Origin of the sequence: Micromonospora sp. NPDC007271, assembly GCF_040634005.1 — a bacterium.
Lineage (GTDB): Bacteria > Actinomycetota > Actinomycetes > Mycobacteriales > Micromonosporaceae > Micromonospora.
Genome location: NZ_JBEYER010000005.1, coordinates 56894 through 112576, shown reverse-complemented (window position 1 = coordinate 112576; position 55683 = coordinate 56894). Strand labels below are relative to the sequence as shown.

The following is a 55683-nucleotide window of genomic DNA, read 5'->3' as shown; positions in this document are numbered from 1 at the left end:
GGGCCGCCGTGACGGGCTGCCGCTGGACGTGTGGCTGCTCGCCGCCGTTGCGCACGCGAGGGCGCCCCGCGCGTTGTCGACGACGGACACGACATCGACGACGCCGGACTGGGTGCGGGCCCCGAAGAGCCGGGTGATGCTGCCGGCGCCGTTGAAGCTGCCCGCGGACGCGATCGACGACGGCGGACAGATCCGCCTGGGCGGGGCGCGGGCGGCGATGGTCGCCGCGTCGAACGTCAACCTTGCCCTGCGCACCCCAGATGAGCAGACGGCCCTGGTCGAGGTGTTCGGCCGCTGGCTCAACAGCCTGTCCACCCCGACGCAGATCGTCGTGTCGGCGCAGCCGGTGGACCTGCACTCCGCCGCCCGCGGCCTCGCCGATGCAGTCGAGAAGCTGCCGCACCCCGCCCTGGCGGACGCGGCGGCCGACCACGCCCGCTTCCTCGACGACCTCGCGGCCCGGCGGGACCCGTTGCGCCGGCAGGTCCTCATCGTCACCCGCACCAGCCCCGGCGAGCGAGGGGAACACGCGGCCCGGCGGCGCGCCGAGAACGCGGTGCGCGCCCTGTCCGGCCTCGGGGTGACCACCCGCGCCTTGGACGGGCCGGCGGTGACCGCCGCGATCGCCGCCGCCGCCGACCCCTACCGGCCGCCCCGGCCGGGCGGGCTCGCGGCCCCCGACACCGTCATCACCTCATCCGCGCCCCACTGGCGTGGCCGATCCGGAAGGAGCGAACAGGCATGAAGCTGCGCAACCGATCCCAGGCGGGCGAACACAACCGTCAGGCGCGCCGGCTGGCGGCCACTGTCGCCCCCGCCTCCGTGGAGGTCACGCCCCGGTTCCTGCGGGTGGGTGACGGCTACGCCGCCACCCTGGTGGTGACCGGCTACCCGGCTGAGGTCGGCCCCGCTTGGCTCGAACCGCTGCTCAGTTGGCCGGGCCGTCTCGACCTCGCCCTGCACATCGACCCGCTGCCCGCGCCGATCGCCGCCGCCCGGCTGCGCAACCAGCGCGCCCGCTTCGAATCCTCCCGCCGCGCCGACGCCGAACGGGGAAAGCTCACCGACCCGATCGTGGAGGCGGCGGCCGAAGACGCCGCGGACCTCGCGGCCCGGCTCGCCCGCGGCGCGGCGAAGTTGTTCCGCGTCGGCCTCTATCTCACCGTGCACGCCCGCACCGAGGACGAACTCCTCGAGGCGTGCGCGCAGGTGAAGGCCGCCGCCGCGTCCACCCTGATCGAGGTCCAGCCCGCCACCTGGCGGCACCTGGCCGGCTGGACCACCACCCTGCCCCTGGCGTCCGACAGCCTGCAGATGCGCCGCACCATGGACACCGCCGCCCTCGCCGCCGCGTTTCCGCTCGCCTCGGCGGACCTGCCCGCGCCGCTGCCCGGCGACCCGCCGGCAGAGGGCGGGGTGCTCTACGGGGTGAACCCGGACTCGCAGGGCATCGTGTGGTGGGACCGCTGGGCGCAGGAAAATCACAACTCGGTCGTGCTCGCGCGCTCCGGCGCCGGCAAGTCGTACTTCGTGAAGCTGGAGATCCTGCGCAACCTCTACCAGCGGGTGCAGGTCGCGGTCATCGACCCCGAAGACGAGTACCTCAGGTTGGCCGACGCGGTCGGCGGGACGGTGGTGCGTCTCGGCGCCGCCGGGGTGAAGGTCAACCCCCTGGACCTGCCCACGGGCGACACCCGACCCGACGTCCTCACCCGCCGAGGCCTGTTCCTGCACACCCTCATCGCGGTGCTGCTCGGCCAGCAGCCGCCCCCGGCGGAACGAGCCGCGCTGGACCGGGCGATCCTCACCATCTACCGCCAGGCCGGAATCACCGCCGACCCGGCCACCCACCACCGGCCCGCCCCGCTGCTGCGCGACCTCGAAGCTTGCCTGCACGCCGACGACGACCCGGCCGCCCGGCAGCTCGCCGCGCGACTCGCCCCATGGGTGCACGGCTCGTTCTCGCACCTGTTCGACGGGCCGACCACCACCCGCCCCGACGGGCACCTGGTCGTGTGGTCGCTGCGGCACCTGCCCGACGAGCTGCGCGGCGTCGGCACCCTCCTCGCCCTCGACGCGATCTGGCGGCAGGTCGACGCCCCCGCCCGGGCGGCGACACGGCGGCTGGTGGTGGTCGACGAGGCGTGGCTGCTGATGCGCGACGGCGAGGGCGCCCGGTTCCTGTTCCGCATGTCCAAAGCCGCCCGCAAACGCCACGCCGGCCTGGCAGTGATCACCCAGGACGTCGCCGACGTCCTCGGCAGCGACCTCGGGCAGGCCGTCGTCGCGAACGCCGCCACGCAGGTGCTGCTCAAACAGGCCCCGCAGGCCATCGACGCCATCGGCGACGCGTTCGGTCTCACCGCCGGCGAGCGGCGGCTGCTGCTCGCCGCCCGGGTGGGCACCGGCCTGTTGATCTCTGGCACCAACCGGACCAGCTTCGAAGCGGTCGCGTCCGACGCCGAGCACCAACTCTGCACCACCCGCCCGAGCGAGCTGGCCGACTTCGACGACGAGGAGGACCTGTGATTCCGTCCGCTGCCCATACTGCCGTCCCCACGCCCACGCCTACCCCGAGCGTGGGCGTCGCCCCGCCGACCGGGGCGACTCGGTGGTTGCTCGACGCCGCCGCCTGGGCGGTGCAGCGGCCCTGGCTGCTCGCCGTCGCCGCGGCCGTGCTGGTCGCCTACGTTGCCGGACGCAACCTTCTCACGCTGTGGCGGCACCGCCACCACGCCGACGGCGCCCGCCTCGTCACGATCGCCCCGCCACCCGAGGTCGACCCCCATAGCGCCGCGGCGCTGTGGGCCAACCTCGCCGGCACCCTCACCCCCTCTCGCCGGCGTCGGCTGCTGTACGGCAGCCCGCACGTCGCCTGGGAGTACACCTGGAGCGGGCGGCGGCTGCTCATCAGCGTGTGGGTGCCCGGCACCGTCCCGCCCGGCGCCGTGGAGGCCGCCGTCCGCGCCGCCTGGCCCGGCGCCGCCTGCACCACCGACGACGCCCCCGGCCCGCCGATCCCCCTCGACACGGTGGCGGTGGGCGGCCATCTGCTGCCCACCGCCGCCGAATGGCTGCCCTTCGCGGCCGACCACGACACCGACCCGCTGCGGGCCCTCATGTCCGCCGGATCCGGGCTGCGCGCCGACGAGCACGCCAGCGTGCAGATCCTCGCCCGCCCCGCCACGGCCCGCCGCGCGCTGCGAGCGCGACGCGCCGCCAGCCGGCTGCGTGACGGCAAGACCGCCGTGCCCGCCATCAACCCGGCCGCGCCGCTGCTGTGGCTCATCGAGGCGTTCCTACCCGGCCGCCCCGCCCCCGCCAACGGTCGGCCCGGGCGGGCGGGCCGACGCGACCCCAGCCTGGAACGCGACGTGCGGGCCATCCTCGACAAGACCTCCCACCCGCTGTGGGAGACCGCCGTGCGTTACGCCGTGGCCAAGGACACCGGCCGCGCCAACACCGACCAGCGTCCCCGGCTGCGGGGCATCGCCGACACCATCGCCTCGGCGTTCGCCGTGTACTCCGGTCGTAACCGGCTCACCCACCGAGCCCGCATGCCCCACCCCACCACCGTGCTCGCGCTGCGGCGTCTCGGCACCGGGTTCCTCACCTCCTGCCCGGAGTTGGCCGCGCTCGCCGCGCTGCCCCAAGACCTGGCCGTCCCCGGCCTGGACCGGGCCCGCGCCAAGTCCATGCCCGCGCCGGTCGCCGTGCCCACCGGCGGGCGCGGCGAGAAGGTTCTCGGCACCGCGCAGGTCGGCGGCCACAAGGTCGCCCTGTCGGTGCGGGATGCGAGGTATCACACCCACGTGATCGGGTCGACCGGCAGCGGCAAGACGACACTGCTGGTCAACATGGCCGTCGACGACATCACGGCCGGACGTGGCACCGTCGTCATCGACCCCCACGGCGATCTGGTCCTGGACATCCTCGACCGGCTCCCCGAAGAGGCCAAGGATCGGGTGGTGCTGTTCGACCCCGACCAGCCCAACCCGCCGACGATCAACCCCCTCGCCGGAGACGACCCCGACCTCGTGGTCGACAACCTCGTGTCGATCTTCGGCACCATCTTCGCTAAGGCGTGGGGACCCCGCATGGACGACGTCATGCGGGTGGCCTGCCTGACACTGCTGCGCCACGCCAACGTCACCCTGCAGCACATCCCACCGCTGCTCAACAACAAGCAGGTCCGCGCCGAGATGACCGTCGACCTCGACGACCCGGCCGGACTGCGCGGCTTCTGGCAGTGGTACGACGAGCTCAACCCCGCCCTGCGTTCCCAGGTCATCGGTCCCGTCCTGGCCCGGCTGCGCGCGTTCCTGCTACGCGACTTCGTCAACCGCACGATGAAGTTCCCCGAGCCGAGCTTTGACATGGCCGAGATCCTCGACGGCGGGGCGCTGCTGGTCCGTATCCCGAAAGGACAACTGGGGGAGGACACCAGCAAGCTGCTGGGCTCGATGATCCTCGCGCAGGTGTGGCAGGCCGCTACCGCCCGCGCCCGCATCGCCCCCGACCAACGCCGCGACGCCACCTTGATCATCGACGAGGCGCAGAACTTCCTGACGCTGGCCAACAGCCTGGACACGATGCTCGCCGAGGCCCGCAAGTATCGGCTGGCGATGGTCCTGTCCCACCAGGACCTCGCCCAGTTCCCCAGGGAGTTGCTCGCCGCCGCCTCGGCGAACGCCCGCAACAAGATCTACTTTTCGTGCGCCCCCGAGGACGCGCGTGTCCTGGCCCGCCACTCCCTGCCGGAACTCGACGAGCACGACCTGACCCACCTCGACGCGTACACCGCCGCGGCCCGCCTCGTCGTCGACGGGCAACAAACCCCGGCGTTCACCATGCGTACCCGCCCACCGAAACCGGTCGCCGGATACGCCACCACCATCCGTCAGAGCGCTGAGAAGAGAGTCCACGCGCAGGAGCCCAGCGCGCTCGACGCCCGGATCGACATGCTGTCCCGACCCAAAACCGACAAAGCGCGGGGCGCGGCCGACAGCGGCGACACCGACCCGGCACCGGGCGCCACTCGCCCCGCCTGAGCGCCGCGCAGGCCGGCGCACTGTGACTCGCAGCCGCCAACAGGTGGGGGTTCGGTGGGGTCTTCGGTGGCGTCTTCACCGCCGCTTCACCAGCTCCATCCACCGTCGCGGCTGGCACGGCCGCCCGATGCGGCTGCCAGTGCAGCACACCGCCGGTGACCGGCTCCGGTCAATGGCGCTGACAGTTCCAGACTCCCTCCTGAATGGAGGGATTTTTCCTTCTACTCCCCCTGAGGAGACGTCCATGTCCGGCCACACTCCTACTCCCGCACCTGACCCGTCCGACGACCCGTCAACCACCGACTCGGGCCCGTCCGAACCCCGTCAGCGTCCGCCCAGCAAGAAGGAACTGCTGCGCTACCTGCGGCAGTTGACCCTGCGCGACCACCAGCTCCTCGACTGGCTCGCCGAGCACTACCTGCTGTCCACCGACCAGATCGCCACCGCGCTGTTCCCGTCGAAGCGTTCCGCGTGGCTGCGCCTGGCCGTGCTGCACCGCATCGGGGCCGTGCACCGCTTCAGCGACATCAGAGCCGGCACCAGCCAGCGCCTTTACACCCTCGGCCCGCTCGGCCTCGTCGTGCACCCCCACCCCTACACCGACCCCGCACGGGCGGACGCGCGCCCGACGCGCACCAGCGTGGAACGCGCCACCCGCATCATCGGCAGCGGCCGGCTGCGGCACCTGCTCGGCACCAACCAGCTTTTCATCGACCTGCACGCCTACACCCGCACCGACCCCAGCGCCCGGCTGGTGCGCTGGTGGTCCGAGCAGCACACCACCGCCGCCTACACGCTGGCCGGTATCCGCCCCGACGGCCACGGCATCTGGCATGCCGCCGGCCGCGCCGTCGGGTTCTTCCTCGAACACGACAACGGCACCGAACCCCTGCGCACGGTGCTGCGTAAGTTGCGCGCCTACGAACGCCTCGCCGAGTACGGGCCTCGGTACCCCGTCCTGCTGCGCGTGCCGAACCACCGCCGGGAGGCGAACCTGCTCGACGCCCTCGCCGGCGTGCCCACCGCGATGCCCGTGGCCACCGGCCTGCATGACGAACACCCCGCCGGGCCCGCCTGGACCCTCGCCGCAGACCCCGGCTCCCGCCGGTGGCTGCACGAACTGCCCAGCGACCACGGCCCCGACACCGCCACCAACCCCCACCGCTACACCGACCCCGACGACTGACAACTGACAGCCAGCCCCGCTGGCTCGCTCACAGCCGCTCACATCGCAGGCCAACGCCCCTCACCGCCGTCACGCCGACACAGGTGGGGGCGCGGCCCGTCGGAGCGCCTGTGAGCGTGCCTGCCCACTCACAGCCACTCACAGCCGCTCACGCAATTCCCGCCCGGCATCGGCAGTTGATCTCTCACAGTGCAGTTCAACCGCCCTGCGGCGGGGCGAACGCGGCCCCAGCCCGCTGTGAGTGCCCAGGGCTACCGTTCACGGCAACACCACACCTCATATATCGCTCCACCCCGGTTCGGTCCCACCTGAGGGATCCTCGCCGCACCAACCCGGTGCGCCACGCCCACCCGCTCACGCCGGTCGGCACGCGCACCGCGCGGCGACCCCGACGGTCGCACCAACCACCCGCACCACCTGCCTTCCCATCCGCTCTGAGCCGACCCATGAACCCGGTGGGCCGGTCAAACGCGCGTGCCCGCGCGAACCCCTACCCGAAGGAGGACCCAACGTATGTCCACTCCCAACGGCACCCCGCTGACCCGTCACGGCAGCCGCGTGCTCATCCCCTCGGCGAAGCCGACCCCCGCCCGGACCGCCACCGCCGCCGCACCGCCGAAGTCAGCCGCCGCTGTCACCCCGACCGCGACGGTCGCCCCGGCTCCCGCGGCCATCCCGCAGGCAGTCGTCCGCACCATGACCGTCTGCGTCACCGGCGAACTGGCCACGGTGCTCGACAGCACCCGCAACCTCGAACGCCACCTCGGCGTGACGGGCGCCAGCTGCCCGCGGTACTGGGCCATCCCGGCCCTGCGCCTGTGGCAGCGTGGCCAGCTCATCGACCTGCGCCCGGCCAAGACCGGTCCCCGGCAGTGCGCCGGTGGGCCCATCCGCCTGCTCGACCTGGCCGGCATGCGCCACGGTGCCTACGTCGGCGCGAGCGTGCGGCACCAGCACTGGACCCATGTCGTCGCGGGAACGAGGCCGGCCATCCCGTGGCCGACCTTCCTGCAACGGCACCTGTCCGACCCGTCGGGATACCCGATGGACACCGCCACCGGCGAGTTCCACCGGCAGCCGCGCGTGCAGGCCATGCGCATGCACAACGCCGCCACCCACACACCCGGTCAGCTCGACCTGGGCGACCTGGAGATGTTCCAGGCCGGTGTCGCCGCCTACGCCAACTACCACGCCCTCTGGGCGCTGTGCACCGACGCCTTCCTCACCGAGGCCGGCGACCGGATGCAACCGGCAAGCGCGTTCTTCGCCGACCGGATCACCTACCTCGAGAAGGCGGCCCGCCACCTGGACTCCCTCGACGAGGACCAGCGGCTGTTCGCCATCGACCTGCACCACCCGTGAGGCCGGCCCACCAATTGCGCCCCCAGCAACCGAAGGGACCCGCGGCGGGCCGACTGGTTTGACCCATCTGCGTCACCGCACCGCTCGGGCCAGCACACCACCCCTCGTTCCTAAAGGGACCTGTTGCTGCCCGACCGATTGCACCCCATCCCACTCCCCGCGCAGTGCCGCCTCGCGCGGCGCTCCCGTCCCTCCCACCCACAACCGTCATGGAAGGAGCAGCATGTCCCGCTACCTGTACTTCGACCTGCAAGCCGTCGCCGCCCAGGCGCGGCACGCCGTCCTCGCCGACCGGAACGTGCCTATCCGCTGCGGCACCGCCGGCGAGAACGGATCGGCGGATCCGGCGCTGCAGCTCTACCGCTACGGCGGGCAGCCCCGGCTGGCCGGCAACGGAGTCCACTGCGCCTACGAGGCGCTGCCGCCGTCGGTCGCTGCGGACAACAGCCTGGCCGTTCCCGCCGTTCGGCTGCCGCACAAAGACGACGCGCAGGCCCTGCCGCTGCTCGACAGCGCCAGACCGTCGCTGATGGACCTGCTCACCCAGGGCCTCCTCGACGGCGCGCGGTGGGTGATGGTCGACCCCAACACCCTCGCCGTCGGTGTCGGCCGGCGCCGCATCCGACGCCGCGCCCTCGCTGATCCCCGCTGATCCCCGTCACCAGATCCCTCGGTGGGCCCGTCTGTCGCCCTCGCGCACAGCCGGACCCACCGGGGGCGCAACGCCCGAAACGGCCGGTGACCCAGCACCTCACGCCCAGCCGACGACGGCGCGACGCCTCGCCGCCGACCTGCAGGTTGGCCACGACGCACCCCTCCCACAGGCCGGCTGCCCGCGATGTTGCGCAGCCCGGCTGATCGCCCCCGAGCGCTCGGACAGCAAGGCCCGCTCGCAACCCACCCCTGGGGCGAGCACTTCAGGGCGCCGGGCGCCCCGGGCCGGGGTACCCAATCCCGAGCCTGGCCGGCAACAGGCCGCCCTTTCCCTCTTCCGTCGCCGACAACTCGATGCTCATTCGGATCCGGCTGCGCTCCATGCGACCGCCCTGGCCGGCCGTCCGCGAGATCACCGCTACCCGCCGCCGTCCGCCTCAGCAGCCACCCGCCGCTCACGGACAAGCGCTCTAGGCCAGCGGCGTCCCGGATCGCCTACCGGATCTCGGGGCGTGTCCCGAGGTCCGGTCATCGCACTTGATCAGCGCCGCGTTCGAAGCGTGGATCAGTGCTGACCTCACACGAAAGGACGATGCCCATGACCGACGCACCGGAGCCTGTACCGGCCCACGCGATGTTCAAGGTCCTCGCCGCGCTCGCGGAACTCGGGGAGGCCACCGCCGCCGCCGTGGCCGACAAGGCCGAGCTCGGCTACTCCACCGCCACCGCGAAGCTGCGTGCCTGGGAGCAGACCGGGCAGACCGAACGCATCCACACCGAGAGCAAGCGTGCCGTGTGGCGGCTGACCGACGCTGGCCGCGCCACCGTCGGCACGGATCAGGCCGCGGCAAATGACAGCCCGCCCGATGTGCTGCCCAACGAGCCGGCACGGCCTGCCTCCGACGACCCTGCCGAGGTCACCGACACCGCCGAAACACCCGAGGAGCCCTCCACGCCGGAACCCGAGAATCCCGCCCACGGGAAACCCTCGACCTGCGCCAGCGACACGACCGCCCCGCCGGACGTACCCACGCCGTCCGACGGTGAGGAAGAACCCGTGGCCACGACCGACGGGGACAGCCAGCAGTCTGTCTCCACGCCCGACCGCACCGACCCGGACACCGCAGCCCCGTCCGATCACCCAGCCACCGGAGGCAGCCGCCGGGCGAAGGGCTCCCTGCGAGGGGCGGTACTGGACATCCTCGAAGCCCACCCCGACCGGGCCTACAAGACCAGCGAGCTGTGCAAGCTCATCGACGCCGCGAACGCCGGCAGCGGCGCGAAGAAGGCCAGCGCGGGCGCGGTCGTCAACGCGCTGGTCAAGCTCGTCGCCGCAGGGAAGGCCGTGCAGACCGTGGAAAAGCCGGCCACCTTCCAGCTCGCCCCCACCACCAGCGGCCGATAGCCGCCGGCCACCTATCAGGCAGCCCGAGGGCGGGCGTCGAAGTTGGCGCCTCACGCCCGCCCCCGGTGCTCCTTCTCAGACAAGGAGCGTTCCCAGTGTCTTCCATCCTGCACACGATCGCCATCGCCGTCGGCGGGATCCTCGCCGGTCTCGCCCTCGCCGCCGCCCTGCTGTGGCGGCAGCGGCAAGAACTGCGCGCGGCCCGCTACCAGGCCAGCCACGACGAGATCACCGGCCTGCCCAACCGGCGGCTGTTCCTCACCCGCCTGACCGCCGTCCTGGAGGACAACGCGCCGGTCGGGGTGGTGCTGCTGGACCTCAACCGGTTCAAGACCGTCAACGACACCCTCGGCCACGAGGTCGGCAACGACCTGCTCCACCAGGTCGGCCGCCGACTGGCCAGCCTCCCCGCCCCCGTGCGGGTCGCGGCCCGGCTCTCCGGCGACGAGTTCGCCCTGCTGGTCACCGGCGACCGCGAAGACACCGCCGCCGCGGCCGACGCCGCCTGGCAGGCGATCGCCGCCGACTCGATCCGCGTCGTCAACGGCGACCTGCAGGTGACCGCCTCAGTCGGCTACACCCACACCCACCACCCGAACACCAGCACCCGGCAACTGCTCACCCAGGCCGACCGCGCCATGTACGAGGCGAAACGCGTCGACGGCGGCGTACGCGAGTACCTGCCCCACCGCACACCCGCCCTGCGCAGCCGCAGCCGTCACGGCGGCTGACCCCGCACCCCGCATGTCACAGGCCCCGCAGCCACCCGGCTGCGGGGCCTTTCGCCTGCCCACCCCTTTGCAAGGGAGAACCTGGTGCTGTCCTCCAACACTGTCCGCACGCTCACCGATTGCCTCATCGCAGCAGACGCCGACGCCGAGCAGATGGGCTGGGGTCAGCCCCCGACGCTGCTGCTCGTCCACGACTGGCTCCTGTCCGCCAGGCCGAAGCGACGACGCAATATGCGCAGCCTCGAGTTCCCGCTGCACCCCGACGACCTGCTCGCCGACCCGGCCGGGCTGCCCGCGCTGCTGCACCGCCTCGCCGCCGGGCTGACTAACCCCATCGAAACCACCCCGTACCAGGCCACCCTCGACACCATTATCAGCCGGATCCGCGCGACCACACCGGACGCACGTCTCGTGGCCTGGGCCGCCTGCTACGACGACATCCACACACTCGACGGGCAGCCACGGCAGGCCCGCCGCGTCGACGCCGTCGACGCCGACGGGCGCGTCTACCAGCTCACCCACCTGCGCGGCGAGGACCACCCGCGGGTCCGCGTCGACGACGCCCCCGACCCGGGCGACATCCCCGCCACCTACCCCGGTCTGGTCGCGCTGCTGGCCGCCACCGTCCACCACGTCGAGACCAGGACCGCCGGGGGCATGCCACGGCCGCAGCGGTCCCGCCTCCGCACCGAGCCCGAGGAACCGATCTTCGGCGTGTGCGGGCCCGACGGCGCCTCCATCCGCTGCCGGGTCTGCGGCGCCGTCGACGAGATCGACTCCGACGAGATGCCCTCCATGGCCGGCTACGGCGAAGACACCTACACCAAGTGCACCCGCTGCGGATCCGTCGAGACCACCGACCCGATCTTCGGCTGGCGCGCCAAGCCCGCCATCTGGCCGCCCACACCCGAGCCCGACCAGCCGTGACGTCGTCCGCTGAAGGAGTTTGTTCCGTGAGCACCCACTGCTACATCGGCGCCACCCGGCCCGAGAACCCGCACCTGGTGCACGCCCGGTTCGTGCTCTTCGACGGCCACCCGGCCGTCGTGCTACCCACCCTGGCCGCGATCTGGGCCGGCCACGCCGACCACGACATCTCCGCGTTGATCACCGCGATCCTGGCCGAGGACTGGGAGTACCTCGACCCGGACATCACCGCCACCACGCTGTCCCCGTTCGCCGGGCAGCGTCCGGTGCCGGGCGTCGGCATGACCCTCGCCTCCGAGGTGGACCCGCCGGAGCCGGTCACGGTGTTCCCGCTGTGCCACGCCCGGCACTTCGATGCCGAATGGATCTACCTCATAGAGTCGGGCACCGGCACCATCGCCGTGCACACCAGCGACGGCACCCGCGTCGCCACCTACCCACTCGTCGGCTGGCTGCATCCTGCCCTCACCGGCCGGGCCGAGCGGCCATGCGGGTCGCGACCCGCGGTCGGAGCGTTGCGGTGAGCGCCCGCGCCCTCGCCGTGATCGCCGCCGGGGTGATCGCCGTGCTGGTGTTGTGCGCGGGCGCCGCTGGCGTCCTGTTCACCGGCGGCGGCACCGCGTCGGCGGCCTGCTACGGCGCGGCCGGTCCGGATGGGCAGCCGCTGCTGCCCACCCTCACCATCTCCCCACCCGCCCGCGCCGGTGGGTGGGACAGCGAGCAGACGGCCAACGCCGCCGTGATCGTCGCCGTCGGCGCGGATCTGAAGGTCCCGCCGCGGGGCTGGGTGATCGCCCTGGCCACCGCCATGCAGGAATCCGGCCTGCGGAACCTGCCCGGCGGGGACCGCGACTCGATCGGACTGTTCCAGCAACGCCCCTCCCAAGGCTGGGGCACCCCCGCTCAACTGCGGGATCCCCGCTACACGGCCGGCAAGTTCTACGCCGCGCTGCTCGCCGTCGGTGGGTGGCAGGCCATGGCGCTGACCGACGCCGCCCAAGCCGTGCAACGCTCCGCCTACCCCGGCGCCTACGCCAAGTGGGAGGACGACGCGATCGCCCTGGTCCGCGTTCTCACCGGCGGCACCCCCGCCGGACCCGTCAACGGTGATCTGGAACAGGCGATGAGCAACCCGCTGTGCCTGTTCGACGCAGGCGACGGCCAACCCGGCAGCGAGCAGGTACCCCTGCCCGCCGGGTTCACCCTCCCGCCGGACACACCGTTGCCGGTCGTGACCGCGATCGGCTGGGCCCTGGCCCAACTCGGCACCCCCTACACCTTCGGCGGGGACTGCACCGCACCCCACTCCGGGATCCCCGCCCGCCAGTGCGACTGCTCATCGCTCATGCAGCAGGCATACCGGGCCGCCGGCATCCCCCTGCCCCGCACCACCAGCGAACAGGTCCACTCAGGCACCCCGGTCGCCGACTACCGCGACCTGCGGCCCGGGGACCTGCTGTTCATCCCCGGCAGCCGCGGCACCACCACCCGCCCCGGCCACGTCGGCATGTACCTCGGCCAAGGACTCATCGTCCAAGCCCCGCACAGCGGCGACGTCGTCAAGATCAGCCGCCTGTCCGCGTGGGCCAGCCAGCTCGCGGCCGTCCGCCGGATCGTCAGTTGACCGGGGCTCCCGCCGTCGGTGTTCGAACAGGCAATCGCCAAAGCCCGAACCCCACCCCTCGGCCTGCTAGCCGGGGCAGTGCCCTTCAGAGACAGGAGGAACACGATGGATCCCACTCGCAGCATGCTGCTCGCCCTCGCCAGGCACGCCGAGGACGCTCGGCTGCGCTGGAACGCCGAACGCGCCGCCATGCGGGCTCGCGGCGAAACGCCTGCCCGCAGCGAGGCGTACGCCTACTACGTCCAGGCCAACGTGTGCCTGATCGCCGCGATCGGCGCGGCGGACCTTCCGGCGGACTTCCGCATCTACGACCTCACGCTGTCCCGCGACCCGGTCGTGGCGGCCGAGCAGTTGCGACAGGTCGTCTTCGCCTACGACCACAGCGGGCCGATCGAGGCCGCGCACGAGGCAGCGCGCCTGGCCTACAAGGCGGCATTCGCCGAACCCGTCACCGCACAGGAACTGCAGTACGTCGGCCTTCTCGCCGGCCTTCCCGCCGCCCGACGCGACAAGGTCGTCGAACTGGCCGAGGAACGCGCCCGCCACGCCGAGGCATGAGGCGCGGAAGCCCCGGCAAACCCACCGGCCCTCATCAGCCGTCCGCAGGCCCACGACCCCTCGTGGCGCGATTCCTGACGGGCGGCTTCGACCGCACACCCCCGTGAAGGGATCCTGTGAGCGTCTACACCCTGACACCCAAACCCGGCTTCGAGCGCTACACCATCCAGGTCGGCTGGAATCCGCACCGCACCTTCTTCGCGACCGTCGTCGACTTCGCCTGGGACCCGGTCACCGACCCCGACAACGAACCCGACACCGTTCGGATCGGCCTGGTCGGGGCGGTTCTCGACCCGGCCGAGGTGCTCCTGGCCGTCGAATCCTACGCCCACATTCCGGCTGACCTGGCCGCCGCACTGCTCGCGGATCAGGCCGCGCACCCCGTGCGCCGCTAACACGAACAACCGCGGCCGCCGTTCGCGCCGCGACGCCAAGGGCCCACATCGCCCTCGCGGATTGCACCTTCTGGTTCATCGGCCGTCGCCTGGCCGACGTGCGTGAACCCTGCCGCACCCATCCGGGCACGGCCGATGAGGCCGTGCCCGGATTCCCTCCAACCATCCAGGGAATCCCAGCCCACCAAGGCGAAGGTTCCCGTCACGCGCCGGCCCCGTCGACTCGCGTCAGGACCAGCAGCCGAAGCCGAGCGCATCCTCGCGCAACGGCACTCCACCGGGCACGGCGACCCGGAATGACGGGCGATCCGAGGCATGCACGCCGTGCCCAGCGCCGCCGGCACCGCCACACGGCGGTGACCCGTCCTGTTCCCGCCGTGGCGGCGGATCGCTCTCACCCGACGCGCCTACCGCGCCGGCCATCTCACCGAGATCGCCCCGAGCCCCTTCCTTCATCTGAACGGAGCACCAGTTCATGACGCTTCACCAGATCCGCATCTACCACAACACCGAGTCACGGCTCACGCCCTACGAGGACGGGCACCGGCTCACGGCAACGGTCTCGCTCGGCCGCGATCTTCCCGCCGGCATCGTGCCTGAGCAGATCGGCGAATGGGCGTTCCACGTGTTCAACGCCGACCTGGACCAGCTCGAGCGCGAGCGCCTCGCACCGGGCGGGGAGATCTCGTTCCTCATCGGCTGCGTCTACCGGCTGCTGCGGCTGCGGTCGCTGTCGGTCGGCGATGTCATCGAAGTGGCCACCGATCGGGAAAGCTGGTGGCTGGCTTGCGACCCACTCCGCTGGCGGCGCATCACACCGCCGTCGAACGTGCACGGGCAGTCGCTGACCGCCGAGAAGGTGTACCAGCACATCGGAGCCCAGACGAGCCACCGATGACCGGCACCCGTCACCCATCCCACGAGGCTGAGTCGGCCGCCTACATCCTGCGGCTGCCGCCCGTCCCGCCTGCCTCGTCCCGGCCGGACATCAGCGCCTACGTCCACACCCCCGACAACCCGGTCCTCGACCGCGAGGCCGCCCTGTTCAGCCTGACCATGAACGGCCGGCCTGGCAGCGCCATCGCCGACGGCGACCTGGTCCGGCTGGTCGACACCACCACCCGGCGGCTCGTCACGGCCGTCGACCACCACACCGGTCAGATCACCGTCACCGACGACCGCGCTGCCATCAGCACCCTCCCGGGCACCGACGTCGACGTGGTCACCCGCGCCAAGCATCCGCCGGTGCCCGACGACCTCTTGGAGCAGCTGACGCTTCCCGAGGCGCGTGCCCGGATGGCCGTCATCGCCTCCGACTACGGCAGGTACCCGCAGTACACGGCAACCTACTTCGCCGGCTGGGTGTTCGGGCGCGTGGCCACGGACATCCACTGGCGCGGCGACCCGCACGCGCCGGTGGACTTCCCGGCCGGGCAGCGAGTGCTCGTCCGCCCCGACAACCGGCCCGTCTACGGCATGAGCAGGCCACACACCATGACCGCCTACTCCACCCGCCGCAGCCGGCACGGCGAAGCCATCGCGGTGTGGCCGCACCAGATCCACCTCGAAGCCTGACCCGGCGTGGTCCCGCCGCCGGCACCGCCTCAGCCCCTTTTCGGGAGTCCCTCCGTGAACGATTTCATCGACGTCCTGCGGCACCTCGCCCACCGCGACGATGCCGACATCGACCCCGGCCAGATCGGTGTCACCGCCGCGCCGCACCCCGACGCCGTGTGCGCCTTCATCGAAGCCAGCTGCGCGCTCGTCGCCGCAGACGCCCAGGAAGCCCTGCTGGCGCGGACCCTGTTCACCGTCCACGACAGCACCGCCGACCTGGACAACCTCGTCACCGCGGGACAGCGGATGCGCGCCATCGAGGACGCGCTCACCCGCGCATACGCACAACGGGACACCGCGCGCAGCCGGTACCGCGAGGCGTGCGTCGTCCTGCGGCACGACGGCGCGCTTGTCGACACCACCTCGCAGGCGGAGCCCCCGCACGGCGCTGCCCGCTGACAGGGCCCGGCCGCACACACAACCCACTCAAGAACGGATGACCATGACCAGCTCAAACAACACGAGGCCACCGCAGCCGGACCATCCCGGCCCGAATCCCCGCTCGGCCGCCGGCACCTACCAGGTAGGGGATCGTGTCGCCCTCGAGTACACCAGCGATCCGCACACGCGGCTGCGGCCGGGTGACGAGGGCACCGTGCGCCGCTACGACCCCGATCAGCGGATCCTGGAAGTGAACTGGGACAGCGGCTCCCGGCTGTCGATGCTTCTCGGCGAAGGTGACCGTGTCCGCCGGCTACCCGACGCCGGCTGGCAGCGGGTGCTCGGCGCTCTCCGCGAGGCGGGGGCGGAAGCCGGCCGCAACGCCGCCGAGTGGTGGGCGCAGGACACCATCGGCGGGCGGGCCCGCGGCGACGTGGCGGCGACCGCGCGGGAGGTCCTCACCGAGATCGAGGCCGCCACCGGTCGAGACATCGACGGGCTGCCCGTTTTTGACCGGGACGACCTTGCCGCCGGCCACACCCGCTACGCCGAGCACGCCCCGCCAGACGCCCCCGAGTGGGAGGCCCTGACGGGCCCGCAGCGTGACCAGGCGCGGTGGGCGTGGTGCGACGGCTTCGACGAAGCGGTCGAAGCCGAGGCGGCCCGGCAATGCCGCATCGTGCTGCACCCCGACGGTGACGACCGGGACCTGCGCCACGTGTACCCGGACCAGGTGCGCCTGGGCGGGCCGGGGGTGTTCGCCGGGGACTGGGCGTGGACGCCGAACGCCGCTGGGGACATGCGGGTCCCGGTCGGATACGTCGGCGTCCTGGTCGACTACTGGAACGGGTGGGCGGTGTTCACCTGCACCCGGCAGGTGGCCGAGGCGATCGTCGCCGATCAGCAGGAAGCCCGCGACCGCTACCGGCAGGACCTCACCGACCGGGGCGTCCCCGAACACCTGCGGGAGCGTCTAATCGACGAGTCCCTCGCACGGATGTGGTTCGACGGCGACGTCATCATCGCCGACGAGACCCGGGTGCACGCCGACCCTGCGGCGATGCACCGCATCGCCCCGGACGGCGACGGCCGGTACGCCGTGATGGGCCGCGCCTGGGCCTGGACGCCCGTGCATCCCTACGCCTGCGACCGCATCGCCGGCGAGATCCCCGACCCGCCACCAGCCCTCGGAACCTCTCCTGCGAGAGGAGCGCCCGGTGCCTGACGACCACGAGGCCGTGCGATCGTTGGAGCCTGGGGAGATCGTCACCGTCGCGCCCGCACTCGTCGACGAGATGGGCGAGTACCTGTACGTCGTCATCGACGGCTTCAATGACCCCCGATACACGCTCGCCCGCCTCGGCGGCGACGGATACCAGTGGCCCAACGTCCCACGCGAGCACCTCAACCCGGTGGCACCAGAGCGGATCATCCGGGTCTCCGACAAAGATGGAGAGGCGGCCTACGTCGCCGGCTAGAAGGTAGGCCGCGCCGCCCGTCACGGTGGACCAGAAACCCGCTCCGGTCGCTCGAGCAATCGCCGTCTCGCCGTCGCCGCTGCCCGCACCGGGACTCGACCGGGCACGACGCCTCCCCTCGAGCAAGCCGTCAGCCGCCCCATTCCCACCACACGTCAGCGCCGCCCTCGTCGCGCATCAACCGCGTAGAGGGCGGCGCTGCTTTCCCCTTCTCTGAAAGGAATCACCTTGATGGCAACCAAGACGGTTGTCGTGGTCACGGACGACATCGACCACAGCACCGACCACGTCGCCACGCACCACTTCGCGCTGGACGGCGTGGAGTACGAGATTGACCTGGCCCCACACAACCTGCAGGCGATGCGGGACGCCCTCGCCCCATACATCGCGGCGGGCCGCCGCCTCACGAGGCGGCCCGCCGGACGCCGCCGCCCCGGCACCCGCGACGGCCGCTCGCCCGACACCGGTGTCAGCGACTCCCAGGCCACCCGCCAGCAGTTGAGGGCACCCACGCCCCGCCGGCACGGCCCGACCCCGCACGCGTCCCGCGCTGCCGGGCGGACCGGTCAGGAGAGGCGCTGATGGCACACCACCTGTTCGCGGTCCTCGTACGCGCCACCGCCACGGTCACCACCATCGACGCGCACCTGGCCAAGCCGATGCGCCTCGCCGCACGCACTCACCCCATCGACGGCTACCGGCTCGGTGGGCAGGTCACCGGAGCGTGGGACCCGGCCTACGACCCCGCCGCCGACCCGAACAACTGGCACACCTGCGGCGCCTGTGGCGGCACCACCCTCGTCCACGGCGCGCAGTGCCGCGAGTGCGCCGACGCCGTGGAAGCCGGCCGCAGGCCCGGCACCGTGGTGCCCTGGAGCTACACCGACTGGGCGCGGTATCCGGGTGACATCGTGGCGTTGCCGAGGCTGCTGCACCCCGGTTGGCGGTTCCCGGCGGGCCGCACGCCGGTCGCCTGGGTCGACCTGGCCGGCGTCGTGTGGCTCGACACCAACGCAGCAATCCTCACCCGGACGGACACCGGTGCGGTCCCGCCACGGCTGCTCGCGGTCTTCCGCGACCTGATGATCGGGCGCCGCGACCCCGATCCTGCGGCTCCGCCAGCACGGCGGCGGCCTACCCCGGCCGTCTGGTCCGCGACCTGGCGGCACCCACATCCGCGGCGTCCCCGGGTCCGGTTCGAGCCGGCTGACTGGTCGGTGGCGGTGGTCGATGCCCACTCCTGACTACCTGCCCCGGCGTGGCGGTACCGCCGTGTTCTCCGGCCCGTGGCTGCGCTACGAGCCGACCCACGGCTCCCACCGCTACTACGAGGCATACACCGCGACAGTGATCGGCTGGTGGAACGGCGCGGTCGAACTCAGCGTCGACGCCGAGACAGCCGACGCCCTCGCCCTCACGTTCTCGCAGATGGCGGAGTACGTGGGCGGTGACTGGCGGACCGTCGACTTCGACGGACGCGTCCTCACCGTGGCCCGCCCGCTGTCCCTCGGCGGCGGCGTCCACATCGTCGAACCCAACGGCGGCCGGTACCGGATCGGCTGGGGCCTGCCCTGGTTGCCTGTCGACCCCCGCTGCTGCGATCGCATCGTCGGCAACGGCCGGGCGACCTGACGAGCCGACATGCCCTCGCACCGGCGGTGTCACGCCGTCCTGCGATGAGCCTGCTCCAACTGCCCCTCTGATTCCTGTCTCCGCTGCGCGGACGTTGCTTCTGCCCGCGCACCCGGAGACGGGTGCGCGGGCCCTACCCCCGATGGGAGGACCCGTATGGATCCCACAACCCCAGCCGCCACCCCACCTGCGACGGATGGCAGGCGCCCCGGCTACCTGTACCACAAGGTCGCCGCGCACCTGGCCGCTCACCCGGACCAGATGCTCACGGTCGGGGAGATCACCAAAGCCCTCTCCGCCCCCTCGACCGGGGCGGTGTTCGAAGCCTTGAAGAAGATGGCCGCCGCCGGATACGCCACCCACCAGAGCGGCCCGCACCGGTTCCAAATCACCCAGGCCGGCATCGACGCCGCCGGCACGATGCCACCGCCCGCCCCGCGCACACCCGCCCATGGCCGCCGGGCAGGACGGCGGCAGCCCGTCGCCCGCCCGAACGGTGACCTGTACTTCCCCCGCAAACTCGCGGGCGCCACCGATGTGGACGTGCTGCGCCGGCTACGCGACAAGCGCATCCCGGTGCTGCTCTACGGCCCGCCGGGCACCGGCAAGACCGCCCTGGTGGAGGCCGCGTTCCCCGACCTGCTCACCGTCGCCGGTACCGGCGACACCGTGGTGGAGGACTTCCTCGGCACCTTCATCCCCCTCCCGGATGGCGGGTTCGAGTTCGTGTACGGGCCCCTCGTCACCGCCATGCGGGCAGGGCGGGCGCTGCTGGTCGACGACGCCACCCTCATCCCCCCGAAAGTCCTGGCCGTGCTCTACCCGGCGATGGACGGCCGCCGCGTGATCACCATTCCCGGCTACCGCAACGAACGCGTCGAGGCCGTTGACGGGTTCTACGTGATCGCCGGTCACAACCCCGGCGTCCACGGCGCGATCCTGACCGAGGCGCTGGCGTCGCGGTTCGACGTGCACATCGAGGTCACCACCGACTGGGACCTCGCCCGCCACCTCGGCGTCCCCCGCCCCGCCGTCGAGGCCGCCATCTTGCTGAACGCCGATCTCGCCGCCGGGCGCGTCGGCTGGGCGCCGCAGCTACGCGAGCTGCTCGGCTTCACCCGCGTCAGCAAGGCCCTCGGCCCGGCGGCGGCCGTGGCGAACCTCGTCGGCCGCGCCCCGGCCGAGGACCGCGAGCAGGTCCTCGCCGCCCTGAGGCAGCGGTTCGGCACGGACATCACCCCGCTGACCCTCGGCAAGCAACGCTGACCAACCCCCTGGAAGGAAAGTTCATGTCTCATCCCTCCACCCACCGGGCCGCCGGCACTACCACCTCGACTGCCAGGGTCCCGGACTGGGACGCGTGGAGCGACGCCTGGACCCGGCACATCCCGGTCCTGACCGGTCGCACCGACCTGACCGTCACCGTCGCCCCAGGGGCGGGCGGCGGCGCCCCGGCCTGCTTCTACCCCGACGCCCGCCGCATCGAAGTCGACGCCACCCACATCGGTGCCCCCGACATCACCGACCCCCGCCGCGCCGGCCACAAACGCCTGGTGCCGACCGCGTACGGGCTGCTCGTGCACGAAGCCGCCCACGCCACCCACAGCCTGTGGACAGCGCCTCCAGGCACGCCGCCGGTCGTCGCCGCCGTCGCCGAACTCCTGGAAGAGTCCCGTGCCGAGAACCGGCAACGCGGCAGGCGCCGCGCCGACCGCAGGTGGCTGCGCCACACCGTCACCACCCTGCTCGACCCCGCCGACGCGCCGGTCGACGACGCCTGGCACGCCGCCCACCTCGCCGGCCTGCTCCTCGCCCGCGTCGACGCCAGGATCATCACCGCCAAGGACATCCGTGGGGTGCGGGCCGCCGTCACCGCGGTCCTCGGCCGCGACAAACTGCGGCAGCTGCGCGACGTGTGGCGCCACGCCCACACGGTCGACGACACCGACGCCGACACGATGATCGACCTGGCGTGGCGGTGGTGCCGCATCCTCGACATCGACCCTCACCAGCAGCCGCAGCCGCCGCAGCCCGACCCCGGCGAGTTCTCAGGCCAGCTCGCCCAGGCCCTCGCCGACTACCTCGCACACACCCTCGGCCTGACCCCCGCCGAATACGCCGCCCAACAGATCAACACCCGGCATGGGGCGCCCGCGGCGTGGACACGCCGCGACCCCACCGACGCCGAACGCGCCGCCGCCCGCACTTTGGCCGCGCGGCTGCGCCGGGCCCGCACCCACTCACCGGAACCCGACACACGGCCCAGCCCGATACCACCCGGGCGGCTGCGCACCCGGCACGCCATCACCGCGAAAGCGCAGATCGCCGCCGGCAGCATGCCCACTGCCACACCGTGGCAGCGCCGCGCCCAGATCCCGCCGCCGAAGCCGACCCTGCACCTGGCCGTGCTCGTCGACACCTCCGCATCCATGCGCTCCTACGCGGCGCCGATGTCCTCAGCCGGGTGGATCCTCGCCCACGCCGCCCGCACTAACCAGGCCACCACCACCATGATCGGCTTCGGCAGCCAGGCCACGCTGCTCGTGCCGCCCCGCCAGCGGCCCGCCCACGTCCTGCAGATGTGGGCGGCCGGAGGCACCACCGCGTTCATCGACGCGGTGAAACTCGCCGACCAACTGCTGAACCTGCGCCAACCCGGCAGGTTGCGGATGCTCGCCGTCGTCTCCGACGGCGACCTCCCCGACACCACACCGGCGCAACGGCTGATCACCACCTTGCACCAGAGCGGCTGCGCGGTGCTGTGGCTGCGCCCCGCCAACCTGGCCGGGCACACCTTCACCCACACCACCACCCTGATGGTCGCCGACCCCGTCCAGGCCGTCGACGCCATCGCCGACGCCGCCGTCACCGCACTCGAACACGCCTGACCACGCACGAACCGACCAAGGCGCCGGAGCCGGCTGTCGGCAAGACCGACACCAGTAGCCGCCACGATCGGTCGCCGCTCCCGGGTGCTCGTGACGCCCACGCCCCGCCGCTGACCTCGCTGTCTCACTTCGCACGAACCAGGCCGTTGCCCGGCCACCCGCGCACCAGCGCAAACCCGGGCACGGCCGGGCCGTGCCCGGGTTTCCCACCCACGAGCTCGAAAAGGGGAAACCCGATGACACTGCCCGCGCTGATTCACCCGACCGGCGCGCCCACCGCCGTCACGACGAGCACGACGACGCGTGCGCCTCAGCCGCGCATCGCCGTCGTCGGCGGATCTCTCACCGGCTGCGCCACGGCACTGCTGCTCCAGCACGCCGGTTTCCACCAGGTCACCGTGTATGAAGCAGCCCCCGATGCCGCGCCGCGCGGCGGCGGGCTGATCGGCCTGGAACACCCCGCCCTGGACATCCTCGACCGCCTCGGCATCGACCAAGGCGAGTTCGTCGCCTCCGACTCCGAGACCGTCTGTCAGGTCACCGTCCGCGCCCGCCAGCCCATCCACACCCTCCGGCAGGTCTACCCGGGCCGCAACACCACCTGGACGCTGCTGCACGCCGCGCTGGCCACCCGCCTGCCCGCCGGGGTGCTGCGCACCGGTCGCCGTGTCGCCGCGCTCGGCGTCCACCACAAGCAACCTGTCCTGACCTTCGGCGACGGCTCCCGCGAGGTCGCGGACCTGGTGGTGTTCGCTGACGGCCGCGCCTCCACCGGCCGCCGCCTGCTCGACCCGTCCCGGCGGCTGCGGTACGCCGGCTACGTCGCCCACCGCGGCCACGCCCCCGCCCCCGACCAGCCGCTGCGGGACTTCCTGCGCCTGGAACCCGGGCCCGGCTGCCAGTACAACGTCGCCCCGGTTCCCGGCGGGCTGGACTGGACGCTCTACCTCACCTGCGGCCCCACCGACTACGCCCACCAGTTCGGGGCGCCGCCCGAGCGGCGGACGTTCGCCCTGCCCCATCACGTCGGGCCGGCGGCCCGCGCGCACGTCGACGAGCATGCAGCCCGGCTGCTGCCAGCCGGACATGCCGCGACGGTGCACGCCACCACCGTGCGGATGGCGGTGCCGGTGATGGACATCGACCCACCCACCCGCATGGCCTGGCCCATCGGCACCGGGTGGGCCGTGCTCCTGGGCGACGCCCTCGCCCCCGTGCGCCCGCACACCGCCCGGGGCGCGAACAACGGCATCGAACAGGCCGCCGGCCTCGTCACCGCCCTCACCCAGCACCACCGCTGGGGCGCCGACCTGGCCGCGGCCCTACACGGCTGGCAACGCCGCCACCTGCCCGCCGCGGTCGCCGCCGTCAACCGAGGCCCCGTCATCGGCGCCCGCCTCGGCCTCGGCCATCACCCCAGCTGAGCACCCCTTCAACCTGACCGACCTGCCGGCGGCAGACACCTGATCTGCCGCCGGCCCCATTGCCGGCCCCGCACGCCACGCCCACCGGCGGCGGAGCCCTTTCCTCGCAAAGGAGTTACCCCTATGACGCACGACCAGCCGGCCCGGCTGCCGGTGACCTCGATCAGCGACCTCCTCGCCGCCGTGCCCTACCTGCTCGGCTTCCACCCCGCCGACAGCCTCGTCACCATCGGCCTCACCGGCCACCGCATCGCTGTGGCAGCCCGCGCCGACCTCCCCGCCCCCGCCACCATCCGCGACTGGGCGCCGCGGGCGGCGCGGCAGCATCTCGCCCTGCTGCGCAACGTCGACGCCACCACCGCCATCCTCACCGGCTACGGACCCGCCACCACCGTCACCCCGGTCGTCGACGCGATCACCCCACACCTGCACGCCGCGGGCATCACCATCTTCGACACGCTGCGCGTCACCGACGGCCGCTACCACTCCTACCAATGCCAGGACCCGCGCTGCTGCCCACTCGACGGGGTGCCGTTCGACCCGCACTACAGCCCCACCGCGGTACACGCCATCGTGGCCGGGCAGACCGCCCTGCCCGACCGGGCCGCACTCGTGGCCAGCCTCGCCCCCACCGGCAGCACCGGCATGGCCGAGGCCAGCCGCAGGGCGCAGGAACGCGCGCTCGCCGCCCAGACCTCCGGCGGGCGGGCGGCGCTCATCCGCGCCGGCAAGAGAGCCGTGAACGAGGCATTCGCCCGCTACGCCGCCGACGCCGTCCTCACCGACGACGAGGTGGCCTGGCTAGCGGTTCTCCTCGCCGACATCGCCGTCCGCGACCATGCCGGAAAGGCCACCGGGACCGAGCCCTTGCGCCTCGCCCTGTGGACCGATATCACCCGCCGCGCCGACCCCGCCTACACGGCCGCCCCCGCCACCCTGCTCGCCCTCACCGCCTGGCGGCACGGGCAAGGCGCCCTCGCCGCCGTCGCCCTCGACCGCGCCCTCACGGCCGACCCCCACTACCGCCTCGCCCGGCTCATCGACCACGCCCTACGCCACGGCATCCCACCCACCGCCCTCGACGACGGGCCCACCTCCGGCAACCCCGCCCGGTAACAGCCCGCACCAACCCCGCCACGGGCGTCCGGCCACCTACCACCCGGACGCCCAGTTCTCGATCACCCGCAAGGAGAGCCTGATGGCATTGCACCTGTACTTCGACCTCACCGACACGCTGCGGCTGGCCGAACACGCCGTCGCCGCCGGCGACCACGCCCACACCTTCACCGAACGCGACGAGCAGACCTCCTGCCGGGGCGCGTTGGAGTGGGTCCACGACCACGGTGTCTACCTCATGTCCAGCGGCCTGCCCCGCCTGAAAGACCCGAACCGGCCCGAGGCCAACCTCGTCGTCTACGCCCACGGCTGGAATCCCGACACCGACGGCCACCGCCACGACCCCGACCTCGGCGGCGACGACTTTGTCGAGCACGTGCACCTCACCGAGCAGCCCACACCGCTGATCGACACGCTGCGCGCCGCCCACGCCGCCGGCTACCGGTGGCTGCACCTGACCGTCAGCGCCGACACCTACGAGGTGCGCGTGGCCCGCACCCGCCGCCCCGACTGACCACCCCCGCCACCCCGGCCCCGCCCCCACACCTGGAGGCGGGACCGGCGGCTGTTCACCGACTCGGAGACCCCATGTCCACCCCTGAGAATCCCCAGCCGCGACCGGCGAGCCTGGAGGCCGTCCTGCGTGACGCGTGGGACGCCTTCCACCCCGCCCAACCTGCACCACTGGGCTGGCTCACCCACACCGCCGCCCGCATCCACGACCACCTCCGCACCCAGCAGCCCACCCCCACCGCGGCCGCGGCGCTTCCCACCGTCGACGAGCAGTCCACTGCCCTGCGCCGCCGTGTGTGGCAGGCGCTGCGTGACGCCGCAGCCGACGACGTCATCGCCCCGGATGCCGCCGACCACATCCTGGACACCCTCGATCTGCCCGGACTGCCGCGCCGCTGGCAGATCCGCCTCACCCTGCCCCTGTGGATCGAGGTCACGGCCACCAGCCGGGACGACGCCGTCGACGCCGCCGAAGACGCCATCGACGCCGCCCTCACCGGCACCGGCCACGACACCTACCTCGACTGGGACAACACCACCCGAGAAGACGCCACCCCCGGCGCCATCGACACCACCACCGACACGCCCGCCGACCTGCGTTCGGCCACCGCAGCCCCGGAACCAGACCACGAAGCCCACGCCAGTTAGCTCATCCGCCGCCGCAGTGTCCCGGCCATACCGCCCGCGCCTAGCAGCGCGCGTCGACGACTTGATCAACCCGAAAAGTCGAGCGTCACTGCACCCGGCCGCCACCCCTGTGGCGAACCCGACCGCGTCAGCCCATGCCGCTGGCCGCAGGGGTCGCGGCCTTGTACCGGCCGAAACACCAACCGGAAAGGACTGCGACTCATGGTCTCGCCGCACCGCCGCGCGATACCGCGCACCGTCACCGACGTCTTGTTGTGGCTACTCGCCAGCGACGTCGCCGCCGCCCACCAACCCCAGCCGCACCGGCCCGACCGCTGCGGCAACCTGCGCTGCGCCGGCCAGGCATACCCCTGCCCACCGGCACGCGACGCCCACCGCGCCCACCAGGCCGCCACCCGGCCCCAGCCGCGACCGCGAGGCCGCGCACGGGTGACCCCGCCCGCCCACCGGGTCACCGGCTGGTTCCGGCCCGCCCACACCCAGCCCCGCGCCGCCTGAAGCCACAGCGACCCCGGCAGTCCGCCAAACCCCAACACACATCGATGGAGGTGCCGTGAGTTTTCGTACCGAGTCGACCCTTGCCGGCTATGCCCGCGCGACGGTCGACCTGCGCGCACGCATGACCGAATACACGCGCAGCCGCTTCGCCCAGCAGTACCTGAGCGCGTTCCTCGAACCCGCCCTCGACGCGACCACCGACAGCTCTGACCACACGGCGGCCGTCACGGACGCGTTCAGCCGGATCGCCCACCAGCCGTGGCAGGACGGCGAACCCTACGTCCTCGCCCCCGCCATGACCGCGATCATCGCCGCCGCCGCCCAAGCCCTCGACCTGTCCGGCGACATCATCGGCAACGACGTCGCCCCCAGCGACGCCGGCGTGCTGTTCCTCCCCGAACCCATCTACGAGCGTGGCGTCCACGGCCAGGTCACCTCGATCGGCGCGATCGCCTGGGCGAAATTCCACAACACCGGCAACGGGCGTACCGGCTGGTGGATCACCGGCTGGGCCGACCGCGACGACCCCCTCGACCCCGCCGCCGCCCGACGCCGACGCCAACTCGCCGAAGCCCCCGAACTCGCCGCCCAGTTCGGCCCCTACGTGCTCCACTCCTTCGCCGAGATCCCCATCGGCACCCCCATCGCCGCCCGCAGCGAACCGGCTGAGGAAGTCGACCGCGACTGGGAGACCGCGCCCGACGGCCGCTTCTGCATCGACGAATCCGCGCTGCGGATGCGCGCCGTCGCGGCGGTGCTGTACGCGTTCTGGCGCATCCAGGAACAGCCCATCGCCGCCGTCGCCGCCCCGCCCCTGGACCGGCCCGCCCGCCGTCGGGCGCTGCGCGCCAGCCTGCGCCACGACACCCGCGTCGTCATGCTCCGCCGCACCAAACCCGTCGCCGAACCCACAGGCGAGGCGAAGTGGCACTACCGGGTGCGGTTCATCGTGCGCGGCCACTGGCGGCGTCTCGTCAACGCCGACGGCCAGCCCTACCGCATCTGGATCCACTCCTACATCAAAGGCCCCGACGGGGCGCCGCTGCTGCTCGGCGAAACCGTCTCCGTCCTCGCCCGATGACCCGACCCCACCCCCGCGATCAGCAGGAGCTACGCCTGATGCACGACGCCGGATACCCCTTCGACACCGCCAACCGCGCCTACCAGCGGTTCCTCTCCCTCGCCAGCGACCACTTCGAAGTCCTCAGCTGGGACAACGCCACCACCGGCCGGCCCACCCTCATCACACTGACCGACATCGGCAGCCGCGACACCTTCAGCCTGGCCCTGCTCGACAGCGTCGAGGACCGCGCCCCGCACGCGCTGCTCGCCGTCACCACCACCGGCGCGCTGTCCCTGCACGGCCCGATCGAGGGCCGCGCCGCCACCGCCGACTACGCACCCCACCTGGCCATGCACCACCCCGACATCGCCGCCACCACGCCCGTGGCCCTCCACCACCCCACGCAGGCACGCATCAGCGACGACGAGTGGACAGCCGTCCCACCAGACATCGCCCAGGTCGCACGAACCACCACCGTCGACGCCCCGCGCGTGGCGCTGGCCCTGCTGGACCGCGACCGCGCCCGCCTCGCCGTCGTCGGCCCCTTCGCCACCCTCGACACCGCCGACGCCTGGCAGCCCGAAGCCGACGGGCAGCCGCCGACCGACAGGCTCCTGCTGCCCGTGCACGCCCCGGACAGCACGTACTGACCGGACGTGCCCACCCGACTATCACCCATCCCCGCCGCGTCTGCGAGGCCATCCCAGCAGTCACCGCCAGCGGTACCAACCATGCCAACGAAAGGGGCGTCGCCGACGGCGGCGCCCCTTCAGCTATCCCAGGAGGCAGACATCATGGAACCTGTGCCCGACGATGACGCCGGCCGACAGGAGGAACTCAGCGTCGGCGACCCGGTCCTCGGGAAGTCACGGCTGCTGTCGCGGCAGTGCGACACCTGCATCTTCGCCCCCGGCAACCGCATGCACCTCGGACCCGGACAGCTGCGTGCCCTCGTCGCTGAGGTCCGCGAGCAAGACTCCTACATCATTTGTCATGACACGTTGCCGCATTACCTATACCCGCAGGCGAAGCCGGCGATCTGCCGCGGTTTCGCCGACCGCTACCGCACCCAGGCCCTGGAGCTCATCGAGCGGCTCTGGGGCTTCGTGGAGGTCGACCCACCGCAACCGTCCGAGCAGCACGACAGCGTGGAAGGAACTGACCAGTGACCGGCATCGACGACTTCATGCGCCGCCAGAGCCAGATGATCGACCGGGTCGGCTGGTCGGTAACCCTGGTGCACCCGAGCGGCGACGATGACACCGGCAGCCCGTACGCCTACACGGTCGGGCTCACCGCCCACGGCTATCCCGAGCTGCTGATCGCCGGCCTCGACCCCGCCATCTCGCAGCAACTGCTCAACGACCTCGCCGCCCGCGTCTACGACCGCGCCGAACGCTTCAGCCATGGACAGCGCATCGGCGACCTGATCGCCAGCTACGACGCCGCCATCATCGACGGCGAACCCACCGAACAGCTGTACCCGGGGGCCGCGATCGCCCGATACGGGCAGGAGCAGGTCCGTGTGCAACAGATCGTCTGGCCCGACCCCGACGGGCACTTCCCCTGGGATGACGGCTACGCCTACCCGTCCGAAGTGCAGCCAGTCATCGACCGTCCCTGAAGTCCGTACGCGCCGCCGAGCCAGGGCCTGCCGCCGACGGCGGCCGGTCAGACGGACATCGCCTTCCCGTCGGCAGCGTGAGGCATCAGCCGCGTTGCGCCCGCGATGACGGTGGGCTGGACAGGACGCCCCGTCCAGCCCACCGCCTGGAAACTGCAGTAGATAACCCCGGCCTGCTAACGCCTTCACCAACACGCGCGTGATACCCCGGAATCCCCGCACCCCGCGACCGCACCGCAGCTGTTGTCGCATTCCGCCGCTACCTTTTGTGCGCGGTCTCTAACACACCGTCAACCTGGGGAGGTTGGAGTGGCTCGACGCAAGCGGCGACGGGGCAAGCGCAGCGACGCGATGACGCTCGCCGCGATCGGCGGGGGCCTGCTCGCCGTGTCGGCCGTAGTTCAGGTCGTGCGCGAGCACCCGGTCATCGCCTCCCTGGTCGCGCTCGCCGCGCTCGCGAGCGTGAGCGCCTGGCTGTACCTGCGGTGGGCAGGCGCGCGGCAGTTGGCCGAGCACGAACGCAACGTGGCGGTCACCGACCACATGTCCGGGCCGGAGTTCGAGCAATTCGTCGCGCGGCTGATGCGCGCCAGCGGATACCGCAACGTCACCGTCTCCGGAGGCTCCGGTGACATGGGCGCCGACGTAATCGGGCAGTCGCCGTGCGGCCGTCGGGTGGTGGTGCAGTGCAAGCGGTACAAGGGCAACCTGGGCAGCCCACACGTCCAGCGGTTCGCGGGAACGGCCCGCGACATCCACCGCGCTGACGTCGCACTGCTGGTGACCACCGGCCGCCCGACCGCCCAGGCGCGGGAGGTGGCGCTGCGCTGCCGCATCATGCTCGTGGACCGGCCAGCGCTGGCCAAGTGGGTCAGCACACAGGTGCTCCACCTGGAGCACTGAGGCAAGGCCGCACGGCAGCGCCGGGCTCGTGGCTCAGCGAGCACGCGCTGTGCGCGCGACGACGAGGGCCTCCAGAATGGCCTGGTCGACCTTTCGCTACGCACCGGCGCATGGGAGAGCAAGAGACGAGCCCCTTTTGTCGTTGTGGGCCGGCTGCCCATGGGCGAGGTCGGCCAATCGACGGACCCGGCATGGGCCGGCGGGTGTCAATGCCGACGTTTGCCGGCGGGGTGGCCGTTGCGGCGTCCGGCCCGGGTGGTTGCTCGCTGTTCCCAATGGCGGCGCACGGTGCGTTCTGACCTGCCGATCCGCGCGGCGACCTCGGCTGGCTGCAGTGCGGGATCCCGGCGCCGCCAGTAGGCGACGGCGGCGGCGGTATCGGCGGTAACGGCAACGCCATCCGGTGGATCCTCCCCGTCGTAGCCACTGGCACCCGCCGCCGGCCCTGCGTCCGTCGTGAGTGCCGGTGTGGGGGGCAGGCCGGCGTCTGTGGCCGCGGGTACCTGCAGCATGACCTCGGATGGCATGGGATTTGTTGCTTTGGCGGCGGGGCCGGCGGTTTCGTTGAGCGCGTCGGCCGGTAGGTCGATCACGGCGCTGTTGTCGGCGCCGGCTTCCGTGACAGGCGACCGCTGCTCGGTACCGAGCCGGGGCGGTGGTGCCAGGTCATCGTCGCCGTCGCCGTCCACGCCGCTGTCGGGGGCCGGTGGCGCGGGCGGGGTGGCGGCATGTGGCATCAAGATCCAAGAGCGAGTGGATGTCGTCGGCGCCGCAGTATGCGCGGCGGCCGCGGGTGGGTGTTGGTCGGCCGGGAATGCGGCTGAGGTGACCTCGTCGGAGGATTCACGCGGTGATGGGACATGCCGGACGGCTGCTGACAGGGAGTCGGGAGCTGCCGGCGCCCGTGCCGTAGCCCGTTCGGTGGCGGTGGTGTGCGCGGATGTGGCGCGGATGCGGGCGCTGATTTCGACGAGGCTGACGCTGGCGACGATGACGAGGCCGTCGACGGAGATGGGTAGGAGGTAAGCGGCGCCGTAGCCGGTTTCGCCGTAGCGGGCGGCAACACCGACGAGGTGCCAGTAGGACACCCAGGCGGCGATGACGGCGATGACGGTGGCCGCGGTGACGCGGATCGCGCCGAGGTACCAGCGGTGGTGGGGGACGCGGGAGATCAGCTCGACGGTGAGCAGCAGCGCCAGAGGCGGCCAGGCGGCGATGATCTGGCTGATCGGGTTCGGCCGGGCGTGTAGGACGTTCGCGGCCACCGACGCGGCGACGCCGAGGGCGAGGGTGGCCCGCACTGCCCACCGCAGCCTGCGCAACTGCTTCTCGCCCATGCGGGTGTCACCGTCAATCGTTTCAGCAGAAGTGGCGGAACCGGCGGCGGGGTGTGCTGCTGCGGTCACGCCGACCCCTGTGGGGGACGCGGGCCACGTCGGGCGCGTACCTCGGCGATGAGCCGATCGGCGAGGGCGAGCGTGTCGTCGCTGGGTTCGGCGTCGATCTCGGCGAGGCGTCGGGTCAGGGTGCGGCGCAGCGCGCGGATGGCGTCGAGGTTGCCAACGGCGGCGTGGGCGCGCATCGCCTGTCGGTACAGATCCTCGCTGTATGGATGGTGGGGTAGGGCGGTGTCGCAGACGGCGGCCTGCTGGTCGGGTTGATCGGCGAGTTCCTCAAGAAGGGTGGTGACGGCGTCGAGGGCTTCGCGTTGCACGGCGTGCCGGTGGGGTTCCAGCCATTCGTAGTCGCAGCCCTCCGCGAGGGGACGGTAGCTGTCGACAGCGCGGCGCAGGGCCCGCACCCGTTCGGCTCGGCTGCCGGTGGCGCGGATCGCGGCGTGCAGCCGCCACAGGTCGATGTCGAAGCGCTCGGGGTTGAGGTGGTAGCGGTGGTGGGGGCGGGTGAGGTAGGTGCCGGGGCCGGCGTGGCGGCGCAGCACGGCGCGCAGGTCGGAGACGTAGGTGTGCAGCCGGTGTGTGGCTTTGCTCGCCGGAGCGTCCGGTAGTAGATCGTCGAGGATCGACTCGGCGGCGGCGTCCCCGTCGCACACGGCCAGATACACCAGCAGCTCCAACGATTTCGCGCGCAGCGTGCGTTCGCCGGTGGCGCCGACGATGGCCGGCGGGCCGAGCACGGTCACCTCGACCCGGTCGCGGCGTGCCGCCGTCGAGGGCTGACCGTCGTCGGCGGTGGACGCCTCGGCCGGACTCTCACCGGTGTCGGGCGTATGCCGGTCGTCGGAGAGGGCGTCGAAGGCAGCGTCGGGGGTCGCGGCGGCGGGGCTGGTGTGGGCGGCTGGGGTCCCGTCCGGCTCGGATGCGGGGTGACGGTCGCCGGTCGCGTCGGCGGCGTGCGGGCTGCCAGCGTCGGTTGCCGTGCCAGTGGCGGGGCTGGGGGGCGTGTGGTCGGTGCTGTGGCCGGCTGTGGGAGCCGGCGCGGGTGGTTGTGGGGCGGGCGGGGTTGTCACGGTTGTCGGGGACTTCGGATGGGGTGGGGCTTCGGTGGGGGCGGGTGCCGGCAGGTGACCGGTGTGGGCTTCCGCGAGGGTCGCGAGCAGGTCGATGGTCTCGGCGGGGTCGAGCACGGCGAGACGGCCGACGTCGGCGGGATGGGGGGTGTGGCGGGGGTCGCCGTCAGCGCGGGTGACGGTGCCGTCGGCGGCGACGATGGCGGTGTCACCGTCGGGCCACGCGCCGAGCAGCACGCCGTGGATGTCCAGGCGTTGCCCTTGGGCGAGCAGGGCGGCGACGCGCGCTCGTTCGTGGCGTTCGGTGGCGTCGGCCAGCAGCATGATCGGTGCGAGGGGCTCCTCGTAGGGGTCGGCGGCGCGCAGTTCGGCGACGGTGTCGACCTCGTGCTGGTAGACCAGCCGGGTGCGGTGCATGGTCTGCTGCTCGAGGACTTCCAGGGCGTCGTTGAGGTCGGCGGTGACGGTCAGCCTCGGGGTGCGGGGCAGGTTCACGGCGGCGGCGCCCAGCAGGGTCGCGGCGGTGGCCGCGGGTATGACCACGTGGGTGCGGGCGTCGGGATGGTCCGCGCCGCCGGCAGCGAGGGCGGCGGTGAGAAAGCCGCGGGCGGCGGCGTCCGCGCCGGGCCCGGCCAGGCCCAAACCCGCAGGAGGCCACACCGCCGACAGGGGATGGGCGAGAGCCGGCGCCACCGGCTGGCCAACATCACCGGCGCGCCCCAGGGCAGTGGCGGCCTGGACAGGGCCGCAGTGCCGAGGCGACTGGTCGCCATCGTTGTCCTGGCTGTCGTGTGCGTCTTCGGGGCGGTGTTCCAGTGGGCCGGTTGCGGTTGCGGTTGCGGTGTCGCGCAGGCCGCGTCGGATCTGCCGGACCATGCGGGGCATGGGCGCCAGGTCGGGGTCTGTCACATGTCGTTGACCGGACGCTCCGCGAGGGCGGTAGCGGCGCTGCCGGTGCGCCCAGACCAGGGCCACCGCGGCGGCGATCGCCAGCGCGAGACCACCATCGACCCAGCTGCCGGTCGGTAGGGACACCCCGTGGCCGGGCCGCTGCGGACGGCTGCTGCGGTCAGCGGACGGGCTGGTGGTGCTGGTATCGCCGCTTGGGTCCGGGGCGGTGCTGGTGGGCGCTGGGCCATCGGTGGCCGCGCTGGGGGCGGGGGTCTGCGGGGCGGCGCTCGCTGGCGCGCCGTTCGTCGGTGGGATGTTGAGCGGGGGTGCGGGCACCGGCGTTTCCGGCGGGGGAGCGGCAGGCTTGGGGGCGGTGGGTCGGGGTTTCTGCCCGGCGGGTGGGGTGGCGTCGGCGGGGAGGTCCAGTTTCCAGCCCGGGTAGATGACGTTCGGGTTGCGCAGGGTGCCGCCGACGTCAGGGAAGTGGGTTCCGCGGTTGAGAGCGAAGATCTCCGGCCAGCGGTTCGGATCGCCGAGCCACTGTTCGGCGATCTTCGACAGGGTGTCGCCGCGCTTGACGGTGTGCGTGTACTCGCGGCCGTCAGCGACCAGCGTCACCGTCCCCTCAGCCTGGATGTGGGCCGGTGCCGTGGACGCCAGCTCTGCGCGGGTGACGGGGGTGAGAGGTTCGTGCTGGGCGACGGCGGTGACCGCGGCGACGCCGGAGGTGTGCGCCTGCGCGGCCGGGGGTGGTGTGGCGGCTTGCGCGGCGGTGGCCAGGACCCCGCCGGTGATCATGGCGACGAGCAGCGCGGCGACGCCCCGGGCGGGGGTGAGGGCGCGGGGCTGGGGCAGCCGCAGGCCGGTGACGGCGGCGGCGAGTTCGGCGAGCACCGACCAGGCGAACGATGCCCAGGCGGCCCAAAGCAGGGCGGTGAGGATCGCGCCGATCATCTCGTCGGTCAGCGGGCTGGTCAGGGTGGTGGCGAGGGTGTGCCACGTGGGCAGCCGGTCGGGCAGCGGCGGGTCGAGGTAGCGCAGGAGTGCGTAGGGCGGGCCGGCGAGCAGCAGCGCCAGGGCCGTGACACCGACGGTACGGCGGGCGGCGGTGGACAGCGTCGCGATCACGGTAGCGACTCCCGGAACTTGGTCGAGGCGGCTGGGTCAGTTGGCGGTGGTGACGCCGGTGGCAGGCGTGGCGGTGGCGGTGGCCGACACCGGGATGGCGGTGATGCCGACGAGGTGCAGCAGCCGCGTGCGATGTTGAGTGGTGACCGTGACGGTGACCTGTTCGGTGGTGGCGGACACCCTGCCGGGCAGGCCGGCCTGGTCGAGGAAGACGCGTGCGGCGGTGGCCGCGGCGGCCGGGTCGAGTCGCACGGCGCCGGTCGCCCGGTAGGTGGCGAGGTCAATCTCGCGGGCGCCGGCGCGGGCGGCGGCCTGGGCGGTGTCGTAGGCGGACACCTTGGCGGCCATGGCCATGCCCTGGTCGAAGACGAGGCCGGCGAGGATGAGCACGATGAGGGTGCCCACCACGGTCCACGGGGTGATCTGCCCACGATCGTCGCGGCGCGCCCGGCGCGCCCAGGCCGTCAGACGCCGGGTCATGGCTGGCTCCGGTACGCATCCAGGGGCTGTCGGGAGGTGGCGCGGATCGTCACCGCGCCGGGCAGGCCCAGACCGGAGAGATCTTCGAGGCGCACACGGCATGCCACACTCGCGCTGACCTGCCCGCCGGGAACGAAAGCGCCGGGGTCGACGGTGACGGTGGACGGCTGGCAGGCGACGCCGCGTCCGGCGAGGCTGAGCGAGGCGGCGTCGCCGCCGGTGAGCCGGGCCTCGGCGGGTGTGCGGGCCAGGGATGCCTGCCGGGCCGCCGCCGCGGCGGCGGAGTGCACGTCGATCGCGGCCGAGGCGAGGCGCAGGCATGCCACGATGGCGAGGACGGCCAGGACCATCAGCGGGATGTAGCCGAGGGCCATCTCGACGCTGACCGACCCTCGATCGGCGGGCGGGCCGGCGCGCCGTCGAGGGCGTGAACGGGCACGGCCGTGAGGCGTTCGCTCGGTCATCGCGCTGCTCCTTCCGCAGGCACGTGCGGGTAGTGGGTTAGTCGGTGTCGGGTCGGAACCGTTCGACGGGGGCGCTGACCCGGGTGCCGACCGGCAGGCGCAGCCACGGCACCACGGCGGGGGCCCGGCCGGACACGGCGACGGTGGCGGTGTCGGCCGTGCGGTCCACGGACACCCGCGGGTCGGTGACGACGCGGGCGGCGACCTGGTCGAGCACGGCGGTGGCGTCGGCGTGTCCGGCGGCCGCGGTGCCGTCGACGACGCGGGTGGTCTGCAGGGCGTGGTTGGCGGCGTGCTGGACGCCGAGCTGCGCCAGGGCCCACAGCGCGAGTTGCACGCCGATGAGCACGAGCAGGAACATCAGCGGCGCGTACAGGACCACCTCGGTGGTCACCGACCCGCGGTCACCGCTGAACCGGAGTCGCCTGGCCCGTCGCGGTCGGCGCGGTCTCACAGCGCGATCCCGTTGATCTTCTCCAGGATCTTGGACCGGAAGATGCCGTAGACGGCCAGGACGAGGGTGACCAGCAGGGCGATCCACATGACCTTCTCGGTGGTCTCGCTGCCCCGGTCGCCGCTGTCACGCAGCCGGCGGGCCCGCTCGGTGACGGTGAGGTGTACGAGGGTCAGCAGGGCGAGCAGCTTCGGTCGCACAGGTCTGCCTCCTTGGTCTCGTCGTGTTGTCAGAACGTGTCGACGGCGGTGACAGCCGGGTAGAGGAGGAACAGCATGTAGGCGGCGGCCAGCAGCATGACCGGCATGGACATGCGTTCGGTGGCGGCGTTGGCCCTGGCTTCGAGGGCGGCGGCTTGGTGGGCGCGCAGGGTGGCGGCGCGGATGGTCAGGGAGTCGCGGATGCGGGCGCCTTCGGTGCCGGCGAGGCTCATCGTCGCGGCCAGCTCGTGCAGTTCGACGACGCCGGTGTCCTCGCCGAGCTGGCCCAGTGCCTGCCAGGGTGGGACGCGCAGCAGCCGGGCGGTGTCCACCGCGCGGCGCAGCCGCTGGGCGGCCCAGCCGTGGGTGTCGGCGCAGGCGTCGTCGAGGGCTTGTTCGAGGCCGGCGCCGCCGGCGAGGGAGATGACGACGAGGTCGAGCACCGCGGACAGGGCGTAGCGCAGCTCGTCGCGGCGCCGTTGCGCTTCGGCGTGCACGGTGGACTCGGCCAGCCACCAGCCGCCGGCGGCGCCGGCGAGGGATGCCCACAGGGGCATGCCGTCGGCGAAGGTGACCCCGCCCGTGGCGAGGACAGCCATCGCGGCCGGAGGCAGGACCAGGCCGGCGAGGACAGCTAGGGTCTGGTCGGCCAGGTGGATCGCGACGGGTCGTTCGAGGACAGCCAGGTCGGCGCGCATCCACTGCCGGGGCAGGCCGAGGGCGCGTAGCGGCGCGGCCAGCAGCCGGGCACGTGCCGGCGCCGGGACATCGGGCGCGGCCGGCGTACGGCGGAGCGCGTCGAGGGCCTGGGTGAGGCTGGGCCGGGCGGGCAGCAGGCCGGAGGCGGCCAGCACCAGGCCGAGCCCGGCCAGGAGTCCGCAGGCGAGCACCATGCTCATGACGCCACCCGCCCACCGTCGGTGGCGAGCACGCGCGGGGGTTGCGGCACGCGGGAGGCGCGGGCCAGCCACCAGAACCCGCCGGCGAACACCCCACCCACGACGACCAGCACGAGTTGCCCGGCCAGGGTCTGGTAGGGGGCGAGGAACCCACGGTTGAGCAGGATCAGCCCGGCGACCATCGCGACTGCGGTGCCGGTGATGACCCGCGCGGCGGTGCGGGTCGCGGCCCGCTTGGTGGCCACCCGCATCCGGATCCCAGCGAGGTCGCGGGCGGTGGCGGCGAGACTGGTCAAGCATTGCGACAACTGCCCGCCGTGGTAGCCGGCGGCCTGTGTCAGCGCGCGGACGACGAGGTCGGCGGTGGGGTCGGCGAGGTCTGCGGCGAAGATGCGCAGCGCGTCGGGCAGCCGCGCCCCGCCCCGCACCGCGGCGGCCAAAGCCTGGACCTGGAGGCGGATCGGCTGTGGCGTGACTGGGGCGGTGGCGGTGATGGCCTGCTCCAGCCCGGCCGCGGAGGACAGGGTGTCGCGTAGCAGCTCCGCCCAGGTGGCGACCGCCTCGATGCGGGCGACGGAGCGGGTGTGCTCGCGGTCGGGGCCCAGCACGCGGGGCAGCGCCCACACGGCGGCGGCGGCCAGCAGGGCCGCGACGGGCCAGCGGGTCAGTGCCGCCGCCGCGAGCCCACCCACAACGGCGGCCAGCAGACGGGCGCGGTCGGCCGCAGTCCAGGCACGGCGCGGCCGACGGGTGGGGGTGCCGGGTGAGCGGCGGCGCAGCCCGTCGGCGACGAGGACGAGGCCGGCGGCGCAGCCGAGGCCGAGCAGGATCGGCAGGAGTTCCATGCTCACCACCGATCCTGCGCGAGCAGGCTGGGATTGAGGCCGGCGGCGGTGAGCTCGTCGAGGGTGTCGGCGCGTATCGGGGCCGCCGGGATCGCCCGCCGGTCGGGGCCAGGGCGGTAGACCTCGTTGGAGGGAACCTGCGTGCCGTCGGTCTCCAGAACCTGCCGAACCGAGGAGAGCACCCGGGTGCCGTCGGTAGCGGTGTCGAGGTGCAGCACGAAGTCGACGGCCTGGCCGATGAGCACGTTCGCCGCGTCGAAGGCCAGTTTCTCCGACGCCTGCATCACATACATGGCCAGCCGGGTCAGGGCCTGCTTCGACGAGGAGGCGTGCAGAGTGCACATGCTTCCGTCGTTGCCCTGCGACATGGCCAGGAGCATGGGCACCGCCTCAGCGCCGCGGGACTCGCCGACGATGACCCGGTCCGGGCGCATCCGCAGCCCCCACTTGACCATGGTCGCCATGTCGATCCCGCCTACACCTTCCAGGTTCGGTTCCCGCTGCTGCAGCGCGATGGTGTTCGGGTGCGCCGCCGCGTCCTCGTCCAGGCCGAGTTCGAACGCGTCCTCCACGGTGACGATCCGCTCGTGCGGGCCGATCGCCCCGGCGGCGGCGCGCAGCAGGGTGGTCTTGCCGGCGCCGGTGCCGCCGCAGATGACCAGGTTCTTGCGGGCCCGCACCATCGCCGTGATCAGCTCCCGCAACCCGGCCGTGAGTTCGCCACGGCGGACGAGGTCGTCGAGGGTGACCCGGTGCAGCACGTTGCGGCGGATCGACACCGAAGGGCGTTTCGACACGGCCATCACCGCGAACAGCCGCTGCCCGCCCGGCAGGCGCAGCGACAATCCCGGGGAGCCGCGGTCGAAACGCCTCTCCTCCTGGCCACTGCGCGCCGCCGTCACCCGCACCAGGTCGATCAGGTCCTCATCCGACGCGGCGACCGGCGGCACCCGCCTGGTCTGCCCGTCGGTGGTGCGGATCCACACGTTGTCGCAGCCGTTGGCGAAGATGTCCTCCACCTGCGGGTCGTCGATCAGCCGTTGCAGCCCACCCAGGCCGGTGAAGCTGTCACGCAGCGCCCTCGCCAGCGCGGCCTCCGCCTGCGGGACCAGCGGAACACGGCCCGCGGCGATGGCCTCGCGGGCGTGCGCCAGGAGTTCCTCGGCGATGTAGCCGGCGATCACCGCGTCCCGCTGCGCGTCTGGTAGCTGCGCGCCGTGCCCGGCGAGCCGGTCACTGACCCGGGCGCGCAGCCGCGCCACCAACTCCGGCGCCACCACGGTGTTCGCGGCGGGTGTAGGGGCGGTCACCGGACGACCTCCAGCACCGCGCGGGGCGCGGGCCGCGCCCGGGCGGCGAGGGTCGCGGCCAGCGCGCGCAGCGCCTGCGCCAGCCGCGTGCGCGTCCACGCCGGCCCGCTCATCCGCCCGCACAGCCCGGCCGCGCCCCACCGGTCGCTCGGCAGGTGCGCCCACACCGGCACACCGAACCTGCCGCTGATCTCCTCGCTCGTGTAGCGGGTCTTGCCGGCGACGGCCAGACCCACGCCCCGCGTTCGCAGGCTCGCGCGCAGCGCCGCCAGCCGGGTGTCGACGTGGTCGAGGTGTTCGGTGCCGCCGGCCGTGACCAGCACCAGCGCGTCCACGCGGCGCAGCAGACCGTGCGCCGGGCTGCCCGGGTAGAGACGACCAGCGTCGACGACGACCACCGGCGCCAACCCCGCCACCGCCTCCGGCTGGGCGGCGAGCACCGACACCGCCCCCGCAGCGGTCTCGGCGGCCCCCGGCCCCACGACAGCGTGCACACCCACCGGCAGCGACTGCACGAACTGTGCCGGCCCGCCCGACGGAAGGCCGTGGCGGGCCGCCGCCGCCAACGCGGCCAAGCCCGGCTCTTGCCGCACCGCGAACCGCGCCGCGACCACCCCGCCGCAGGGGTCGGCCTCCACCAGCAGCCCAGGCCGGCCCGGCCACAAAGCGGCCAAGCCCAGCGCCGCCGTCGACACTCCCGGAGCGCCGGACACCGACGCGACCACCACCAACATCCTCCGCACCTCCCCGTTCCTCACCGGTCCGGCCCCAGCTGCACCAGCGCCACGTCCCCTGACGCCGAGGCCACCGCCTCCGCCTCCTGCGCGGCCAGCAGCAGCGTCACCACCAGCGAGCCCACCTGATCCCCGCCCGCCGTCGCCGACACCACCACGGCGACCGCGCGCCGCGCCCCCGCTGTCTGCCCGGACGGCGGTGTTCCGCCCGCCTGGTCGGCCCCGCTTGCGGGCGCCACGAGCACCACCACCCGCGCCCCGGCCGCCACGCCGGCGGGGGCACGGCCCGCCTTGACCGCGACGGCGATCACGGCCTGCCCTGTTGGTGGCCACGCCGGTGGGCCCACCTGCGACGACACCACCAGGCTGCCCACCACAAGGGGCACCGCCGCGGTGCGGCCCACGACCTGATCGCGGCGGTCCGCGCCCACCAGCGCCAGGCCCGACGGGTTCGCCACCCGCACCACCCGCACGTCTCCGTCGCGGATCACCGCACCTGCGGGCACCGGCCGGGCCACCGCCAGGAACCGCTCCTCGGCGTGCCGGCGCAGGTCGACCTGCCAGAACGTCACCACCGTCGCCAGCACCAGCAGCACACCGGCGGCCACCCGCCGGCCGCTGCGCCGACCGGCCGACCCGGACGCACCTGCCGTCGGCGGGATTCCGTCGGCTCCGCTCGCCGTCCGCGAGCGGTTCGTGGTGACGCTCATCGGGTTCCCTCGACAACCGCCTGCGACTGCGCCACCCGCACCGCCACCGTCGACGTCGTCGTCAGCGGGGCCAGGGTGCCCCCGCCGCCCGGGCCCGACCAGCTCACCGACCACGTCACCGTCGCCCGCAACGTGAACACCGTGTTCCGCGCGGCGGCCGACGACCGGGTGTAGGTGTGCCCGCAGGGTGAGGCCGACCGCGGGTCCGTGCCGGGTGTCCACGGCTTGCCGGGCCCGACGCAGGTCAGGTCCGGGCTGCCGTCACCGAAGGACCAGCGCACCTTCGTCGGTGTCGCCGTCGCGGTCACCGCCACCCCCGGCACCGACGCCGTCGCCGACCGGGCCCCCCACGTCACCGAGTCCACCCACAACCACACCGGCACCCGCACCAGCACAAACGGCGCCGTGCCGGGGTTCGTGCGAATCTTTGGTGCCGGCAGGCGCAGCCGCGACCGCGCCGTCTGCGCCAGCGCCGCCGGATCCACCCCAGGTGGCTCGTCCAGCCACACCGGCGTGCCCTGCGAGCCGAGCCCGTCACCGACGCACGTCCACGCGTACCAGCCGCCCTCCGGGCCCTTCCCCGCAGGCGGCGGCCGGTCACCCTCGACCGGCGCCCAGTGACAGCCGTCGTCACTGCCGCCGCCGGAACCGTCCCCCGAGCCGCCGCTCTGACCGCCGCCAGTGGAACCTCCAGGACGGCTGGGCTGACCAGCGGAGACATCACACTCGGCCGCGTTCGGAGTCTGCCCGCAGTCGACGTTGCCAACCCCGTCGCCGGCCTGCACAGGCGCCGCCATCACGACGACGGCGGCGGCGAGAAGGGCCGGCAGTCCGAGTCGGCGTGAGCGCCTCAGCATGTGCCCACCGCCTGCACGCCGAAGCTGGACACCTTCCAGCCATCGCCGTCACGGACCACCGTCGCCCGCACGGCACGTTTCCCACCCGGGACATCGTCGGCCAACGTGCCCGTCGCCGCCTTGTAGGTGAGGAACCGCGTGGTGTCCAGGCAGTCCTGCACGGAGACCGTCACGGGCTCCGTCGACGGCGAGGCCGCCACCACCTGCGCCTCTGACTCGTACTCGCCCTTGATGACCTCCCCGTCCTCACGCAGCTTCGCCAGCCCGGTCTTCAACGTCGACAGGGCTTGACCAGTGGCGTGGCGCGCCAGCTCGGGCTCGTCCGGGTTCGCGGTAAGGCCGGCCTTGGCGTATGCCTGCCACATCCCCCGGTAGGCGGCCAACGCCGCCTCGTCGACGCTGCCGCGTGGACCCTGACCAGGCCCGGGCGCCGAGGCGGACGTGGCCGACGGCGAGTCCCCCGCAGGCTTCCCCCCGTCGCAGGCGCCGACAACCACCGCGAGGCACAAACCGATAGGCAGCCCGGTCAGCGGCAACCACCGACTGCCCGAGCTGCCCTGTCTGATCGATGTCGTCATAGCATGTCTCCTGCTGGCGGCGAGACGACCGGTCCCGCGGTCCTCGATGTCGTGTGTGCCCGACGAACTGACCCACCTCGGCGCGCGGCCCCTGTCGTTGCCGCACTGCGCCCCAACCAGTCGGCGCCGGTGATCCGATGGCCCTATGGCCACCGCACCCTTCGGGCAACTGCGGTTACGGGCTTCCCGAATCACAGTTGGAAGGAGGTACGGTGAGCTAAGCACAAGCCGACGTAGAGCGTCAACCGCAGTTCAGGTTGCGACCAACTATGGTTGAACCATGTTTCTCGCCGACAACCCGCACCACCCAGCCGGCCTCGCTTCCTCAGCCGTTAAGGTCGCAAGCTCCTTTGTGGGCGCGCCGCCGGCCGTCCGGCCCGAAGCCGCACGCCACGCCGACCAGGAAGACCTCGACACCGACTGCCCGATCCCGTACGGACCATGGCCACGACAGGGCACCGGCGAGGACCCGTGGTGGCTGGCGGCATCTTCTGGATCCCGTCCGCCGTTATTGAGGCCGTGATGCCAGGCGTGTGGCGCTGGCGCCCGCAGAGGTTCGGCGTACCAGGGAGGCGACCGACGCATATGCGCCCGTGCGACTCGCTCGTGTGGCTCAGTGCCGGGTACGGCTCGCTATGACCGGGCCGGTCATGTGGTACGGCGCAGTGAGTGGGGCGCTGGCCGGCGCGGCGCTACCCCACGCCTGCGCCCGGATCGTGGCGAGCCTGCGACCACACGCGGACGCCGAGCACGTCGTCCCCGCGCCGCGCGCATGCCTCCCCCCGCCTGTCGGCTGGTCGCCCCAGCACACGCTGGACACGATCCTGAGCGGTCTCGGACTGGCCGCCGCGTCCGCAGGTCTGGCCTGGCTGGTGAACGAGGGCCCCGACGGCCTGCTGCTGGTCGCGGTGTGGCTTGTCGTGCTGTACGCCGGCCTGCTGCTCGCCATCGTCGACATCGTGACGCGGAGACTTCCCACACCGATCGTGGCTGCCGCGGCGCTTGCCGTGGGTGGGCTTCTCGCCGGCCAAGCCGTAGCCACCGGTCAGACACGCACCCTGGTCACCGCGGCGCTGGCGGCCGGCGCGCTCGGCGGCGGCTACCTGCTCCTGGCCATCGTCGGTAGCAGCGGGATGGGCCTGGGCGACGTGCGGCTGGCGGCGCTGCTCGGCGCGTCGCTGGGCACTCTCGGCTGGCCGGCAGTGCTGTGCGGTGGCCTGCTGCCCTACGCGCTCGCCGCTCCCGAAGCGCTGACGCGCCTCGCGCTGCGCCGCCAGCCCGACCTCGCCTTCGGCCCGTACCTGCTCGCCGGCGCCTTCCTATCGCTTGCGCTCGTCGGCCCCTGATTCCCTCGGCAAACAGGCGCAGGGCCGGGACAGCACCTCGCCGCCCCGGCCCCAGCATCCCTCGTACCCGGGCTCACGGTCGCCATCGGAGCACTGGTTCCACCGGCCTATCGATGGTGTTGGTGCAACGATGGAAGACGTGGGAACTACGAAAACTGATACCCCTGCTGTCTCGCCGCTTGCCGGCGAGCCGATCAAGCGCGCCGATGCCCAACGCCTCGCGGGAGTGCTGAAGGCAGTCGCCGACCCGGCCCGGCTGCGACTGCTCAGTCTGATCCAGTCCGCTCCCGAGGGCGAAGCATCCGTCAGTGACCTCACAGAACCGCTTGGTCTCTCCCAGCCGACCGTGAGTCATCACCTTCGGATCCTCACCGAAGCCGGCCTGCTCGAACGCGAGAAGCGCGGCGTCTGGGCGTACTACCGCCTCGTGCCGTCCGCGATCGCGGCGATCGCCGACCTGTTGACGCCGCCCCGCAAGCGGGCGACGAAGCGGGCCCGCTGAGCGGCACCGCCGAAGGCCAGCGCCGGCCGGGCCCCCATCCGTGGGTCGGCAGACCCACCCAGGGTGCCCGGCGGCGTTCGGCCTACTCGACTGGGCTGGCTTGCCGGCGGCGCAGGGTACGGATCCATCCCTGGGCGGTGTGCCGCGGCACGTTGTAGTGGTCGGCGACAGCCGCCACGCTGCCGGCCTGCTGATACACCGACTCGAGATCACTCGGCGACCGCCGGTACACGCGGCCCGTGGCCGTGGCCGCCTCGCCCTTCGCGGTCTGCTTGGTGGCCTTCCGCGCCGCGGCGGTGGCGTTGGCGCCCGCCGCGCCTTTCCGCCCACCCGCCCGAGTCGAGCCGGCGGCCCGTGCCCTCGGCGCCCGTGACGTCTGCTTGGGTACCGCGACTTCAGTCACGTCAGTCTTCGCTGGGCTGGTCGTGGCCGGCTCGTCAGCGGTGGGCATGGTGGCAGTGACGGATTCAGCCGCCGTGGTGTCGGCGACGGGATCCCCGCCGTCAACGGATGTCCCGTCTGGAGCAGGCGCATCATCGGCTGGGGCAGCAGGCGACACGGTTATCGCCTGCTGACCGCCGACGGCAGGCGTGACCGCCTTCAGCAGCAGATCCAGGTCGACCGCGGGAATCTGGCCCGCGGTCAGCCCGTCCCCCTCACCCGCCCGGACCAGCAGCTCGGTGATGCGCGCAGTCGAGCCGTTCAACTCGACCGTCACGGTGGTGGTCGCTTGACTGGGATCGTGTGCGGCGATGGTGATGGTGTAGGAACTCACGACTGTGCCTTCCATGTAGGGCAAGGCCCATGTCGCCTCTCGCGCGAACCATTCGGCAAAGGCGGCAAGGGCTCGGCCTTCCGTATGCGGTATTCGGGGATCAAAGGGTAAAAGCTATCGCAGGCCCTGCCAGCTGCCACCCGACGCATCAGCCACCCCCAAGGCTGAGCCGCTCGCAAGCACCCGCACGTTCCGGATTCCCGCGGCTCTAACCTCAACCGGCACGTCGCGGCTGTCCCGGAGCCGGCTGGCTGTCCCGCGGAAGGCTCGCCCTCCGCCGGTTACTCCACCACGGCCGACCTTCGTTCCGTGGGCGGTATACGGCGCGAACACCTCGCGCAATTTTCAGCGTTGACGGCCGACAGGTCAATCTCGTACTGAACGCCGTCGAGGCCGAACCTGTATCGCCTGCCGCGATTCGACCCGCAAGATATCCGGCTAACACACCATGGGGACGCCAGTTACTGTGCGTTGCCACTGAACGTCCTTCAAGCGCCCCTCAGTCCTGAGTGTCGTGAGCCACAAGTCGACACTTCAGCGCCTCGTCGAAGTGTCGACCGGGCCAGAACGGCAGCCTGCGGTGGGTCGTAGCCCGCGTTCCGCAGGCCGAGGGCACCGAGCGGGCGGGAGAGCAGGTCTACCGCTCGTTGCCGGGCTGCTCATCGGCGCCAGCGAGCCAGCCGCCGACGACGGCGAGGTCGGCCTTCAGGGTCATGATCAAAGAGCAGGGGCTGCCTTCGGGGGAGTGCGGCTCGGAGCAGGGGCACGGCCACCGGCCGCTGTCCAGCGCCTCGATCGTGCGGATCAGCACGGTGCGCGAGTACACCAGAGTTCTACCGCCGACGGTGACTGGCTGGTCGCTGGTGCTGGTCCTGAGCTGCGCGCCGATGCCGACGATCGCGTCGGCGGCGTCGGTGAGCACCCCGGTGGCGTCGGCAGGCGCCTGCCCGATCTGCTCAGTGGCCAGCTTGCACACCATGCCGAGCGCGGCGAGCACGCGTCCCGCGTCAGGCACGGTGAGGGCCATCGGTTCGGCCTCGGCCATCACCTCGCGGTAGGTCGCGGAGTGCCTGCCGAGGACCTCCGCCATCACCGCGATGACGTGCGGGGTGATGTAGGTCTGCAGCGCGGTCCGCTCGGTGACGCCGAGCTGGTGAGCGACGGCGGTGATCCGCTCCGCGAGGAGGTCCACGGCTTCGGCCGGCACCAAGACAACGCCTTGCCGGCGGGCAGCCTGCTCAAGCTGGGCGAGCCGTTCCTTGAACAGCTTCATGTTGCGGAGGTTGGCCATTCGGGTCGTCTCCTGCCTCGCCGCCCCCGGCTGCCCGGCCCCTGCGACAGCCCGAAATTCCACCGGAACCCTAGCGGGTGCCTAGACTCGGCGGTCGTACATCTGTACTGGTCGGGAGGATCCGTGCGTTCCGTTGAGCCAGTGAGCGTGGGGTGGATCTTCCGCCCGAAGCGTGCCGACAACGTCGAGGAGCACGTCGGTAAGCAGGTTCGCTCGGTCGGCAACGCGGTCGACGAGGGCGGCCGGGTTGAGGTGGTTCTGAGCGACGGGACACGCGTGCGGGCGTACCGCCACGAGGTCGTTCCCGGGTAGCGCCGCTACAAGCTGTTGCTACCGCTCGTGGTCGGTTGACCGCTGACATGGGAGGGCGCTGGTCCAGACGTATACCCAGGGCGGGCCGCCGCCGGCGATTGACTCCAACTCGTACACGCCGTTCATGTCCGCGTCGAGCAACTCGCCGCCGTACTCGATCCACAGCCAGGTCTGATCGATTCGTTCAGGGGGCGCGCCGTTCTCATCGATCGGCACCAGGAGGGAGCGTCCGTCCACCGGCCCTCCGGCGCACGGTACGTCGGTCTTCGCCCACATGTTCCGATCATCGGCCGAGACTTGGCGGCGCCGGGCGTGTTCCACCGACGGGAGGGTTCCACGGATTTGCTCCGGTGGGTTCGCCGTGCTCCGTGCTGCTGGTCCACGCGTCCGGTCGCGACCGAACGGCGGCCCGACTGATCGGGGCGGGTGCCGCCCCGATCAGGCCGGGTGGATCAGCGCAGCGCCCACCGGGTTGAGGGACTGTTGTGGGCCAGGACGAGCGGACGCCGCACTGGTGAGCGGACGTTGCGGCTGGACCGGCCGGTCCAGAACGGCGGTAACCGCCACATCGAATGCGCCGTGGTGTGATCGTCGATCGGGATGGCGTCGCGGTGGGTGTAGCCGTGCTGCCGGAACAGGTCGCGGTCAGCGTCGGTGAGGGCCTGCGTGTAGGTGGGCAGGCTGAGGGTGTCCATCCATTGCTGCGATCCGGCGAGGACGGCCGCTGCGCGGCCCGGATCGGCCGGCCCGGGCGCGGCGAGCAGCGCCAGGTGGTTGTGCGGCTCGGTGGGCTGCCGCGCGGCGAGGGCCCGGCCGAACTCGAGGAACCGGTCCTGGTGTGCGCCGCACGCGGCGGCGAGCCGGTCCGTGTAGCGGGCCGGGGGTGGGATGGGCCGGTAGCGGTGGAACCAGACGGTCGCGGCCGTGCCGTCGGGCAGCAGGAACGCGTCGCCGAAGAGCAGCGCGTGTTCGATCCAGATCCGGGCCACGGCGGCGAGAACGGTGGGCCGGTGCTGCTCGTCGGGGACGAGCCAGGCGCCGACGGCGGTGGGGGAGAGGGCATCGGCGGCGAGATCGACGATCCGGTCGATGTCGCACCACCGGGCCCGGACGACGGGCATGGTCACGCTCATGAGTAACTCCTGGTAACCATCGTGATCGAGAAAAGTCGGGGAAGGTGCCGGCGTCGTCGCGAAACCGCCGCGGGCCGGCGCGGGCCACCAGGGGCCGTCAGGCATGCAGGTGCGCAGAGGCCGCCGGTGTCACGCGGGCGGCACGCAAACGGCCCGCCGGTCAGGCGGGCCGGGTGCCCGGTCGGGGCGAGCGGGACGGAAGAGCGACGCCACCGCTCGGGTGGCAGCGGCGCCCCGCCAGGCTGGGCGGCGTCCACACCGAGCCGGTGGCGTCAGCCGGGCCTCCATGGACGGAGCCGGACGAGGCGGATCCACTGGCGCCGGGAGCGGGCGTGGCTGGCGCGGAATCCGCATCAGGCCGAGGCGGGTACCGCCCATCCGACCCAGCGAGGCGCGGCAGGGGCGACAACTGTGTCGTGGTGTGCCAGCCCGTCGGAATGCTGGTGGAGGCGGGGCGCTCAACGGTTCCGCCTGGTTCGCCAACCAGTCCCGTGTTCGGGTCGGTGCAGCAGCCAGGGCCGGTCTGCGGTGCCGCCGGTAGCGCCGGCGTGGCCGGCGGGCTGGTGGGCGGGTCCAGGGGGTTCGTCACCGGGTCGAGGGTGTCGAGGACGGGGTCCAGGGGATCGAGCACCGGCTCCAGCCCTCGCCAGACGGGGGACAGGATCGGGGCGAGCGGCTGGATCACCGGATCGAGCACGTCAGCTACCGGGGCGACTACGCCGGCCCGCACCGGGTCGGTGACCGGGCGCAGCGCGTCGGCCACCGGGGTGAGCACCCCGGACCGGACCGGATCCGTGACCGGACGGAGAACCTCACCCACCGGTGCCAGCAACTCACCGCCACCCGGTCGGGTAGCTGGTCGGCCCGACCCAGCGGCGGGATTCGGCGTGTCGACCTGGGTGGGGCGGGCCGCCGCTGGGGTGGCCTGGTTCGCCGACGGGGCCGCAGGCTGGGCTGGCGGACCATTCGGCGTTGGACGAGTGCCGGCTCCGCTCGACGGGGTGCCGGGGGTCGCCTCGCCGGTAGGCACGTCAGGGGCAGGCGGCGGTGCTGCCGGGTCGAGGATTGGCCGAAGGAGGCCGGTGAGCAGGTCGACGGCGGAATCCACCGGCGCGGCCGGCGGACGGTCGGCGGCGTAGGCGACCCCGGTGGTGGCGGTTTCGTGGACGCCCCACGCTACGACGACCCCGCCGAGCAGGAGCCCGAGGCGCAGCGAGACCCGCGTCCACCGCCCGCCCCGTCGACTCATCCCGCACTCCTCCGACCACCGGCCATCGCCGACGATCAACCTCCGCACTCTACCGAACGAAGTCAGTCGATCACAGCCTGGCAAGGGGTGGAGTTTGGCGCGTCGCGTCCTGGTCAGACGGGCTTCGGCCGCTGTCCAACACCGAGCCAGGGGCGCGAGCACCTAACGGCGCGTCGTCGATCTGGCCACGGCGTCGTCGCAGCGATCGGATCATTACCACGGAAGCAGCCATTGCTCACCCCAGGTCGCCGAAGTAGCCCTCCTCCTCGCCAAGCAGCAGCGGCACGTCATAGACCGACAGGTCCGGCCGAGCCCGCGCGTACCGCACGCGGTGGCGCCAGCGTCCGTGTTCGAAAGCCACGTCGGCGTCGATCTCCGCCACCACAATCGGGACCACCTGCACGTACGACAGCGGCTCGGGCCGGTCCAACTGGCCCGACCAAGACGCGGGCAGCGGCTCCGGCCACGGGTGGGCCACGGCGCCGCGCCGTGGCATCCGCGGCGGCGACAGCAGCTCGGCCAGCGCCGCACGCTGGTCGCTGGTCAGCGGGTGGGAGCGGCCGGTGTAGCGCAGCCGTCCCCTACGGTCGAACCGGCCCAGCAACACCGTCTCCGGGTTGCTGAGGCTGCCGGTCACCCCACCGATGATGGCCTCGGTCACGATACGGGTTCGAAACTTCGACCAGCCACGCCGGCCAAGCTCGTACCGGCTGCCCAGGCGCTTGCTGACCACGCCCTCGATGCCCGCCGCAACGGTCCAGTGCAGCAGCCAGTCCGCCACCTGCCGCATGTCCGCCGTCTGCGGCGTCACGGTCAGCTGCGTCGGCGCGGCGGTGAGCAACTGCTCCAGCCGGGCCCGCCGCTGCGCCAGCGGCAGATCGATGACCACCCGACCGCCAGCGTCCGCGAGCAGGTCGAACAGCACGTAGTGGGCGGGACACTCGTGTGCCAGGCGCAGCAGGTCACGGCCGGCGGTGACCCGACGTTGGAGCTGCGCGAAGTTGGTCCGGCCGCGCTCCCAGACGATCAGCTCGCCGTCGAGCACCACACCAGGCGGGACGGCCGCCCGGATCGCCCGGGTGACGTCCGGGAAGTAGGTGGTGAGGTTCCGGCCGGCCCGCGACTGCAGATACACCCCTCCGGTCTCGCGGAAGGCGACGCAACGCCACCCATCCCACTTCGGCTCATGCACCAGGTCCGGACCCTCCGGCACCGCATCGACCGGCGCCGCGAGCATCGGCGCGACCGGCCGTCGCAGTATCGGATCCGGCCCGACGTGTGCTCGTGGGCGGGCGGGAGTCACCTCCCGTTCCCGCCGCGTCGGCTGCCAGTGCCGCTCATCTTCCGCCCCCACGTCATCGTGGGAGGACGGTGCGCTGCCCCGGGCGAAGATCCGCGACAACGAATGCGCCAGCGAGGCGCGCAGCACGGGTGGAGCGCGACCGGGCAGGGAGAGAGAGGACGCCGACACCCCGCCACCCAAAGTGCCTCTCGGGCCGCCCCTGCGTTCCGCGCTCACTCACCAGATCCCGCAGACACACGCGAACGAGCGAGCGCTCCGATCGCCGGATGCCTGGAGCTGGCTGCTCGGAAACCGCCTCGCACCAGGACGACAAACTGTTAGTGCCAGGAGCGCTACGTAGCAAATCCGGGCCATGATCAGGGCGATATCCATACCCGCCAGAGTTATCCACACCGCATCGCCCGACGCTGGCGAGCGGCGGGGTCGGCGGCGAACCTGAACTGGTCGGCGAGGTCACCGCTTCGGCTTCTGGCCACGGCCATGTGCAGGTGGAGCAGCTTCAGCCGCAGGCCACCGACGACCGGTCCCCGCAGTGATATGGCCCGTTGCGGGGACCGGTACCGCCCGCAGCTCGGGCGGCAGGGTCTCATCCCCCGGTCCCGCCTTCGTCGAGCACGTACCGTCGGAGGGTGGACGTGCTGCTGCGCGGCGGGCCAGGCGACGGGCAGGTGATGCCCCCCGGCGGCGGGGAAACCGTCGTGTGGCAAGCCTGTCTGTACGAGATCACACCCGAGTACGGCCACCGGCACGGCCGCGATCTACGGGGCTACCGGCATCGCCCCGACTGCTGCGAGCCGTACGGCCGAGGTGGCGAGGACCGCTGCGAATGATCGGTTCCCGCTGTGCGCCTGCTTGTTCACCACCTCACCCCGCCAAGCAGTCGAACATGTGTACGATCCACCGTGTGGAGGAGGTGGTCCGGAGGTTCTGGAACGGCGTCTGGGGGCGCCTTGCCCGCCGCGACGTGTGGCTGGTCCGCCAGACACGCTGGAGGGTGATCGCCCGTGCTGGGGACACCGAAACGGGGAAGGTGCTGCGATGGGAGTACGACACGGAGCCGGAAGCAATGGCCATGGTCGACCGCCTCCTGCGCGCCGACACCGCCGGGCAGTGGCGTGAACAAGCAGCCGGAACGCCACCCCAGCCCACCGGCGACGATACGAGCAGCCCTCCGACTGGGCCCACCCGGGAAGGCGGCGCCAATCAGTGACGGAATGGGTGCCGCGCTCGCGATGCTGACGTCGCGAAGGTATGCCGTGACGAAGTTCCGCCGCCGCGCCCGCCAGTAGTTCGCACGTCACCGGCCTGGCGTCGGGCCCGTGGGTTAGCGGCCAGCCATCGCGTGGTACTCGTCAACGATTTCCTGAGGGATCCGGCCCCGGTCGGAGATGTCCTTGCCGGCCTTCTTGGCCCAGGCTCGGATTGCCTTGTTCTGCTCCCGGTCGACTGTGACGCCAACCCCAGCGCGAGTGCCTCGCCCACCGCCAACGCCTACCACGCCACGGATGCCTCCCCCTGCGCCCACGACACCGCCACGGCCGACCTTGGCGCCGTGGGCGGTATACGGCGCGAAGATGTCGCGCAATTTCTCCGCGTTGGCAGCCGACAGGTCAATCTCGTACTGAACGCCGTCGAGGCCAAACCTGACAGTCTCGTCAGCGTCCCCGCCGTCCACGTCATCGATCAGCTTATGAATGATCTGCTTGGCCATATCTTCGTTCCTTTCAACCCGCGTGAGCCGTGAACTGCACACTAGCCCGGGCACTGCATGCCGCGAAAGTTACATGAAGAAACGGCCGATTCCATCGCCGATAATCCGCCCGGCGGAATCGGCCATGAAAGCGGCGATTGGGCCGTCCGCATCCTCGACGAGGATGTAGCGCATCGATCGGACCTGCGCCAGAACCTCGATCCCGTCGACCGGGTGAGACGTCGCGGCGTGCTCGGCGAGTGCTGCGCATCTGAGGAGTTCCGCCACACGCGGCGCTGGCAGGTGCAGCAGGCTCTGTGCGTCACGCACGGCCCGGCATAGTCGCAGCACGTCGGGGAGATTGTTGGAGATGGAGCCTTCATCCACCGGCCCAGCCAACCTGAGAGGGGTGGGAACGGCAAGCGAAGGTGGGGCGCCTTAACCGGCAGCGGCCTTCTCCGGGGCTGCGGAGCGCCTGAGAGGCCGTGCCGTTGATGTTCGCGCTTCAGGCGCCGAGCCGCGTCCTCCTCGGTCACCGTGCCCACCGGGTTGGTCCGCAGCCGAACCCGAATCACCGCACCCCGACGCCGCTCACCGTCACTCGTGGGACGCAGTGTGTAACGTCTCGACCCGTTGCGCCGGCGGGCACGCGAACAGCGCGACGACATCTGGTTGGCGCTACCGTCGTCAGCAGGGCCAGAACCGATCGAGGGCCGGGCGACGATACGCCGCGCGACACGAGCGGCACATAGGGCTCATGTAACCTCGAAGAGTGTCTCTGCCGACCTCCCACGGTGACCCCGCCAAACTTATCGTCAAGCAACTCGCGGCCCTGGTAGACGAGTTGGAGTCTGTTACTCCTCCGAGCCGAACCGCCGCGCGCAACTCGCTGCGAAAGGCGCTAACGGCCGAGGTGAGCCGGCTCGAACAGGCGGTAGGCCGCCTTGATCCAGTTTTGAGACCGAGCAGCCTCTTCGATCCCAGCGCTCCGGCCACCACTGGCCGCATCGTCGCGCTCACGACGATCGCCCAGCAGCGGCATCCGCTGGTCTCTCTTCAGCCCTTCTACGGTGCCGGCGTCTACGCGCTCTACTACAAGGGCCCCTTCGATGCTTACTCACTGCTCTCTGGTACGGAACAACCGATATACGTTGGCAAGGCCGACCCCAAGGACGTCGCGGCGAAGGACGCGGTCAGCCAGGGAACGAGCCTGTTTGACCGCCTAAACGAGCATAGGAAAAACATCGCCAAGGCCACCTCGACGCTGCGCGAGGAGGATTTCGATTGCCGCTTCCTGATCGTGCAGACGGGATACCAGCGTGCGGCTGAGGAGTACCTCATCAACTTCTTCAAGCCCATCTGGAACAACGAGATGAGGATCTGCTACGGCCTGGGCAAGCACGGGGACAGCGCCACCACTCGCGCGAACAAGCGATCCCCCTGGGACACTTTGCACCCTGGCAGGCAATGGGCCACTGGCCTCACGGAGGATCAGAAGCCGGAAGGCCAGATCAGGAGTGAGATCGAGGACCATCTCAAGCGAGTGCCGCCGCACGCGACGCTTGAGGCGATCCTGGCGGACTTCCTCAGCGACCTAGGTCAGCTCGCGCCCGGCAGCTTCACCACCGCCGAGAACGACAAAGCGTCTGTCGAGGCTGACCCTGCCGTCGGGGACGCGCCGGATGACAGCGTGGCGGCGGGCGAGTTGTTCTGAGTACCAGCGGCTCGCGTCAGCGTGATCTCACGCTGACGCGAGCCAGCTCGGCTGCCTACGGCACCGCCGCTGATACGAGGTTGGCCCGAAGCTCCTCGATGACGGCTAGCGCGTCTTCCTCCTCGACGTCGCCAGCCCACCGGAGACGCCAGGTCGAGCCGTCCTCGAGTACTACGTCGAGCGCACGCGTGGCTAAGTCCCGCAGCGATGCGCTGACCCGGATGTCCCGCCGGCCGAGGAGGAACCGCGGAGCGTAGGCCGAGTCCGAGACCGGCGCGCCGGTGAGCGACTGCAGTATCGTCGCGGCCGCCGCGACCGCTCGAGCGGCCTCGCCCGCGGTCAGGGCGCGCCCGGCTGACACCGCCGCATCGAGGGCGTGGCGCACAAGGTCGGTGCGTCGATCAGGAGCGATCGCCTCCAGGACGCCGCACCACTCGACCGCCTCGTCGTTGTCGAACGGACCGAGCTGCCAGGTCGCCATCGCCCCTCCTTTTGCTGGCGTAACCAAACCACATCCATGACGCCGCCCGCGTCCGGGCTCCGTTGTCGACTCGGTCCCGGGCGCCCCGTCGCGAGCGGCGACGCACCGGAGAACCTCTTTTCAAGATCGACAACTCCGCGGTATGCTCCTGCCATGTCTGAGCCGCCAGGAGACCCGACCAGGGACCGCACCTCGGTGGAACTTTTCGCCGGCGGCGGTGGCCTCGCGATGGCCGTCCATCGAGCGGGCTTCCGCCCCCTCTTGGTCAACGAGCTCGTCAAGTACGCGTGCGAGACCCTCAAAGCCAACGCGGCGAGCCCACGCGGCGAGACCGAGCGCATCCCTGCCCCTGGCGAGCGATGGCCCCTCGTCGAGGGAGACGTACGCGAGATCAAGTTCGACTACTTGTGGGATCGCGTTGACCTGCTCGCCGGGGGGCCGCCCTGCCAGCCATTCAGCCTCGGCGGCGTCGCCAAGGGCGACGAGGACAAGCGCAACATGTTCCCAGAGATGTTCCGCGCCATCCGCCAGATCCAACCCAAGGCGGTCATGTGCGAGAACGTGCGCGGCCTGCTGCGTCCGTCCTTCAAACCGTACTTCGACTACATCGAGCGGGAGCTGCGGCTGCCGTTCGAGGAACGCGCCGATGACACCACATGGCGTGAGCATGACGAGGTGCTGCGGAAGCGATTGGACGAGGAGCCGTCAGACCCGAAGCGGCGGTACGACGTCGTGACCACGACGGTGAACGCCGCCGACTACGGCGTCCCGCAGATCCGTAACCGAATCATCATCGTGGCGTTCAGGTCAGACCTCGGCGTCGACCTCGAACGCTTCAAGGAGGCCGTGCGCCCGCGATACTCGGAAGCCGCGTTGATTCGGTCGATGCTGGACGGCTCCTACTGGGACCGGCATCCGGACGTCCCTGGCCACGTCCGTCAACGTGTCATGTCGCGACTGCCGGGCACCCCTCCCAAGGCTGACAACACGCTTCCATGGCGCACCCTCCGGGACGCCGTCAAAGGTCTTGATGACCAGCGTCCCCTCCCTCCGGTGCCTTGGGATCGACTCGACCGACGGGAGTACCGGCTCGGCGGGTTCACCGACCACATCGGCTGGCCGGACGCACGCATCTACGCGGGCCACACGCCGAACGAGCTTGACCGACCGGCGAAGACGGTCAAAGCCGGAGTTCACGGCGTACCCGGCGGGGAGTCGGTGCTGTTGACCGACGACCTGCTTCCCGAACCCATCGACGGATCGCCCTACGCCTACCGACACCGATACATGACGGTACGCGAGACAGCGCGAGTCATGACCTTCCCCGACGACTGGAAGCTCGCCGGCCCTCGCGGTGAGCAGATGCGCCAACTCGGCAACGCCGTTCCCGTCATGCTTGGCGAGTTCTTCGCCCGAGCCATCGCCGCCGCGCTCGACGAGGCCGAGAGCCAGCCGTGACGTCGTCGGCGCGGTCCGACCAGCGCTGGGCGGACAAGCCACCAGATCCGAGGGCCTGGAAGGGACGAAAAGGCCGCAGCCGACGAGCGGCCTCGGCCGAACAGGACCGGGCCGCTGGCGGACCTGACCGCCGCTGGGTCGACCTCGGCGATGGGCGTCGGGCACGCGCCTCCGTCGAACTCAAACTGCTACCGCGAACGCGACGAATCCGCGCCTATCTACGATGGTCAGATCGTGGCCGCTCACCCGCCCGCTACCTCGGGGAGGTCGAACACGCCACCCGGGCCGAGAACCTGGCCGAGGGATGGCGCCTCGCCTGGGACCAGGGACTACTCGCCACGTTGCACACCTCGGAGACCTCGTGGGCGAAGAGCCCAGCCGTGCGGGCCGTGATGCGCGCCAACAAGGCCCGCGACACCGGCCCCGAACGCCGGATACGCTCGCTCCTACATAAGGCGGGTCTGCGATACCGGGTCAACGCTCGCCCACTGGCCGCACTGCGGCGCACCGCCGACGTGGTGTTCCCCACCGCCCGCGTCGCGGTGTTCGTCGACGGCTGCTACTGGCACGGATGCTCCGAGCACTATCGTCCCGCCCGCGCCAACGAACAGTTTTGGCGAGAGAAGATCGACCGCAACCGCGCTCGTGACCGGGAGACCGATCAGCTACTCGCCGACGCAGGCTGGACGGTGATCCGAGTCTGGGAACACGAGAGCCCCGTTGAGGCTGCCGAC

The 55683-nt window shown here is 72.0% G+C and carries 62 protein-coding genes and 1 pseudogene (2 of these 63 only partly in view); 42 read left to right on the top strand and 21 right to left on the bottom strand.

Going from position 1 to position 55683, the window contains the following annotated elements:
- The 33 genes from ABZ570_RS03790 to ABZ570_RS03630 all read left to right on the top strand — a co-directional run.
- Positions 1–745, top strand: the 3' portion of a protein-coding gene (locus ABZ570_RS03790; RefSeq protein ID WP_358056434.1) for a PrgI family protein. Its footprint begins 227 nt before the window's first position; the window shows 745 of its 972 coding nt (coding positions 228–972); the start codon falls outside the window, past its left edge; the stop codon is at positions 743–745.
- Positions 742–2529 carry a DUF87 domain-containing protein gene (locus ABZ570_RS03785; RefSeq protein ID WP_358056432.1) on the top strand — a complete coding sequence of 596 codons (1788 nt, stop codon included), beginning with the start codon at positions 742–744 and terminating at the stop codon, positions 2527–2529. The genes ABZ570_RS03790 and ABZ570_RS03785 overlap by 4 nt, the downstream gene beginning before the upstream one ends.
- A 50-nt stretch (positions 2530–2579) precedes the next feature.
- Positions 2580–5051, top strand: a complete 2472-nt coding sequence (locus ABZ570_RS03780; protein WP_358056470.1) for a DUF87 domain-containing protein — start codon at positions 2580–2582, stop codon at positions 5049–5051.
- A 244-nt stretch (positions 5052–5295) separates the two neighbouring features.
- Positions 5296–6237, top strand: a complete 942-nt coding sequence (locus ABZ570_RS03775) for a replication-relaxation family protein (protein WP_358056430.1) — start codon at positions 5296–5298, stop codon at positions 6235–6237.
- A 513-nt stretch (positions 6238–6750) separates the two neighbouring features.
- Positions 6751–7599, top strand: a complete 849-nt coding sequence (locus ABZ570_RS03770; protein ID WP_358056428.1) for a hypothetical protein — start codon at positions 6751–6753, stop codon at positions 7597–7599.
- A gap of 223 nt (positions 7600–7822) precedes the next feature.
- Positions 7823–8251, top strand: coding sequence for a hypothetical protein (locus ABZ570_RS03765; protein WP_358056426.1), 429 nt, complete (start codon positions 7823–7825; stop codon positions 8249–8251).
- A gap of 600 nt (positions 8252–8851) precedes the next feature.
- Positions 8852–9658, top strand: coding sequence for a MarR family transcriptional regulator (locus ABZ570_RS03760; RefSeq protein ID WP_358056424.1), 807 nt, complete (start codon positions 8852–8854; stop codon positions 9656–9658).
- Positions 9659–9753: 95 nt separating this feature from the next.
- Positions 9754–10389: a GGDEF domain-containing protein gene (locus ABZ570_RS03755; RefSeq protein WP_358056422.1), complete on the top strand. Its 636-nt coding sequence runs from the start codon at positions 9754–9756 to the stop codon at positions 10387–10389.
- Positions 10390–10473: 84 nt separating this feature from the next.
- Positions 10474–11316 (top strand): hypothetical protein, encoded by an 843-nt coding sequence (locus tag ABZ570_RS03750; protein WP_358056420.1) that lies wholly within the window; start codon positions 10474–10476, stop codon positions 11314–11316.
- A 26-nt stretch (positions 11317–11342) separates the two neighbouring features.
- Positions 11343–11840, top strand: a complete 498-nt coding sequence (locus tag ABZ570_RS03745) for a hypothetical protein (RefSeq protein ID WP_358056418.1) — start codon at positions 11343–11345, stop codon at positions 11838–11840.
- Positions 11804–12940, top strand: a complete 1137-nt coding sequence (locus ABZ570_RS03740) for a C40 family peptidase (RefSeq protein ID WP_358056416.1) — start codon at positions 11804–11806, stop codon at positions 12938–12940. Before ABZ570_RS03745 ends, ABZ570_RS03740 begins: the two co-directional genes overlap by 37 nt.
- A 105-nt stretch (positions 12941–13045) precedes the next feature.
- Positions 13046–13498: a hypothetical protein gene (locus ABZ570_RS03735; RefSeq protein WP_358056414.1), complete on the top strand. Its 453-nt coding sequence runs from the start codon at positions 13046–13048 to the stop codon at positions 13496–13498.
- A gap of 116 nt (positions 13499–13614) precedes the next feature.
- Complete coding sequence (locus ABZ570_RS03730; protein WP_358056412.1) at positions 13615–13893, top strand: hypothetical protein; 279 nt, start codon at positions 13615–13617, stop codon at positions 13891–13893.
- A gap of 475 nt (positions 13894–14368) precedes the next feature.
- Positions 14369–14791 carry a hypothetical protein gene (locus tag ABZ570_RS03725; RefSeq protein WP_358056410.1) on the top strand — a complete coding sequence of 141 codons (423 nt, stop codon included), beginning with the start codon at positions 14369–14371 and terminating at the stop codon, positions 14789–14791.
- Complete coding sequence (locus ABZ570_RS03720) at positions 14788–15468, top strand: hypothetical protein (RefSeq protein WP_358056408.1); 681 nt, start codon at positions 14788–14790, stop codon at positions 15466–15468. Before ABZ570_RS03725 ends, ABZ570_RS03720 begins: the two co-directional genes overlap by 4 nt.
- Positions 15469–15522: 54 nt before the next feature.
- A complete protein-coding gene (locus ABZ570_RS03715) occupies positions 15523–15909 on the top strand; it encodes a hypothetical protein (protein WP_358056406.1) in 387 nt (128 codons plus the stop codon).
- 43 nt (positions 15910–15952) lie between these two features.
- Complete coding sequence (locus tag ABZ570_RS03710; protein WP_358056405.1) at positions 15953–17116, top strand: DUF4314 domain-containing protein; 1164 nt, start codon at positions 15953–15955, stop codon at positions 17114–17116.
- Positions 17109–17369, top strand: coding sequence for a hypothetical protein (locus tag ABZ570_RS03705; RefSeq protein ID WP_358056404.1), 261 nt, complete (start codon positions 17109–17111; stop codon positions 17367–17369). Before ABZ570_RS03710 ends, ABZ570_RS03705 begins: the two co-directional genes overlap by 8 nt.
- A 231-nt stretch (positions 17370–17600) precedes the next feature.
- Positions 17601–17951 (top strand): histone-like nucleoid-structuring protein Lsr2, encoded by a 351-nt coding sequence (locus tag ABZ570_RS03700; RefSeq protein WP_358056402.1) that lies wholly within the window; start codon positions 17601–17603, stop codon positions 17949–17951.
- Positions 17951–18613 carry a hypothetical protein gene (locus ABZ570_RS03695; protein WP_358056400.1) on the top strand — a complete coding sequence of 221 codons (663 nt, stop codon included), beginning with the start codon at positions 17951–17953 and terminating at the stop codon, positions 18611–18613. The genes ABZ570_RS03700 and ABZ570_RS03695 overlap by 1 nt, the downstream gene beginning before the upstream one ends.
- Positions 18600–19001, top strand: a complete 402-nt coding sequence (locus ABZ570_RS03690; protein WP_358056398.1) for a hypothetical protein — start codon at positions 18600–18602, stop codon at positions 18999–19001. Before ABZ570_RS03695 ends, ABZ570_RS03690 begins: the two co-directional genes overlap by 14 nt.
- A 156-nt stretch (positions 19002–19157) precedes the next feature.
- Positions 19158–20267: an AAA family ATPase gene (locus ABZ570_RS03685; protein ID WP_358056396.1), complete on the top strand. Its 1110-nt coding sequence runs from the start codon at positions 19158–19160 to the stop codon at positions 20265–20267.
- A gap of 23 nt (positions 20268–20290) precedes the next feature.
- Positions 20291–21889, top strand: a complete 1599-nt coding sequence (locus ABZ570_RS03680; RefSeq protein ID WP_358056394.1) for a VWA domain-containing protein — start codon at positions 20291–20293, stop codon at positions 21887–21889.
- 236 nt (positions 21890–22125) lie between these two features.
- Positions 22126–23313 carry an FAD-dependent monooxygenase gene (locus tag ABZ570_RS03675; protein WP_358056392.1) on the top strand — a complete coding sequence of 396 codons (1188 nt, stop codon included), beginning with the start codon at positions 22126–22128 and terminating at the stop codon, positions 23311–23313.
- A 123-nt stretch (positions 23314–23436) separates the two neighbouring features.
- A complete protein-coding gene (locus ABZ570_RS03670) occupies positions 23437–24429 on the top strand; it encodes a DUF4192 domain-containing protein (RefSeq protein WP_358056390.1) in 993 nt (330 codons plus the stop codon).
- A gap of 82 nt (positions 24430–24511) precedes the next feature.
- Positions 24512–24943 (top strand): DUF3085 domain-containing protein, encoded by a 432-nt coding sequence (locus tag ABZ570_RS03665; protein ID WP_358056388.1) that lies wholly within the window; start codon positions 24512–24514, stop codon positions 24941–24943.
- Between the two features lie 74 nt (positions 24944–25017).
- On the top strand, positions 25018–25590 hold the full coding sequence (locus ABZ570_RS03660) for a hypothetical protein (protein WP_358056386.1): 573 nt from the start codon (positions 25018–25020) through the stop codon (positions 25588–25590).
- Between the two features lie 201 nt (positions 25591–25791).
- Positions 25792–26088, top strand: coding sequence for a hypothetical protein (locus ABZ570_RS03655; RefSeq protein ID WP_358056384.1), 297 nt, complete (start codon positions 25792–25794; stop codon positions 26086–26088).
- Between the two features lie 55 nt (positions 26089–26143).
- Positions 26144–27169, top strand: coding sequence for a hypothetical protein (locus ABZ570_RS03650; RefSeq protein WP_358056382.1), 1026 nt, complete (start codon positions 26144–26146; stop codon positions 27167–27169).
- Positions 27166–27801, top strand: coding sequence for a hypothetical protein (locus ABZ570_RS03645; protein WP_358056380.1), 636 nt, complete (start codon positions 27166–27168; stop codon positions 27799–27801). Before ABZ570_RS03650 ends, ABZ570_RS03645 begins: the two co-directional genes overlap by 4 nt.
- 144 nt (positions 27802–27945) lie before the next feature.
- A complete protein-coding gene (locus ABZ570_RS03640; RefSeq protein WP_358056378.1) occupies positions 27946–28320 on the top strand; it encodes a hypothetical protein in 375 nt (124 codons plus the stop codon).
- On the top strand, positions 28317–28775 hold the full coding sequence (locus ABZ570_RS03635) for a DUF4262 domain-containing protein (RefSeq protein ID WP_358056376.1): 459 nt from the start codon (positions 28317–28319) through the stop codon (positions 28773–28775). Before ABZ570_RS03640 ends, ABZ570_RS03635 begins: the two co-directional genes overlap by 4 nt.
- Before the next feature lie 309 nt (positions 28776–29084).
- Positions 29085–29678 (top strand): restriction endonuclease, encoded by a 594-nt coding sequence (locus tag ABZ570_RS03630; protein ID WP_358056374.1) that lies wholly within the window; start codon positions 29085–29087, stop codon positions 29676–29678.
- Positions 29679–29884: 206 nt separating this feature from the next.
- On the opposite strand, the gene ABZ570_RS03625 is transcribed toward ABZ570_RS03630, so the two are convergent.
- From ABZ570_RS03625 to ABZ570_RS03575, 11 genes are all read right to left on the bottom strand, one after another.
- Positions 29885–31015 (bottom strand): DUF2637 domain-containing protein, encoded by a 1131-nt coding sequence (locus ABZ570_RS03625; protein WP_358056372.1) that lies wholly within the window; start codon positions 31013–31015, stop codon positions 29885–29887.
- A 65-nt stretch (positions 31016–31080) separates the two neighbouring features.
- Positions 31081–34164 carry a BTAD domain-containing putative transcriptional regulator gene (locus ABZ570_RS03620; RefSeq protein ID WP_358056370.1) on the bottom strand — a complete coding sequence of 1028 codons (3084 nt, stop codon included), beginning with the start codon at positions 34162–34164 and terminating at the stop codon, positions 31081–31083.
- Positions 34165–34200: 36 nt separating this feature from the next.
- Positions 34201–34644, bottom strand: a complete 444-nt coding sequence (locus ABZ570_RS03615; RefSeq protein ID WP_358056368.1) for a pilus assembly protein TadG-related protein — start codon at positions 34642–34644, stop codon at positions 34201–34203.
- Positions 34641–35018, bottom strand: a complete 378-nt coding sequence (locus tag ABZ570_RS03610; protein ID WP_358056468.1) for a TadE family protein — start codon at positions 35016–35018, stop codon at positions 34641–34643. The genes ABZ570_RS03615 and ABZ570_RS03610 overlap by 4 nt, the downstream gene beginning before the upstream one ends.
- A 127-nt stretch (positions 35019–35145) precedes the next feature.
- Positions 35146–35502, bottom strand: a complete 357-nt coding sequence (locus ABZ570_RS03605) for a TadE/TadG family type IV pilus assembly protein (protein WP_358056366.1) — start codon at positions 35500–35502, stop codon at positions 35146–35148.
- Between the two features lie 56 nt (positions 35503–35558).
- Positions 35559–35762 (bottom strand): hypothetical protein, encoded by a 204-nt coding sequence (locus tag ABZ570_RS03600; protein WP_358056364.1) that lies wholly within the window; start codon positions 35760–35762, stop codon positions 35559–35561.
- Between the two features lie 29 nt (positions 35763–35791).
- Positions 35792–36661, bottom strand: coding sequence for a type II secretion system F family protein (locus ABZ570_RS03595; protein ID WP_358056362.1), 870 nt, complete (start codon positions 36659–36661; stop codon positions 35792–35794).
- Complete coding sequence (locus ABZ570_RS03590) at positions 36658–37506, bottom strand: type II secretion system F family protein (RefSeq protein ID WP_358056466.1); 849 nt, start codon at positions 37504–37506, stop codon at positions 36658–36660. The genes ABZ570_RS03595 and ABZ570_RS03590 overlap by 4 nt, the downstream gene beginning before the upstream one ends.
- A gap of 2 nt (positions 37507–37508) precedes the next feature.
- Entirely contained in the window at positions 37509–38816 is a 1308-nt protein-coding gene (locus tag ABZ570_RS03585) for an ATPase, T2SS/T4P/T4SS family (RefSeq protein WP_358056360.1), read from the bottom strand.
- Positions 38813–39550: a hypothetical protein gene (locus ABZ570_RS03580; protein WP_358056358.1), complete on the bottom strand. Its 738-nt coding sequence runs from the start codon at positions 39548–39550 to the stop codon at positions 38813–38815. Before ABZ570_RS03580 ends, ABZ570_RS03585 begins: the two co-directional genes overlap by 4 nt.
- Positions 39551–39570: 20 nt before the next feature.
- The gene (locus ABZ570_RS03575; protein ID WP_358056464.1) at positions 39571–40158 is read right to left on the bottom strand and encodes an SAF domain-containing protein; all 588 of its coding nucleotides are present in this window, start codon (positions 40156–40158) and stop codon (positions 39571–39573) included.
- A gap of 327 nt (positions 40159–40485) precedes the next feature.
- Between ABZ570_RS03575 and ABZ570_RS03570 the strand changes: the two genes are divergently transcribed.
- Positions 40486–40881, top strand: coding sequence for a hypothetical protein (locus tag ABZ570_RS03570; RefSeq protein WP_358056356.1), 396 nt, complete (start codon positions 40486–40488; stop codon positions 40879–40881).
- Positions 40882–41110: 229 nt separating this feature from the next.
- Here ABZ570_RS03570 and ABZ570_RS03565 read toward each other — a convergent pair whose 3' ends face one another.
- Positions 41111–41695: a hypothetical protein gene (locus tag ABZ570_RS03565; protein WP_358056354.1), complete on the bottom strand. Its 585-nt coding sequence runs from the start codon at positions 41693–41695 to the stop codon at positions 41111–41113.
- Positions 41696–42330: 635 nt separating this feature from the next.
- Between ABZ570_RS03565 and ABZ570_RS03560 the strand changes: the two genes are divergently transcribed.
- Positions 42331–43041 carry a prepilin peptidase gene (locus ABZ570_RS03560; protein ID WP_358056352.1) on the top strand — a complete coding sequence of 237 codons (711 nt, stop codon included), beginning with the start codon at positions 42331–42333 and terminating at the stop codon, positions 43039–43041.
- 130 nt (positions 43042–43171) lie between these two features.
- Complete coding sequence (locus tag ABZ570_RS03555; protein WP_358056350.1) at positions 43172–43543, top strand: metalloregulator ArsR/SmtB family transcription factor; 372 nt, start codon at positions 43172–43174, stop codon at positions 43541–43543.
- Positions 43544–43625: 82 nt separating this feature from the next.
- On the opposite strand, the gene ABZ570_RS03550 is transcribed toward ABZ570_RS03555, so the two are convergent.
- From ABZ570_RS03550 to ABZ570_RS03540, 3 genes and pseudogenes are all read right to left on the bottom strand, one after another.
- Positions 43626–44318: a hypothetical protein gene (locus ABZ570_RS03550; protein WP_358056348.1), complete on the bottom strand. Its 693-nt coding sequence runs from the start codon at positions 44316–44318 to the stop codon at positions 43626–43628.
- A 255-nt stretch (positions 44319–44573) separates the two neighbouring features.
- Positions 44574–44719, bottom strand: a pseudogene (locus ABZ570_RS03545) (histone-like nucleoid-structuring protein Lsr2); the annotation flags it as partial.
- A 236-nt stretch (positions 44720–44955) separates the two neighbouring features.
- A complete protein-coding gene (locus ABZ570_RS03540) occupies positions 44956–45609 on the bottom strand; it encodes a hypothetical protein (protein ID WP_358056346.1) in 654 nt (217 codons plus the stop codon).
- A gap of 123 nt (positions 45610–45732) precedes the next feature.
- Between ABZ570_RS03540 and ABZ570_RS03535 the strand changes: the two genes are divergently transcribed.
- Positions 45733–45921, top strand: coding sequence for a hypothetical protein (locus ABZ570_RS03535; RefSeq protein ID WP_358056344.1), 189 nt, complete (start codon positions 45733–45735; stop codon positions 45919–45921).
- 18 nt (positions 45922–45939) lie between these two features.
- Here the strand turns inward: ABZ570_RS03535 and ABZ570_RS03530 are convergent, their stop codons facing one another.
- The 3 genes from ABZ570_RS03530 to ABZ570_RS03520 all read right to left on the bottom strand — a co-directional run bounded on the left by ABZ570_RS03530 (position 45940) and on the right by ABZ570_RS03520 (position 49540).
- Positions 45940–46242, bottom strand: coding sequence for a hypothetical protein (locus ABZ570_RS03530; RefSeq protein ID WP_358056342.1), 303 nt, complete (start codon positions 46240–46242; stop codon positions 45940–45942).
- A gap of 131 nt (positions 46243–46373) precedes the next feature.
- Positions 46374–47054: a hypothetical protein gene (locus ABZ570_RS03525; RefSeq protein ID WP_358056340.1), complete on the bottom strand. Its 681-nt coding sequence runs from the start codon at positions 47052–47054 to the stop codon at positions 46374–46376.
- A gap of 1484 nt (positions 47055–48538) precedes the next feature.
- A complete protein-coding gene (locus tag ABZ570_RS03520) occupies positions 48539–49540 on the bottom strand; it encodes an ATP-dependent DNA ligase (RefSeq protein ID WP_358056338.1) in 1002 nt (333 codons plus the stop codon).
- A gap of 695 nt (positions 49541–50235) precedes the next feature.
- Here ABZ570_RS03520 and ABZ570_RS03515 point away from each other — a divergent pair.
- Positions 50236–50436 carry a hypothetical protein gene (locus tag ABZ570_RS03515; RefSeq protein WP_358056336.1) on the top strand — a complete coding sequence of 67 codons (201 nt, stop codon included), beginning with the start codon at positions 50236–50238 and terminating at the stop codon, positions 50434–50436.
- A 56-nt stretch (positions 50437–50492) separates the two neighbouring features.
- On the top strand, positions 50493–50816 hold the full coding sequence (locus ABZ570_RS03510) for a hypothetical protein (protein ID WP_358056334.1): 324 nt from the start codon (positions 50493–50495) through the stop codon (positions 50814–50816).
- A 114-nt stretch (positions 50817–50930) separates the two neighbouring features.
- Here the strand turns inward: ABZ570_RS03510 and ABZ570_RS03505 are convergent, their stop codons facing one another.
- Together ABZ570_RS03505 and ABZ570_RS03500 are read right to left on the bottom strand one after the other, a co-directional pair.
- Positions 50931–51317 carry an Lsr2 family protein gene (locus ABZ570_RS03505; RefSeq protein ID WP_358056332.1) on the bottom strand — a complete coding sequence of 129 codons (387 nt, stop codon included), beginning with the start codon at positions 51315–51317 and terminating at the stop codon, positions 50931–50933.
- Between the two features lie 69 nt (positions 51318–51386).
- Positions 51387–51683, bottom strand: coding sequence for a hypothetical protein (locus tag ABZ570_RS03500; RefSeq protein WP_358056330.1), 297 nt, complete (start codon positions 51681–51683; stop codon positions 51387–51389).
- A 385-nt stretch (positions 51684–52068) separates the two neighbouring features.
- On the opposite strand from ABZ570_RS03500, the gene ABZ570_RS03495 reads away from it, so the two are divergent.
- Positions 52069–53010, top strand: coding sequence for an Eco29kI family restriction endonuclease (locus ABZ570_RS03495; RefSeq protein WP_358056328.1), 942 nt, complete (start codon positions 52069–52071; stop codon positions 53008–53010).
- A gap of 55 nt (positions 53011–53065) precedes the next feature.
- Here the strand turns inward: ABZ570_RS03495 and ABZ570_RS03490 are convergent, their stop codons facing one another.
- Positions 53066–53491: a DUF4259 domain-containing protein gene (locus ABZ570_RS03490; RefSeq protein ID WP_358056326.1), complete on the bottom strand. Its 426-nt coding sequence runs from the start codon at positions 53489–53491 to the stop codon at positions 53066–53068.
- A gap of 153 nt (positions 53492–53644) precedes the next feature.
- Between ABZ570_RS03490 and ABZ570_RS03485 the strand changes: the two genes are divergently transcribed.
- Together ABZ570_RS03485 and ABZ570_RS03480 are read left to right on the top strand one after the other, a co-directional pair.
- Entirely contained in the window at positions 53645–54949 is a 1305-nt protein-coding gene (locus ABZ570_RS03485; protein ID WP_358056324.1) for a DNA cytosine methyltransferase, read from the top strand.
- Positions 54950–55329: 380 nt separating this feature from the next.
- Positions 55330–55683, top strand: the 5' portion of a protein-coding gene (locus ABZ570_RS03480; protein ID WP_358056322.1) for a very short patch repair endonuclease. The gene runs 69 nt beyond the window's last position; the window shows 354 of its 423 coding nt (coding positions 1–354); the start codon lies at positions 55330–55332; the stop codon falls past the right edge of the window.

Bases quoted from the DNA above. Each gene is read 5' to 3' on its own strand.
- ABZ570_RS03760 (WP_358056424.1), top strand. From the start codon at position 8,852: ATGACCGACGCACCGGAGCCTGTACCGGCCCACGCGATGTTCAAGGTC.
- ABZ570_RS03785 (WP_358056432.1), top strand. From the start codon at position 742: ATGAAGCTGCGCAACCGATCCCAGGCGGGCGAACACAACCGTCAGGCG.
- ABZ570_RS03685 (WP_358056396.1), top strand. From the start codon at position 19,158: ATGGATCCCACAACCCCAGCCGCCACCCCACCTGCGACGGATGGCAGG.
- ABZ570_RS03770 (WP_358056428.1), top strand. From the start codon at position 6,751: ATGTCCACTCCCAACGGCACCCCGCTGACCCGTCACGGCAGCCGCGTG.
- ABZ570_RS03510 (WP_358056334.1), top strand. From the start codon at position 50,493: ATGTGTACGATCCACCGTGTGGAGGAGGTGGTCCGGAGGTTCTGGAAC.
- ABZ570_RS03540 (WP_358056346.1), bottom strand. From the start codon at position 45,609: ATGGCCAACCTCCGCAACATGAAGCTGTTCAAGGAACGGCTCGCCCAG.
- ABZ570_RS03735 (WP_358056414.1), top strand. From the start codon at position 13,046: ATGGATCCCACTCGCAGCATGCTGCTCGCCCTCGCCAGGCACGCCGAG.
- ABZ570_RS03485 (WP_358056324.1), top strand. From the start codon at position 53,645: ATGTCTGAGCCGCCAGGAGACCCGACCAGGGACCGCACCTCGGTGGAA.
- ABZ570_RS03765 (WP_358056426.1), top strand. From the start codon at position 7,823: ATGTCCCGCTACCTGTACTTCGACCTGCAAGCCGTCGCCGCCCAGGCG.
- ABZ570_RS03520 (WP_358056338.1), bottom strand. From the start codon at position 49,540: ATGCTCGCGGCGCCGGTCGATGCGGTGCCGGAGGGTCCGGACCTGGTG.
- ABZ570_RS03580 (WP_358056358.1), bottom strand. From the start codon at position 39,550: ATGTTGGTGGTGGTCGCGTCGGTGTCCGGCGCTCCGGGAGTGTCGACG.
- ABZ570_RS03525 (WP_358056340.1), bottom strand. From the start codon at position 47,054: ATGAGCGTGACCATGCCCGTCGTCCGGGCCCGGTGGTGCGACATCGAC.
- ABZ570_RS03690 (WP_358056398.1), top strand. From the start codon at position 18,600: ATGCCCACTCCTGACTACCTGCCCCGGCGTGGCGGTACCGCCGTGTTC.
- ABZ570_RS03610 (WP_358056468.1), bottom strand. From the start codon at position 35,018: ATGGCCCTCGGCTACATCCCGCTGATGGTCCTGGCCGTCCTCGCCATC.
- ABZ570_RS03720 (WP_358056408.1), top strand. From the start codon at position 14,788: ATGACCGGCACCCGTCACCCATCCCACGAGGCTGAGTCGGCCGCCTAC.
- ABZ570_RS03615 (WP_358056368.1), bottom strand. From the start codon at position 34,644: ATGACCCGGCGTCTGACGGCCTGGGCGCGCCGGGCGCGCCGCGACGAT.
- ABZ570_RS03725 (WP_358056410.1), top strand. From the start codon at position 14,369: ATGACGCTTCACCAGATCCGCATCTACCACAACACCGAGTCACGGCTC.
- ABZ570_RS03660 (WP_358056386.1), top strand. From the start codon at position 25,018: ATGTCCACCCCTGAGAATCCCCAGCCGCGACCGGCGAGCCTGGAGGCC.
- ABZ570_RS03560 (WP_358056352.1), top strand. From the start codon at position 42,331: ATGACCGGGCCGGTCATGTGGTACGGCGCAGTGAGTGGGGCGCTGGCC.
- ABZ570_RS03555 (WP_358056350.1), top strand. From the start codon at position 43,172: ATGGAAGACGTGGGAACTACGAAAACTGATACCCCTGCTGTCTCGCCG.
- ABZ570_RS03680 (WP_358056394.1), top strand. From the start codon at position 20,291: ATGTCTCATCCCTCCACCCACCGGGCCGCCGGCACTACCACCTCGACT.
- ABZ570_RS03665 (WP_358056388.1), top strand. From the start codon at position 24,512: ATGGCATTGCACCTGTACTTCGACCTCACCGACACGCTGCGGCTGGCC.
- ABZ570_RS03655 (WP_358056384.1), top strand. From the start codon at position 25,792: ATGGTCTCGCCGCACCGCCGCGCGATACCGCGCACCGTCACCGACGTC.
- ABZ570_RS03490 (WP_358056326.1), bottom strand. From the start codon at position 53,491: ATGGCGACCTGGCAGCTCGGTCCGTTCGACAACGACGAGGCGGTCGAG.
- ABZ570_RS03740 (WP_358056416.1), top strand. From the start codon at position 11,804: ATGCGGGTCGCGACCCGCGGTCGGAGCGTTGCGGTGAGCGCCCGCGCC.
- ABZ570_RS03640 (WP_358056378.1), top strand. From the start codon at position 27,946: ATGGAACCTGTGCCCGACGATGACGCCGGCCGACAGGAGGAACTCAGC.
- ABZ570_RS03710 (WP_358056405.1), top strand. From the start codon at position 15,953: ATGACCAGCTCAAACAACACGAGGCCACCGCAGCCGGACCATCCCGGC.
- ABZ570_RS03700 (WP_358056402.1), top strand. From the start codon at position 17,601: ATGGCAACCAAGACGGTTGTCGTGGTCACGGACGACATCGACCACAGC.
- ABZ570_RS03595 (WP_358056362.1), bottom strand. From the start codon at position 36,661: ATGAGCATGGTGCTCGCCTGCGGACTCCTGGCCGGGCTCGGCCTGGTG.
- ABZ570_RS03590 (WP_358056466.1), bottom strand. From the start codon at position 37,506: ATGGAACTCCTGCCGATCCTGCTCGGCCTCGGCTGCGCCGCCGGCCTC.
- ABZ570_RS03625 (WP_358056372.1), bottom strand. From the start codon at position 31,015: ATGGGCGAGAAGCAGTTGCGCAGGCTGCGGTGGGCAGTGCGGGCCACC.
- ABZ570_RS03775 (WP_358056430.1), top strand. From the start codon at position 5,296: ATGTCCGGCCACACTCCTACTCCCGCACCTGACCCGTCCGACGACCCG.
- ABZ570_RS03695 (WP_358056400.1), top strand. From the start codon at position 17,951: ATGGCACACCACCTGTTCGCGGTCCTCGTACGCGCCACCGCCACGGTC.
- ABZ570_RS03565 (WP_358056354.1), bottom strand. From the start codon at position 41,695: ATGACGACATCGATCAGACAGGGCAGCTCGGGCAGTCGGTGGTTGCCG.
- ABZ570_RS03675 (WP_358056392.1), top strand. From the start codon at position 22,126: ATGACACTGCCCGCGCTGATTCACCCGACCGGCGCGCCCACCGCCGTC.
- ABZ570_RS03505 (WP_358056332.1), bottom strand. From the start codon at position 51,317: ATGGCCAAGCAGATCATTCATAAGCTGATCGATGACGTGGACGGCGGG.
- ABZ570_RS03670 (WP_358056390.1), top strand. From the start codon at position 23,437: ATGACGCACGACCAGCCGGCCCGGCTGCCGGTGACCTCGATCAGCGAC.
- ABZ570_RS03645 (WP_358056380.1), top strand. From the start codon at position 27,166: ATGACCCGACCCCACCCCCGCGATCAGCAGGAGCTACGCCTGATGCAC.